Below are 57,069 nucleotides of genomic sequence, written 5' to 3' on the forward strand. Positions count from 1 at the left end.
CGAGGCCACCGGTGTCGCCGTCGTCCGCCGCGCCGTCGTCGAGCCGCTGCGCTGGATCGCGGAGAACGCGGGCCTCGAGGGCTACGTCATCACCTCGAAGGTCGCCGAGCTGGAGAAGGGCCACGGCTACAACGCCGCGACCGAGGAGTACGGCGACCTGGTGAAGGCCGGCGTCATCGACCCGGTCAAGGTCACCCGCTCCGCGCTGGAGAACGCCGCGTCCATCGCGTCGCTGCTGCTCACCACCGAGACCCTGGTGGTCGAGAAGCCGGCCGAGGAAGAGGCCGACGCCGGTGGCCACGGCCACGGCCACGCGCACTGACGCGACCCGAGCGCCACGCGAAGGCGCGGCCACCCCGCACGGGGTGACCGCGCCTTCGCGCGTTGGGGGACGTCGCGCGTCCGCGCGGTTGCGCGCCCCGCGATGGGCGCGGGTCTTTGCGCGTCGCGCGGTTGCGCGCCCCGCGGGCGGTGCGAGGCCGCGCCCCGGCCCGCTCGGAGGGCTTGGCCCACTCGCGAGCCCGGTCCGCTCGCGGAGGTTGGCCCGCCCACGGGGCCCGGTCTGCCCACGAGGCCCGCTCCGTTCGTGAGGGCAGGTCCGCCCACGACGCCCGGCCTGCCCACGATGTCCGACCCGCCCACGAGGCCCGGCCTGCTTGCGGTGGTCGGTCTGCCTACGCCGCCCGCCCGTTTCGCGAGGCCCGGTCTGCCCACGGGGCCCGGTCCGTACGCGAGACCTGGTCTGCCCACGGCGGTCGGCTCGGGCCGGTCAGTTCTTGGCCGGGGTGCGGGCCACCTTTGAGGAGACGCCTGCCACCGCCGCCCGCGGCACCAGCTTCGCCAGGCCCGTCATCGCCTTGTACCGCGGGTCCGGAATCGACAGCGACTTCCCTCGCGCGAAATCCTTCAGCGCCGCCGCGACCAGCCGGTCCGGGTCCAGCCACATCCAGCCGGGCACCTTCTCCGGCGTGATCCCCGCCCGGGCGTGGAACTCCGTCCGCACCAGCCCCGGGCACAGCGCCATCAGCCGCACCCCCGACCGCGCCAGATCCTTCGCCGCGCCCTGCGTGAACTGCACGACCCACGCCTTGCTCGCCCCGTACGTCCCGCGAGGGAAGAACGCGGCGACCGAGGCCACGTTGATCACCCCGCCGCGTCCGCGCGCCCGCATCGTCTTGGCAGCGGCGCTGGTCAGCCGCAGCACCGCCTCGCAGTGCAGCTTCAGCATCCGCAGCTCATCGGTGAGCGGCGCCTCCAGATAGCGGCCGTTGTTGCCGAAACCGGCGTTGTTGACGAGCAGATCGACCGGATGTGTACGGTCCCCCAAGCGCTCCTCGACCGCGGCGATACCGGCGTCCTCGGACAGGTCGGCGCGCAGCACCTCCGCCTCGACCCCGTGCCGGTCGTGGAGGTCGGCGGCCTGGTCCCGGAGCCGTTTCTCGTCGCGGGACACCAGCACCAGGTTGTGCCCGTCAGCCGCGAGCCGACTCGCGAAGGCGGACCCGATGCCCGCCGTGGTTCCGGTAATCAATGCAGTCGTCATACGCGCACGTTATCGGCCAGGAGATCACTCCGCGCCCGGGCGCCGCGGCCCCGGACGGCCCGCCCGCGCCCGTACCCCGTCAAAGCACTGGCGCGATATTCCGGTCCGCACCCAAGTGCCCCTTATGCTCGGAGGCATGATCGAGGCTCGTCATCTGAGGGTGCTGCGCGCGGTGGCCACCACCGGATCCTTCTCCGCCGCCGCCCGCGAGCTGGGCTGCACCCAGCCGGCCGTCAGCCAGCAGATGAAGGCCCTGGAGCAGTCCACGGGGACGCCGCTGCTGATCCGTACCGGCCGGGAGATGCGGCTGACCGAGGCGGGCGAGGCGCTCGTACGGCACGCGGCGGGCATCCTGGCCGGGCTGACCGCCGCCGAGGAGGAGGTCGCGGCGCTCGCCGGGCTGCGGGCCGGGCGGGTGCGGCTGGTGTCGTTCCCCAGCGGCAGCTCGACGCTGGTGCCGACCGCGCTCGCCGGGCTGCGCGCCGACCACCCGGGGACGCGGGTCTCCCTGGTGGAGGCCGAGCCGCCGCGTTCGGTGGAGATGCTGCGCGGCGGCGACTGCGAGATCGCGCTCGCCTTCCGGTATCCGCAGGCCGCGGCGGACGCGGACCCGGCGGCGGGATGGGACGACCTGGTGGTGCGGCCGCTGCTGCGGGACCGGCTGGTGGTCATGGTCCCGCACGATCACCGGCTGGCCGGGTCCGGGACGGTGGGGATCGGGGAGCTGGCCGAGGAGCCCTGGATCGCGGGCTGCCCGCGGTGCCGTCGCCATCTGGTGGAGGTGTGCGAGGCCGAGGGCTTCACCCCGCGGATCGACTTCGCGACGGACGACTATCCGGCGGTGGTCGGGCTGGTGGGGGCCGGGCTCGGGGTCGCGGTGCTGCCGGAGCTGGCGGTGGAGTGCGTACGGGCCAAGGGAACGGCGACGCTGGAGGTCAAGCCCGAGGTGCGGCGCGAGGTGGTGGCGCTGACGCTGCCGGATCTGGCGCGGGTGCCCGCGGTGGCGGCGACCCTGGACCGGCTGGAACAGGCGGCCCGGCGCTGACGCGCCGACCTGCTGGCGCACTGCCGTACTGACGCGCTGACGTGCGAAAACCCGCTGATCGTCGGTGAGCACGGTCGGCGGTGAGGCTGGTGGAACGTTTCTTCAGGGCGCGGGGGAATCGGGGTCCGGGTCAGGCCCCCGGGGCTCCCGAGGAGGCGACCGTGCGATGGCGGGCCCGCCCCATCAGCTCCTCGCGCTCGTCCTCGGTCAGTCCGCCCCATACCCCGTACGGCTCGCGCACGGCCAGCGCGTGGGCCGCGCACTGCGCGCGTACCGGGCAGCGCATGCACACCTCTTTCGCCGACATCTCGCGCGCGCTGCGGGCGGCACCGCGCTCCCCTTCCGGGTGGAAGAAGAGCGAGCTGTCGACACCGCGGCACGCCGCCAGGAGCTGCCAGTCCCACAGATCGGCGTTCGGACCGGGAAGACGGGAGAAATCTGCCATTGCCTTGTCTCCTCGAAGCGATCGGCTGCGGACGCTGTGTCCCGGGTCGTACACCTACTGTGTAAGTAGATGTAAATATGACTCATTGCGAATCTAGCCACACAGACCGGCAAATTGGAAGCAAGGTCGCCAAATGCCACCGAAGGGGATGACCTTTGGGGGAGACGTGACAAGGCGCGACCTGCGCGGGGAAGCGCCTCCGTGTCCGAGGGCTCACGTAGAGTGTCGAAGGTGGCCGCCGAACCCCGTAACTCTTTCGGGTGACCGTCGTTGAGAGTGCGGAGGCGGTTGATGGGTAAAGCTCTCGGACACATATCCGGGGCTGTCAATCGCTCAGGTGACGATATGTACCAGCCTGGAGGCTCAAGGTGACGCGCATCAGCTGCGGAGGGCGGCCATGACATCCGTCCTCGTCTGCGACGACTCCCCGCTCGCCCGAGAAGCGCTGCGCCGCGCGGTGGCGACGGTGCCCGGCGTCGAGCGGGTGACGACGGCGGCCAACGGCGAGGAAGTCCTCCGCCGATGGGGCGCCGACCGCTCGGATCTGATTCTGATGGACGTGCGCATGCCCGGCCTCGGCGGAGTCGAGACCGTGCGTCGGCTGCTCTCCGCCGACCCCGGCGCCCGGATCATCATGCTCACGGTCGCCGAGGACCTCGACGGGGTCGCGCTGGCCGTGGCCGCGGGCGCCCGCGGCTATCTACACAAGGACGCTTCGCGCGCCGAGCTGCGCGCGACCGTGACACAGGCGCTCGCCGACCCGACCTGGCGGCTCGCCCCGCGTCGGCTGCGCTCCGCCGAGATGGGCGCCGCGCCGACGCTCACCGCGCGGGAGATCCAGGTGCTGGAGGGTATGAGCCACGGCCGGTCCAACGCAGAGATCGGCCGTGAGCTCTTCCTCTCCGAGGACACGGTCAAGACGCACGCCCGCCGGCTGTTCAAGAAGCTCGGCGCGTCCGACCGGGCCCATGCGGTGGCCCTCGGATTCCGCTGGGGCCTGGTCCGCTAGGCGGGCCGGGTCCGTATCGACGGTCCATCGACATGCAGCGCAGCGGGGGCGCTACGACCCCCGCCCGCCTGGTGGCGGGCGGGGCGAAGGCGTGCGCGGCGCCCGCCGTGACGGCGGCTTGTACCGGTTCCCCGCGCGATGCCGCATCCTTGAAGGTGTGGAGTTCCTCGGGGACGAGTCGGTCGGGCGTGAGGGGAGAGCGCAGGACGTGACGACTACCGGCGCACCTGCTCATAACGCTTCAGCGCACAACTATGGACGTGATGCCACGGAGCCGCCGGGCCCAAGGCACCATGGACGAATGCGCGACGACGAGAGTCCAGGGCCACCCAAGGGCGGCAGCCCGGGGGCGCCAGGGGCGATTGGCGCTCTCGTCGGGCGCGCGGTCGAGGGGGATGAGCAGGCCACTCACGACTTGTTGGCCCATGTCCATCCGCTCGCCCTGCGCTACTGCCGCACCCGGCTGTCCCGACTGCCGGGTGACGCTCGTCATTTCGTGGACGACCTGGCGCAGGAGGTCTGCCTCGCGGTGCTGTGCGCGCTGCCGCGCTACCGCGACACCGGCAAACCCTTCGAGGCGTTCGTGGTGGCCATCGCCTCCCACAAGGTCGCCGATCTGCAGCGAGCCGCCATGCGCCACCCCGGTTCCACGGCGGTGCCCTCGGACGAGATGCCGGAGCAGCCGGACGATTCGCTGGGCCCCGAGGAGCGGGCGCTGCTGAGCAGCGACGCGGAATGGGCCAAGAAGCTGCTCGCGAACCTTCCGGAGAATCAGCGCGAGCTGGTGCTGCTGCGGGTCGCCGTCGGGCTTACGGCGGAGGAGACCGGGCAGATGCTCGGCATGTCGCCGGGCGCGGTGCGGGTCGCCCAGCACCGGGCGCTGAGCCGGTTGCGCGCGCTGGCCGAACAGTAGCGCGAGCGGTCGCTCCGGGCGGCATCACCAGCGGTATTCGTCGGTTGTCCACAGGCGGAATGTGACACCGGGGATGGCCGTTAGCATGGGAGTCCGCGCTGGGGCAAGACCATTTGGAAGGGTGTCATGACTGACAACGTCGACGGAGTGCCTGAGAAGTTCGCGATGCTCGGGCTGACGTACGACGACGTGCTGCTGCTGCCGGGCGCCTCCGAGGTGCTGCCGAACGCGGTCGACACCTCGTCCAGGGTCTCCCGGAACGTCCGGGTGAACGTGCCGCTGCTCTCCGCCGCCATGGACAAGGTCACCGAGGCCCGGATGGCCATCGCCATGGCCCGCCAGGGCGGCGCGGGCGTGCTGCACCGCAACCTGTCCATCGAGGACCAGGCCAACCAGGTCGACCTGGTCAAGCGGTCCGAGTCCGGCATGGTCACCGACCCGATCACGGTCCGGCCGGACGCCACGCTGCACGAGGCGGACGCGCTGTGCGCGAAGTTCCGCATCAGCGGTGTGCCGGTCACCGACGCCGCGGGCAAGCTGCTGGGCATCGTCACCAACCGGGACATGGCGTTCGAGGTCGACCGGGGCCGTCAGGTCCGCGAGGTCATGACGCCGATGCCGCTGGTCACCGGCAAGGTCGGCATCTCCGGTGACGACGCGATGCAGCTGCTGCGCCGCCACAAGATCGAGAAGCTGCCGCTGGTCGACGACGCGGGCGTGCTCAAGGGCCTGATCACGGTCAAGGACTTCGTGAAGGCCGAGCAGTACCCGAACGCGGCGAAGGACGACGAGGGCCGCCTGGTCGTCGGCGCGGCCGTCGGCGTCGGCGACGAGGCGTTCGACCGGGCGCAGGCGCTGGTCGAGGCCGGGGCCGACTTCCTGGTGGTCGACAGCGCCCATGGGCACAGCCGGGGCATCCTCGACATGATCGCCAAGGTCAAGTCCAACGTCCCGATCGACGTGGTCGGCGGCAATGTCGCCACCCGCGACGGCGCCCAGGCCCTGATCGACGCCGGTGTGGACGGGGTCAAGGTCGGCGTCGGCCCGGGCTCCATCTGCACCACCCGGGTGGTCGCGGGCATCGGCGTCCCGCAGGTCACCGCGATCTACGAGGCGGCCCGCGCGTGCCAGGCGGCCGGTGTGCCGCTCATCGGCGACGGCGGTCTGCAGTTCTCCGGTGACATCGCCAAGGCGATCGCGGCCGGTGCGGACACGGTGATGCTGGGCAGCCTGCTGGCCGGGTGCGAGGAGTCGCCGGGCGAGATGGTCTTCATCAACGGCAAGCAGTTCAAGTCCTACCGGGGCATGGGCTCGCTGGGCGCGATGCAGACCCGCGGCCAGGCCCGCTCGTTCTCCAAGGACCGCTACTTCCAGGACAACGTGCTCTCCGAGGACAAGCTCGTCCCCGAGGGCATCGAGGGCCAGGTGCCCTACCGCGGCCCGCTGGCCTCGGTCGCCCATCAGCTGGTCGGCGGCCTGCGGGCCTCCATGGGCTACGTCGGCTCGGCGTCGGTCGCGGAGCTGAAGGAGAAGGGCCGCTTCGTGCGGATCACCTCCGCGGGCCTCAAGGAGAGCCACCCGCACGACGTCCAGATGGTCTCCGAGGCGCCGAACTACTCCGGCCGTTAACCCGCGCGACCCCCGCGCGACGGGCTCCGCGCGGGGGGTGGCGATACTGGTACGGCAGAACAAGCCAGCGAAAGGCACCCCACGTGACTGAGATCGAGATCGGGCGCGGCAAGCGCGGCCGCAGGGCGTACGCGTTCGACGACATCGCCGTCGTGCCGAGTCGTCGTACCCGGGACCCGAAGGAGGTCTCGATCGCCTGGCAGATCGACGCCTACCGCTTCGAGCTCCCGTTCCTGGCCGCCCCGATGGACTCGGTGGTCTCCCCGCAGACCGCGATCCGCATCGGCGAGCTGGGCGGCCTCGGGGTGCTCAACCTCGAGGGGCTGTGGACCCGGTACGAGGACCCGGAGCCGCTGCTCGCCGAGATCGCCGAGCTGGACGAGCGCGCCGCGACCCGCCGCCTCCAGGAGATCTACGCCGAGCCGATCAAGGAAGAGCTGATCGGGCAGCGGCTGAAGGAGGTGCGCGACTCGGGTGTGGTCACCGCCGCCGCCCTGTCGCCGCAGCGCACCGCGCAGTTCTCCAAGGCCGTGGTGGACGCCGGGGTCGACATCTTCGTCATCCGCGGCACCACCGTCTCGGCCGAGCACGTCTCGGGCGCCGCCGAGCCGCTGAACCTCAAGCAGTTCATCTACGAGCTGGACGTCCCGGTCATCGTGGGCGGCTGCGCCACCTACACCGCCGCGCTGCACCTCATGCGCACCGGCGCGGCCGGGGTGCTCGTCGGGTTCGGCGGCGGCGCCGCCCACACCACCCGCAATGTGCTGGGCATCCAGGTGCCGATGGCCACGGCGGTGGCCGATGTCGCCGCCGCCCGCCGGGACTACATGGACGAGTCCGGCGGCCGCTATGTGCATGTGATCGCGGACGGCGGCGTCGGCTGGAGCGGCGATCTGCCGAAGGCCATCGCGTGCGGCGCCGACTCGGTGATGATCGGTTCGCCGCTGGCCCGGGCCACGGACTCGCCGGGCCGTGGCCACCACTGGGGCATGGAGGCCGTGCACGACGAGGTGCCGCGCGGCAAGCGCATGAACCTGGGCGTGGTCGGCACGACCGAGGAGGTCCTGCTCGGCCCCTCGCACACCCCGGACGGTTCGATGAACTTCTTCGGCGCCCTGCGCCGGGCGATGGCGACGACCGGCTACTCGGAGCTGAAGGAGTTCCAGCGCGTCGAGGTGACGGTGGCCCCGTCCAACGACAAGCGCTGAGCGCACCTCGGCAGACACACACAGGGAAGGCCCCGACCGCGATGCGGTCGGGGCCTTCCCTGTGTGAGCTGCGCGAGCGCTTCGGTCAGCGGTTGCTGAGCCGGAAGGCGGTGCTGCCCGCGGCCACCGGGGAGAGGATCATGAAGATCCAGGTGACGGCGTTGGCGTCTTCCTTCCAGCTGTCGAACAGGTCGCTGAAGTGGTCGAAGAAGATCTCGTTCGTGGACGGGATCTTGGCGGACGCCGCGGCGGCGCCACCGATCTTGTCCACGTAGTTGGCGGTCGCGTCGTGCAGGATCATCGCGTAGCCGTACAGCTCGCCGAGGAACACGGCGGCGAGTGCCAGAACCGCGCCGACGACCCACAGCCCGACGTTGCGGCCGCCGAGCTTGGCGACCACGAGGCCGATGAGCGCGCCGAGGGCGACACCGGCGTACGCGAACTTCCGGACCTCCGGCGGGTTCGAGTCGGTGTCCGCGAGCGCGCTCAGCAGGAACGCGTACGCCAGCGCACCGACGAGCGCGGCCACGACGGCGGCACCGACAGCGGCGAGCGGGTTGCCCTGGCGGCCCACCTGCGGCGCGGGCGGCGGGAAACCACCGGCGAACTGCGGCTGGGGCGCGCCCGGATGGGGCTGCTGGGGCTGCGCCTGCGGGTAACCGTAGCCGGGCTGCGGCGCGGCCTGCTGCTGCGGGTAGCCGGGCTGCTGCTGCGGGTAACCGCCTGGCTGCTGTGGCTGCTGCCAGTTCTGGCTCATGAAATCCCCCGGGGATGAAGGTGATTCGCGTTCGAGGACAGCCGTGACCGAGGTGCGGCGACAGCGGGGAACGCGAACGATTCGAGCCATAAAAGTAACAGGAGTGCATGACAACCAGACAAGTCACTTCCGCGTCCGTGACACGCCTGGGACCGGACGGAGACATGGTGTCCCGGTAAAAGTGGATATTGATCCGCTATTCGGAGATGCGTCGGGCGGCCGGATCTCGCCGCCTGTCCGCACGATGAAGCGAATCTCGGCGGCGACAGGACAGAATCCGGCATAAGCAATAATGTCAACTTATGGCGCAGAACAAGTCGTTCACTGGGCGAGACATGGGCATCGACCTCGGCACCGCGAATACGCTGGTGTACCTGCGGGGCAAGGGCATTGTGCTCAACGAACCGTCGGTCGTGGCGGTCAACACGGCCGACGGCAGTGTGCTGTCGGTGGGTTCGGCGGCAAAGGAGACCATGGGGCGGACCCCGACGAACATTGTCGCCGTTCGACCGCTCCGGGATGGGGTCATCGCCGATTTTGAGGTCGCCGAGCGCATGCTGCGGTACTTCATCAAGAAGGTGATGGGCACCCGTCGGCTGGCCCGGCCCCGCGTCGTCGTCTGTGTGCCGTCCGGCATCACCGGTGTCGAGCGGCGCGCGGTGATGGAGGCCGCGACCCAGGCCGGAGCGCGACAGGTGCATCTGGTCGAGGAGCCGATCGCGGCGGCGATCGGCGCGGGGCTGCCGGTAGGCGAGCCCACCGGTTCGATGGTCGTCGACATCGGCGGCGGTACGACGGAAGTCGCCGTCGTCTCGCTGGGCGGCATCGTCACCGCGCGCTCGGTGCGCACGGCGGGCGACGCGATGGACGTCGCGATCAGCACGTACGTCAAGAAGCAGTACGCGCTGGCCATCGGCGAGCGGACCGCCGAGGAGATCAAGGTGTCCATCGGCTCCGCCTCCCCGACCGGCTCCTGGTCGGCGCCGCGCGCCGGAATGGTCGTCCGGCAGGTGGAGCGCAATGTCGAGGTGCTCGACAACGGCGACAACGAGGACACCCAGGCCCTGCTGCCGCCCGACCGCTGCACCATCCGCGGCCGGGACCAGGCCACCGGACTGCCCAAGGTCCTCGAACTCACCGCGGACGAGGTGCGGCACGCGCTCGCCGAGCCGGTGGACAGCATCGTCGCCGCCGTCCGCTCCACGCTGGACGAGACCCCGCCGGAGCTGGCGGGCGACATCATGGACCGCGGCATCGTGCTCACCGGCGGCGGCGCGCTGCTGCGCGGTCTGGACGTGCGGCTCGGCCGCGAGCTGGACATCCCGGTGCTGGTCGCCGACGACCCGCTGGACTGCGTCGCCGTCGGCACGGGCCGCTGCGTCGAGGACTTCGCGTCCCTGCGGGCGGCGATGGACGCCAGCCCGCGCCGCGCGGACACCGTGCGGGTCTGATGGATCCGACCCCCAGGCCTCCACCGACGGGTCGCCCCGGCGTGCGGCCCGGCAGCCGCCGTGGTGGGCTGGTGACCGGGCCGGATCGCGGATCGGTCCGTCGGACCGATCGTCAGGCGGGAGGTACGGCGGCGAGGTGACGGCAGGAGCACGGGCGTACGGGCGGACGATCGCCATGGCGGTCGCACTGCTCCTGCCCGCCGCCCCCGCCACCGCCGCGCCCCCGGCTGCCGTTGCCCAGGCCACCGCCGCTGCTGCTGGCGCTACCGCCGCTACGGCAACCAACTCGGCCGCGCCCACGGTCGCCGCCGGGCCCCCGGCTGTCGCCGTCTCGGATGCCGCCGGGAACCCGGTTGCCGGGCGCGCTTCGCGGTCGTACTCGCTCGGCGTCGAACTGCGGTCGTTGAACCCCGCCGTGGTGCGTGACGACGGTGAGGTCAGGATCAGCGGTACCGTCACCAACACCTCCGGGCGGCCGATCAGTGGCGTCCATATCGGGGTGCGCATCGGGGCGGCCGGGTCCGCCGATACGCGTGGCGCGCTCGCGGACCACGCCGCGCGTACCGCCCTGACCCGCGCCGACGGCACCGAACTCGCCGCCCACACCGCCCGCCTCGCCCGGCTCGACGCGCACGCCGGGCGCCGCTTCGAACTCACCGTGCCCGTCTCCGGCCTCGGGCTGGACGGCGCGGGCGCGTATCCGCTCACCGTGACCGCGGCCCGCCCGGACGGCCGGGTGCTCGGCCTGGCCCGCGGCTATCTGCCCGTCTACCCCGACGGCACCGGCCTGGAGCGGATGCGCACCACCGTCCTGTGGCCCCTCACCGACGTTCCGCACATGGAGGCGCTCACGCGGCGCACCGGCGACGACCGCGTGCTGCCGGTCTTCCGCGACGACGCGCTGACCGCCGCGTTCGGCCCCGGCGGGCGGCTGCGGCGGCTGGTCGAACTGGGCGAGGACGAGCCGGTGACCTGGGCCATCGACCCCGATCTGATCGTCCAGGCGCAGGCCATGGCGCGCGGCTACCGGGTCGCCCGCACGCCCGGCAGCAGCGATCCGCAGGAGGCCGGGCCGGGCAAGGGCGGCAAGGCGGCGGCCGGGTGGCTGGCCGCGCTGCGCAAGGCGGTGCGCGGCCGGGACGTCATCGCCCTGCCGTACGCGGACCCCGATCTGGCCTCGCTCGCCCGCGGCGGCGACCCGGCGCTGGCCGCGCTGCTGCGCCGTACGTCCGCCACCGGCACCGCCGTGGTGAACCGGGCCTTGGGCGTCCGCGCCCGCGACGGGGTGGCCTGGCCCGCGGCCGGAATGCTGGACGCCGGGATCGCCGGGTACGCGCACCACCTCGGCCTGCACACGGTGCTCGCCTCCGGCGAGGGGCCCGGCCCGTACGGCGGGACGCTCGTCGCCGGAGGTGCCACGGACGACGGGGCGGTCGCGCTCGGCGGCGGCAACACCGCGCTGACGTACGACGCGACCATCGCCTCCCTGCTGTTCCGGAGCCACCCGGCCGCGGGCGCCGCCGGGGAGTCCGCCCGGCTCGCGCTGCGGCAGCGGCTGCTGGCCGAGACCCTGACGGCGGTACGGGAGCTGCCGTACGCGGCGCGCGACCTGGTGCTCGTACCGCCGCGCCGGATGCCGGTCGGGGTCGCGCGGACGCTGCTCTCGACGCTGGCCGCGGGTCAGGAGGCGGGCTGGCTGGAGCCGTCACGGTTCGAGGTCGGCCTGCGGGAGCCGGAGGCGGGGGAGTTGCCGGACGGCGGCGGCCATCCGGCCGGGCTGCGCGACTCCGAGCTGCCGCCGGAGCGGCTGGCGGCGGTCGCCGGGGACCGGCGGCGGCTGGGCGCGCTGGCGAAGGTGCTGTCCGACGCGCGGGCCACGGTGGCGTCGGTGCGTGCGGCGCTGGCACGGTCGGTGTCGACGGGCTGGCGCGGCGACGCGGCGGGGGCGCGCGCGTACCAGGAGGGCGTGGCCCGCTATCTGACCGCCTCGATCGCCTCGGTGCGGCTGGTGCCCAAGTCGCGGGTGGTGGTGACCGGCGGCTCCGCGACCATCCCGGTCACGGTCGCCAACGGGCTGCAGCAGGACCTCACCGGGGTCGAGCTGCGGGTGCTCTCCAGCCGCCCGGAGCGGGCGCGCGCGGTCGAGCACGCCGTGGGCGTACGGGCGTCACGGGCGGTCAGCCGTACGGTACGGGTCCGGGTGAGCGCGCACGCGAACGGGCCGGTGCGGCTCACCGCCCAGCTCTACACCAGCGCCGACGGGCGGCCATGGGGAGCGCCGATGACCTTCACCGCCGAGGTGCGCTCGGTGCCGTCGGGCGCGGTCGCGTTCGTGGCGGGCGGGCTGGGGCTGATCGCGCTGGCGGCGGCGCTGCGGCTGCGGAGCGCGCGGCGGCGGGCGGCGCGGCGTACGGAAGGCGCCCCCTAGAGCCGGTGGGCGGTGCCCGCCGGGCTCGCGCCTCGGGTGTCCAGCAGCAGCTGGGCCTTGGCCGCCAGGCCCTGGAGGTCGTAGGTGCGGTGGTGCTGGAGCAGGACGGTCAGATCGGCCTCCGCCACCGCCTCGTACACCGCGTCCGCGCGCGGCACGGGTCGGCCGAGGACCCGCCAGCCCGGCACATACGGATCGTGGTAGCGCAGCTGGGCGCCCAGCTCCATCAGGCGGGCGGCGATCTCGCGCGCCGGGGAGCCCTCCTCGTCCGCCACGTCCGGCTTGTAGCTGACGCCGAGCAGCAGTACATGGGCGCCGCGCGCCGACTTGCCGTGCTCGTTGAGGAGCGCCGTACAGCGCCGGGTGACATAGCCCGGCATCCGCCCGTTGACCTGCTGCGCCAGCTCCACCATGCGCATCGGGAGGCCGAGCCCGCGCTGCGGGTGCGTCATCCGGTCGCATTCGATCGGCGCGCCGTGGCCGCCGACGCCGGGGCCGGGGCGGAAGGACTGGAAGCCGAACGGCTTGCTCTCGGCGCAGCGCACCACGTCCCACAGGTCGACGCCGTTGTCGTGGCAGAACGCGGCCATCTCGTTGACCAGGGCGATGTTGACGTGCCGGTAGTTGGTCTCCAGGACCTTCACGGTCTCGGCCTCGCGCGGCCCCCGGGCGCGGACGACCTTCTCGGTGAGGCGGCCGTAGAACGCGGCGGCCGCCTCGGTGCAGGCGGCGGTGAGGCCGCCGATGACCTTGGGGATATTGGCGTAGCCGTAGGCGCGGTTGCCGGGGTCGAGGCGGCCGGGGGAGTAGGCGAGGTGGAAGTCGCGCCCGGCCCGCAGGCCCGACCCCTCCTCCAGCAGCGGACGCAGGAATTCCTCGGTGGTGCCGGGGTACACGGTGGATTCCAGCAGAACAGTGGTGTGCGGGCGCAGCCACCCCGCCAGCGTGCGCGCCGCCTCGCCGACCGCGGACAGATCCAGCCGGCGGTCCTCGCCGAGCGGGGTGGGGGAGCAGATGACGGCGGTGCGGACCCGGCCCAGCTCGGCCGGTTCGGTGGTGGTCCGGAAGCCGCCGGAGATCATCCGGCGCAGCTCGGCGGCGGTCAGCGAGCCGTCGCCCGCCCCGGTGGGCAGCCGCCCCGCCCGCAGCTCGTCGGCGGCCCGGGAGTCCGGGTCGTAGCCGACCGTACGGACCCCGGCGGCGGTGGCGGCCTGGGCGAGCGGGAGGCCGAGATGACCGAGTCCGATGACGGCGAGATCTGCGGGCATGACTTCGAGCCGTCCTTCCCGAGGCGATTCCGGATGGCGCAAAGGCAGACTAAGCGGAAATATGACTCGTATTCAGTATTGACGGAGGATGGCGACGCGGTGTTGCGATCACCGGCGCGGGGCGGCCCGGGCGGCAGTCCGCGAAGGGCCCGGACCCGGCATGGCACAGCGGGGAGAAAGCCAGGAAAATCGGCAGGCGAGCGTCGTGACGTCGATCACAACGGGAGGCAGCGGTGAAGACACCGGCACTGGGACCGGCCGAGCGCGGCGAGGCGCTGGCCCGGATGGCGGACCGTGAGCTGGACGTGCTGGTCGTGGGCGGCGGCGTGGTCGGCGCGGGCACCGCGCTGGACGCCGCGACCCGCGGCCTGGAGACCGGACTGGTCGAGTCCAGGGACTGGGCCTCCGGCACCTCCAGCCGCTCCAGCAAGCTGGTCCACGGCGGCCTGCGCTATCTGGAGATGCTCGACTTCGCCCTCGTCAGAGAGGCGCTGAAGGAGCGCGGACTGCTGCTGGAGCGGATCGCTCCGCACCTGGTCAAGCCCGTCCCGTTCCTCTACCCGCTCAAGCACCGGGGCTGGGAGCGGGCGTACGCCGGGGCGGGCGTCGCCCTCTACGACGCGATGTCCGTCTCCTCCGGGCACGGCCGCGGGCTGCCCGTCCACCGCCATCTGACGCGCACCAGCGCGCTGCGCGTCGCCCCCTGCCTCCGCAAGGACGCCCTGGTCGGGGCGCTCCAGTACTACGACGCCCAGGTGGACGACGCCCGCTTCGTCACCTCGCTCGTGCGCACCGCCGCCCGGTACGGCGCGCAGGTCGCCAACCGGGCCAGGGTGGTCGGGTTCCTGCGCGAGGGAGCGCGCGTCGTCGGTGCCCGGGTGCATGATCTGGAGCAGGGGGGTGAGTTCGAGGTCCGGGCCCGCCAGGTGGTGAACGCCAGCGGGGTGTGGACGGACGAGACGCAGGCGCTGATCGGGGAGCGGGGCCAGTTCCACGTCCGCGCGTCCAAGGGCATCCACCTCGTCGTGCCCAGGGACCGCGTCCACTCCACGACCGGGCTGATCCTGCGCACCGAGAAGAGCGTGCTGTTCGTGATCCCGTGGGGGAGGCACTGGATCATCGGCACCACCGACACCGGCTGGGACCTGGACAAGGCGCATCCGGCCGCCTCCAGTGCCGACATCGACTATCTGCTGGAGCACGTCAACGAGGTCCTCGCGGTGCCGCTGACCCGCGACGACGTCGAGGGCGTCTACGCGGGCTTGCGCCCGCTGCTGGCCGGGGAGTCGGACGCGACGAGCAAGCTCTCGCGCGAGCACACGGTCGCCCATCCGGCGCCGGGCCTGGTGGTGGTCGCGGGCGGCAAGTACACGACGTACCGGATCATGGCCAAGGACGCCGTGGACGAGGCGGTGCACGGCCTCGACCGGCGGGTCGGCCCCTGCGTCACCGAGGAGGTGCCGCTCGTCGGCGCCGTCGGCTACAAGGCGCTGTGGAACGCGCGGGCGCGCATGGCCCGGCGCACCGGGCTGCACGTCGCCCGCGTCGAACACCTGTTGAACCGGTACGGCGCGCTCACCGAGGAGGTGCTGGAGCTGATCGCCGCCGACCCCTCGCTCGCCGAACCGCTCACCGCCGCCGACGACTATCTGCGTGCCGAGGTCGTCTACGCCGCCTCCCACGAGGGCGCCCGCCACCTGGACGACGTCCTCACCCGGCGCACCCGCATCTCCATCGAGACCTTCGACCGGGGCACCCGCGGCGCCCGCGAGGCGGCCGAGCTGATGGCGCCGGTGCTGGGCTGGGGGCCGGAGCAGATCGACAAGGAGGTCGAGCACTACGAGAAGCGGGTGGAGGCGGAGCGCGAATCGCAGCGGCAGCCGGACGACCTGACGGCGGACGCGGCCCGGCTGGGCGCACCGGACATCGTGCCGCTGTAGCCGCTGTGCGCTGTGCGGGTCACCGGTCCGGGCAGAACTCCGCCGTGAGCAGGGCGGTCTCGGCGTCCGGGGCCGGTGGCCCGGCGCTGTTGAGGCGGTAGACGAGGGTGCGGCGGCCGTCGCGGGTGGCCACGGCCAGCGCGTACGAGCCGTTGACCTGGCCGTTGTGCCCCCAGACCGTCGTCCCGCACGGCAGCTTCACCGGGAACAGGCCCATCCCGTACCGGCCGCCGGACGCCGAGGTGTCCTCCATCCGCCGCAGCTGGGCCTCCGGCACCGCCCGGCCGCGCAGCAGCGAGCGCAGCAGCCGGGACAGATCGTCCAGCGTGGAGATCATCTCGCCCGCGGCCCCGGCGGAGGACGGGTCGAGGTCGGTGACATCGCGCCAGGCGCCGCCCCGGGAGTCGTACGCGCTGCCGTGCGGGGGCGGGAGCGTGGTGCGGGGGCCGGGGAACGAGGTGTCGCGCAGCGCGAGCGGACCGAGGACCCGGCGCTCGGCCTCGGTGGCGTACGAGCGCCCGGTGACCCGCTCGACGATCATGCCCAGCAGGACGTAGTTGGTGTTGGAGTAGCGCCACTTCGTCCCGGGCGCGAAGGCGGGGCGGTGGGCGACGGCGGTCCGTATCAGGGAGGCGGGGCTGTGCGTCTTCGTGCCGTCGTCCGCGTCGTCGGTGCCGTTGGTGCCCTTCGGGTCGTCCGTGGTCGACAGCTGACGCGCCAGCACCGGGTCGGCGGTGTAGTCGAACAGCCCGCTGGTGTGGGTGAGGAGCTGGCGGAGGGTGATTTTTCGGCCATTGTTGCCATGGCCGCGTATCAGCCCCGGCAGATATTTCTCGACGGTATCGGCCAGGTCGAGCCTGCCCTCGCCGGACAGGCGCAACGTCAGCGCCGCGATGACGGTCTTGGTGACGCTGCCCGCCCGGAAGTGATCGTCCCGCTGGATGCGCCGCCCGCTCCGGGTGTCCGCCACCCCCGCCGTGGTGAACCGGGCCGCGCCCCCGGCCCGGACGAGCACCGCCGCCCCGGGCGCCTCACCGTCGGTCACCAGCCGCCGCAGGGCCGTCCGTACAGCCGCGCGCTCCTCCCGGGCGGCGGCCTTCCGGGCCGCTCCGCCCACGCTCGCCCGGGCGTCGGCGCCCGTCGTACAGCCCGTCAGCGTGACGGCCATGGCCGCGACCAGCGCCACGCCGGTCGGCATCCGGCCTCGCCTGTGCCATCGTATGGCGGAGATGGGCATGACACGGGCCTTTCCGTTCCCTGCGGACCCTCCGATGTTCGCAGGTGCCGGGACGGCCGCCGCACCGTGCCCGCTCCGCGCCCGGACCCCGGGCTTTCCCGGGGTCGTGGATGAGAGACAATGGGGGCTCTCCCAGGGTGGGTTCAGGGTGGGTTGATTTTGCAGAGGGGTCGCATGTCGGAGGCTGAGAAGACGCAGGGTTCGACTGGGCGCCTCCTCGCCGGGCGCTACCGGCTGGGGGAGATTCTCGGTCAGGGCGGCATGGGCACCGTCTGGCGCGCGAGCGACCAGACCCTCGGCCGCACGGTCGCGGTCAAGGAGCTGCGCTTCCCGTCCAGCGTCGAGGAAGACGAGAAGAGACGGCTCATCACCCGCACGCTGCGCGAGGCGAAGGCGATCGCCCGGATCCGCAGCAACGGTGCCGTCACCGTCTATGACGTGGTCGACGAGGACGACCGCCCCTGGATCGTCATGGAGCTGATCGAGGGCCGCTCGCTCGCCGATGCCGTCCGGGACGACGGGCCGCTCACCCCGCAGCGCGCCGCCGAGGTCGGTCTCGCCGTCCTCGACGTGCTGCGCGCCGCCCACCAGGCGGGCATCCTGCACCGCGACGTGAAGCCGTCCAACGTGCTGATCTCGGACGACGGCCGCGTCGTCCTCACCGACTTCGGCATCGCCCAGGTCGAGGGCGACCCGTCCGTCACCTCCACCGGCATGCTCGTCGGCGCGCCCTCCTACATCGCCCCGGAGCGGGCCCGTGGCCACAAGCCCGGCCCGCCGTCCGACCTGTGGTCGCTGGGCGGCCTGCTGTACGCGGCGGTCGAGGGCGTACCGCCGTACGACAAGAGCACGGCCATAGCGACCCTCACCGCGGTGATGACCGAGTCGGTCGAGCCGCCGAAGAACGCGGGCCCGCTGGAAGAGGTCATCTACGGTCTGCTGGTCAAGGACCCCGACCAGCGGCTGGACGACGCCGGGGCGCGGGCGCTGCTGGAGCACGCCCTGAGCGCCCCGGAGGACACCGCGTCGAAGACCCCGCCCGTCGACGCGACCCGCACGATGAGCCTGCCGCCCGCCCCCTCGGCGGAGGACGAGGCGGCGGCGGAGGTCAAGTCCGCGGCGGTCGCCGAGCGCGCCCGGGGTGCGCTGAAGTCCGTACGGAACGCGAAGACCGACCAGAAGCCGGAGACGTCGAAGAAGGCCGACTCCGCGAAGCCCGCGGCGTCCGCGCGGTCCGCGCCGTCGTTGAAGAAGGCCGATACCTCGAAGAAGGGGAAGAAGGGGGAGTCCGCCGCCGGTTCGGCTTCCTCCGCTTCCGTGTCTGCTTCCTCCGGTTCCTCCGCTTCGTCCTCCGCTTCCGGGAAGCCCGAGGGCGCGTCCGGCTCGTACCCCTCGGTGCCGCCCCGCGCCCCGATCACCGATGTGGTGTCCAAGCGGACGCTGATCATCATCGCGGTGGTCGTGGTCGTCATCGTGGGCACCGTGCTCGCCATCGCCTTCAGCGGCGGCGACGACGGCGACAGCGCCAAGGGCGGCTCCGGCTCCAAGGCTTCGGCCTCGGCCGACGCGTCGGGCGACCGGCAGAACGGCAAGGACGCCGGCGCGTCCGGCCGGGCGGACACCAAGGCCCCGGACGGCAAGACGTCCGGCGGATCGACGGAGCAGGCCGACTCGGACACGTCCAAGGGTGACGACGCGGACGACGACGGCGGCAAGGGCGGCAAGGGCAAGGGCGACAGCGGGGACGACGGCGGAAGCGGCGGCAAGGAGGAGGGCAAGGGCGCCTCCGTGCCGGGCGGCTACGAGACCGTCAACAGCTCCGACTTCCCCTTCACCATGGCGATGCCCAAGGGATGGTCGGTGCACAACGGGAGCTACAGCGGCAGCCGAAAGTACTACGGCGGCTCCAGCATCCCGCGTATTCAGATCGACTTCACCTCCTCCCCGAAGTCCGACGCCGCGGCCGAGTGGCGCAAGGGCGAGTCCGCCGCGCGCAGCAGCATGTCCGGGTACAAGGGCCTCGGCATCAAGGCGGTCCAGTGGCGGGGCTACCCGACCGTCGCGGACTGGCAGTTCGAGCGTGACCAGGATGGCAAGCACGTACGGGTGCTCAACCGCGGCTTCAAGGTGGACAGCAGCCATGGCTTCTCCATCATGATCACTTGCGAGGCGAGCAAGTGGGACGACAAGGAGTGCAGGACGCTGCGCGACACGGCGTTCAAAACCTTCGACATCACGGACTGAGCACTCCTGTCGGCGAAGCGTCGCGCGGGCCCGTATCGTGAGTGCCCGTAGACCGTGCGCAGTCGCATGAACCCGCCAAAACGACCACAATTGACGGCTTGGCGCTGTGCCGATCGCATCAAGGGACGTTGATCGCGCTGATCGTGCGCCAGGGGAGGCGTCGTGGACGAGTACGCGGGCCGGGTACTGGCCGACCGCTATCGCCTGCCTCTGCCGCCCGCCGACGAGTACGAGTTCGTCGAGACCCGCGCCTTCGACACCTACAGCGGACAGCAGGTCCATCTGCGGCAGATACCGCTTCCGGAGGTCGTCGACGCCGAAGTCGTCGACGCCGAAGTCGTCGACGACGACGGCCGCCCCGGCGGGGCGCTGAACGGGACGTCCCGTACCGCCCGGGGCGGCGGTGACCCCGCCGTACGGCGCGCCCTGGACGCGGCGACCGCCGCGGCGCAGGTCCCCGACCACCCGCGGCTCGGCCAGGTCTTCCACGTCTTCGCGGAGGCCGGGAGCCTGTGGATCGTCAGCGAACTCGTCGCCGGGCGCCCGCTCGCCGCGTGGCTCACCGAGCGGAACCTGTCCCCGCACCGCGCCGCCGAGGTCGCCAACGACGTGCTGACGGCGCTCCGCGCGCTCCACGCCCACGGCTGGACGCACCGCAACATCACCACCCGCACGGTGCTGGTGTGCGACGACGGCCGCGCGATGCTGACGGGCCTGGCGGCGGGCGCGGCGGAGGAGGCGCTGTGCGGCTACGACCCGGTGCCGAGGCCGCCGGACGGGGGCGCGGCCGGGCCCGGGGCCGGACCCGCGGCCGGACCCGCGGCCGGGCCTGCTGCGTCGCCGCGGGGCACGGCCGCCGAGGACGACGGGTACACCCCCACGCCGCCCGACGGCACTCCGCTCGCTGGCATGCCCACCGGCGGCGCCCCCACCCCGGCCCTTCCGCACGGCTACGAGAGCGCCACCCCCGACCAGCGTCCCGGCGCGCAGGGCCCGGTCTACCGCGACCAGGGCATGGCGGGCGGCTTCCCCGCTCCGCGCGGCGCGGGCGATGCCGAGCAGGGGGCCGGGGCGTACGGATATCCGGAGTCGGCCGGACCGCATGAACATCACGGCCGCCGCCCGGACTTCACCGGCCCAGGTGCCGGTCCGGTCGCGTGGGACCAGCCGGAAGTCGCCTGGGACGGGCCGGAACCGGAAGGCGAATGGGCCGCCGACGGGTCCGGGCACATTCCGGCGCAGGGCGCGGGAGACGGCGCGCCGGGCGCCGCGGACGACGCACCGGGCGCGGCCGCGCGCGCCGCGCGGGCCAGGGCCATCGCCGCCTACGCGGCGGGAGCCCGCGCCGCCGCCGCACGGGCAGGCGCCGACGCCCCCCACCACCCCGTCCAGGAGCCGGAGCCGCTCACGGGCGGCGCGCCCTGGCCCGATTCCGCTTCCGGTTCTGCTTCCGCTTCTCGCGCGCCGGAAGGCGCCGCGGTCCCCCGGCAGCCGAACGGGGAGGACGGCGGCGGTTCCTGGGACGTCGGCGGAACGGCGGACGGCGGACCGCCGCGCGGCCCCGCCACCGCGCTCGCCGCCGAACGGGCCCGCCAGGCGCGGATCGTCGTGGTCGGCGCCGTCACCGAGCGCTGGGCGCCCGAGCAGGCCGGATCCGTACACGAGAACTGGCAGCTGGCGCCGCCCGTCGGCCCGGCGGCCGACCTGTGGGCGCTCGGCGTGCTGCTCTTCCGCGCCGTCCAGGGCCACGCCCCGTACCCGGAGGAGAACGCCGCCGAGCTGGTGCAGATGGTGTGCGCGGAGGCGCCCGCCTACGCGGAGGAGTGCGGTCCGCTGCGCCCCGTCGTCGAGTCGCTGATGCGCCAGGACCCCACCGAGCGGCCCGACTTCGAGGAGCTGCGCGGCTGGCTGCGGTCGCTGATCAGGTCGGCGCCGGAGCCGGACGTGGGCAGCAGCACGGTCACCGTTCCGTCGATCGGTCCGGGCGGCGCGTCCGACCCCGCGCGGCTGCCGATCGTGCGCCGCCGCGGCTGGCTGGTGCGCAAGGGCCGGGGCCGCCCGGACCGGGCGGCGGCCGCGCACGGGCGGCACAAGCGGGGGAAGCAGCCCGCGCGCGAACCGTCCCCGCCCCCGCGGCCGGAGCGCCGGCAGCAGGTATCCGGCCACAAGCCGCGCAGGCTGGGACGGGTGCTGCTCCTGCTGATACTGCTGGGCCTGGCGGCGGCGGTGCTGTACGCGATGATGTTCATGCCGCGCACCGAGGACACCGGCGGCCAGGACCGCACCGGTTCGGCGGGCGCGGGGAGCCCGGCGCCCACCAGCGCCCACGACCCGGCGGCACCGTCCGACAGGGACGGCAAGGACGGCAAGGGCGGCAAGGGCGGCGGCTCGGCGGACTCGGGCTCCGACAAGCCCCAGTCCACCGAACCGGCCGGTCTCGCGAAGGGCTTCGCGGTCCGCAAGGACCCCAAGGGCTTCGCAGTCGCCGTCCACGAGGGCTGGACCCGGCGCGGCGAGAACGCGCGCGGCCAGATCCGCTACATCGGCGGCGACATCGAGCTGGTGATCGTGGCGGGGCGGGACAAGGTGTCCGAGTTCGGCGCCGACCCGATGGCGTACCAGCAGAACCGGGAGGCCGAACTGGCCGCCTTCCGCGACTCGGCGTGGGCGTCGTCCTCGGGGCTGAAGCGGATCGACGTCGGGAAGACGGCGATGGCCGAGGGCCAGTTCAGCTGGCGCGACAGCAGCGGCCGCAATGTGTACGCGCGCAACCTGGCGATGCTGATCGGCGGGCGCTACCACGTGGTCCTGGCGATCGGCCCCGCCGACGAGCGCCGCACGGTGAACCAGCACTTCGAGCAGGCGACGGCCACGTACAGCACGACGGGCTGACGCAGCTCACCGGCTCAGCGCGCCGGGGCACCCCCGAACCGCTCCCGCAGCCGGTACTTGAGCACCTTCCGCAGCGTCTCGTTCCGCGGCAGCGCGTCCACCACCTCCACCCGCTCCGGCACCTTGTGCAGCGACAGCCCCACCTCTCGCAGATAGGAGCCGACCCCCTCCACCGTCAGCGGCGCCGCCCCCACCGGCTGCTCCACCACGGCGCACACCACCTCCCCGCGCTCCGCGTCCGGCAGCCCGATCACCGCCACATCCCCGACATCGGGATGCCGGTACAGCAGCTGCTCGATCTCCTTCGCGGAAATGTTCTCGCCCTTACGGATGATGATGTCCTTGGCGCGGCCGGTGAGCACGAGATGACCGCTTTCGGTGAGATGGCCGAGATCGCCGGTGCGGAAGAACCCGTCGGCGTCGAACGCCTCCCGGGTCTGCGCCGCGTCCAGATAACCGGCGCACACCGCCTCGCCCCGCAGCCGTACCTCCCCGTCCACGACGCGGATCTCCATCTCCGCGGGCGGGCGCCCCTCCGTCGTCGCCAGCAGCTCGTCGGTGTCGTCCGGCGCCCCCATGGTGATCATGGGAACCTCGGTCATCCCGTAGCCGTGGGTGAGGCGGCATCCCAGCTCCCGTATCACCTCGTAGTACAGCTCGGGCGGCTTGGGGGCGCCGCCACCGGCCAGCAGCCGCAGCGTCGGAATGAGCGGATGCGCGGGGTCCTTGCGCTGCTCCGCCAGGAACATGGAGTAGAAGGCGGTGCTGCCGCCCGCGACCGTCACCCCGTGCCGCCGGTACGCGGCCAGCGAGTCCGGCAGCGCGAAGTGCTCCAGCAGCACGGCCGGGAAGCCGTACAGCAGCAGCATCACCGTGTAGTCGGGCCCGGCGACATGGGCGTACGGGAAGGCCATCGACCCGACGTCGTCGGGTCCGAGGCGCAGCGCGTGGGCGAGGCAGGAACCGGCGGCGATGAGGCTGCGGTCGGTGTGCAGCACGCCCTTGGGGTCGGAGGTGGTGCCCGAGGTCCAGTAGATCCAGCGGACGGCGGTCCCGTCGGTGGGCGGCGGCGGCAGATGCGGCGGCGCCTTCGGGTCGGCGACCGGAAGCGCGTCGTACGCCTCGAAGACGAGCGGCGGATGCGGCAGCCGGGCGGCCAGCCGGTGCGCCATCGCCGTATGGTCGAAGCCGCGCCAGGACCCGGGGACGGCGAAGAACCGCGCGCCCGAGGCCCGTAGCGCGTACCCCACCTCGCGGTCGCGGTAGTACGGGATGAGCGGGGTCTGTACGGCGCCCAGCCGAGCCAGCGCCATGGTCAGCACGACCGTCTCCAGCCGGGTGGGCAGTTGCCAGGCGACCCGGCTTCCGGGGCCCACCCCCATCGCGTACAGCCCGGCCGCCGTGCGCTCCGCGCGGGTGCGCAGCGCGCGGAAGGTCAGCCGCCGGTCGTGCCGGCCGCTGGCGGCGGCCTGGATCAGCGCGGGGGCGTCCGGGGTGAGCGCGACGCGCCGCTCCAGCAGTTCCCAGAGCGTCGCCGATGCGCCGAGGGCGTGTGCGGTGTCGGTCATCCCGGCCTCCCGTGAGCCCTGCGTGGATCTGACGGTTAGTCAGATAATGCGGGAAGCGTAAGGCCGTCCGTCTTGTCGGTCCAGAGGGTGCGGATTAGCCTTCCCCTGCCGCCTGATCTGACGAGACATCAGAAGAGGGAGGACGGCCGCCGATGGATCTCGCCTTCACGGAGGACGAGGAGGACTTCCGGCGCGGACTGCGCGCCTGGCTCGCGGACGTCCTCCCCATGCTGCCCGCCCGCCCCGACCCCGCCGACTGGCCCGCCCGCCGCGCCTACGACTGCGGCTGGCAGCGCATGCTGCACGACGCCGGATACGCCGGACTGCACTGGCCCGAGGACGCCGGAGGACGGGGCGCCACCCCCACCCAGCACCTGATCTTCCTGGAGGAGACCGAACGCGCGGGCGCGCCCTACGTCGGCGCCAACTTCGTCGGCCTGCTGCACGCGGGCCCCACCATCGCCGCCGAGGGCACCCCCGCCCAACGGGCCCGCTGGCTGCCGCCGATCCTCCGCGGCGACCAGGTCTGGTGCCAGGGCTTCTCCGAACCCGACGCCGGATCCGACCTGGCCTCCCTGCGCACCCGGGCCGTACGGGACGGCGACCACTACGTCGTCAGCGGCAGCAAGATCTGGACCTCGCACGCCGAGATCGCCGACTGGTGCGAACTCCTGGTGCGCACCGCGCCGATAAACCCCGGCACACCCAAGCACCGGGGCATCACCTGGCTCGCGCTGCCGATGGACGCGCCCGGCGTGACCGTACGGCCGCTGCGCACACTCGCCGGGACCGCCGAGTTCGCCGAAGTCTTCCTGGACGAGGTGCGGGTGCCCGTCGACCACCGGATCGGGGCCGAGAACGACGGCTGGCGGGTGACCATGGTGACCCTCTCCTTCGAACGCGGCACGGCCTTCGTCGGCGAGGTCGTCGCCTGCCGACGCGTACTGGAGGCCCTGGCCCGTACCGCCAAGGCCAGCGGGCGCTGGGACGACCCCGTGCTGCGGCGGCGGCTGGGGCGGCTCGCCGCCGCGTGCGCGGCGCTGTGGCGGCTCACCCAGTGGAACGTGAGCGAGGCGCAGCAAACCGGCGGGGTGCCGGGCGTCGGCGGCTCGGTCTTCAAGCTCCGCTTCTCGGAGGTACGGCAGGAGCTGTACGACGCGGCCGCCGAGGTGCTGGGCCCGGACGCGCTGGACGCCGGGCACGAGTGGGTCGCGGACCGGCTGTCGTCCCTCTCGTACACCATCGCGGCCGGAACCTCGCAGATCCAGCGCAACATCGTCGCCGAGCGCATCCTCGGCCTGCCGAAGGGGCGGTGACCCGGAACATGGACTTCCAGCTCGACGACGACCAGCGGGCGCTGCGGGACGGGATGCGCGCACTGCTGGAACGGCGCTTTCCCCGCACCCGGTTACGGACGGTGGTGGACGGCCACGGAGGCGCCGCGGCATGCGACCGAGCCCTGTGGCGGGAGCTGGGCACGGCCGGGTTCTTCGCGCTGCGGCTGCCCGAGGCGGCGGGCGGGGTGGGGCTCGGACTGCCGGAGGCGGTGCTGGCGATGGAGGAGGCGGGCCGGGCGCTGCTTCCGGGGCCGCTGGTCGCCACGCAGTTGGCGGCGGGCCTGGACGCCGCGGGCGCGGCTGCCGCCGACGGGGCTGCCGACGGGGCCGCTGTGGTCACCGCGCTGGACCTCGGCGCCGGGGCGGACCGGCTGGTGGAGCACCTGGCCTCGGCCGATGCCGTGCTGGTGCTGAGCGGCGAGGACGCCGAGATGTTTCCGGCGGCCGCGCTCGCGGACCCGGCGCGGCCCATACGCTCCGTCGACCCGGCCACGCCGCTGCACCGGGTGCACCCACCGGCCGTGACGTCCGGGGACGTGGCTTCCGGGGGCTTGGCGGGCGCCGGTGCGGCCAGGTTCCCCGGGGCCGCCGCCCGGCTGCGCCGCGAGGCGGCCCTGCTGACCGCCGCCCAACAGCTCGGCAGCGCCTCCCGTACGGTCCGGATGGCGGTCGATCACGCCACGGCGCGCACCCAGTTCGGCCGCCCGATCGGCGCCTTCCAGGCCGTACAGCATCTGTGCGCACGGATGCTGGTGCGCGCCGAATCAGCCAGAAGTGTGGTGTACGCCGCCGCGGTCACAGAAGAGGCGGGTGACATCGCCGCCGCCAAACTGCTCGCCGACGAGGCGGCCGTCCGTAATGCCCGCGACTGCCTTCAGGTGCACGGTGGGATGGGTTTCACCTGGGAAGCGGATGTCCATCTGCACCTCAAACGGGCCTGGGTGCGCGCCGGACAGTGGCAGACGGCGGCCGCGGCGGAGGAGGAACTTGCCGCGGGACTCCTGTTGACCGGTGAAACAGGTTTGTAACCGGGCTCCATGGATACGCCTGAATTGTTGGGATGTCGCATTCTCTGGGGGAGATCCCCGGAGGCTTTGAGGTGACCGAGCGTTGATATCGGGTTGTTTCCTAGGCGTGACTCGTCACAGGGGGGAGTCGGGCTCCGGCTCGGGTACTCTCCGTTGGGTGCGAGCGGTTTTGGGGTGCAACGAACCCGGCGTGGCCCGTGAGGCGACTCCGGGCACGCCGATGTGCCCCGCTCGCACGGGGGGCGCTCCGGCCGGGCCTCGCTGTTCGAGTCCCCGGGGCGTGCGTCGCACAGTATGCCCCACGCATACTCCTTGGCGCTGGAATATGACCGAAGCGCTTGTTGGGGTGACTGTACGTCAATCATGCTCTCTCGCAAGGGGGTACCTCCCGGTGGACGCCGGGGGAGAGTCACGTTCCGTGACCTCGTGGAGGACCTCTTGGGGGTCCTTTTGGAGGTATGAGGCGATGTGTCCGCCGGTTCGGATGGTGTGAGCGGTGCAGGTGCTTCAGATGCAGATGGAAGTCCGGCCCGACCCCGCGGAGGTGAGTCGTGCCCGTCGGTGGGCGCGTTCGCGGCTCGCCGGGTCCGGTATCGGGGCCGATGAGCCGCTCGCCGAGACGTTGATCCTGCTCATCTCCGAACTCGTCACCAACGCCGTGGTGCACACCGGCTGTCCCGCCGTGCTGCGCATGCGCTTTCCCGCGCAGACCGGCACGGCCGGCGGCGGTGGTGACGGGGGCGACGGGGGTGACGGTTCCGCGGAGCCCGCCGCGGACAAGGGGCCCGAGCTGGGCACGGTCCGGGTCGAGGTCGCGGACGCCAGCGCCCGCGCCCCGCGTCAGCGCCGCGCCGACGAAGAGGCCACCAACGGCCGCGGGCTGGAGCTGGTCGACGGGCTCGCGGACCGCTGGGGCTGGCAGCCCGAGGGCGCGGGCAAGCGGATCTGGTGCGAAATCGACCGCGGTCGGCGGGAAGAGTGCGCGGACGGCGCGGAGCGCGTCGAGCACGGCGATCACCAGGCGCGTGAGAAGCCTCTTCTGACGGGCCATGGCGCCTCCCGTGCGCCCTCACCACTAGGGCGGACCCCACAAAGTCCAGACCAGGTGTTGACGTGACGTGGCCGAGTGATCACTCTAGGATCAGCGATTCGTCGCGAGGGGACGCCGAGGACCATGTGGCCTCAGTGAACCGTGTGTTCGCGGGGCCGTTCCTTGGCGAGTGCGGGTCGCGGCCCGGCGCCTGATCAGGGCTCGGCGCCGGAGCCGGGTGGCGGTGCGCGATGCCGTGCTCGGGGTGTGCATGAGCGCACCGCCGCCCGATAACCGGTGTCAGAGGACCGCCACGGGCGCGACCGGGGCACCGGTTCCGCCGGTGAACGGCTCGGGCGTGGCCGACAGCAGGAACGTGTAGCGCCCCTCCTCGGCGCAGGCCGCCGACAGCTCCTCCAGATTCCAGTTCTGGCCCTGCGGCATGCCCATCTCGACCAGGTCGAGGGCGTGGACGGGCAGCCACAGGTTCTCGATCTCCGGCGGGATGATCTCGAAGGTGAGCGTGTCGTTGGCGACAGCGGCCACGTCACGGGCGTGGAACCACTCGGGTGTGCGGAGCGACAGACCGGGCGACGGAAACGCGTACGCCTCCCTGTCGCCCGCCAGATACCGCTGGATCTGCCCGGTCCGTACGAGCACGATGTCGCCGGGCCGGACCGTGACCCGGGCCAGCTCCTCGGCGGCGGCGAGGTCTTCGGGGGTGACGGCGTGCCCCTCGGGCAGCCGGTCCGCGCCCCGGGCGCGCGCGATGTCGAGCAGCACCCCGCGCGAGACGAGGTGCCGCACGGTGTGGATGCCGCTGAAGGCCGCGCGGTCATGGGCGGTGACGGACGCGGCGGGGCGGCCGTTGTAGATCCTGCCGGAGTGCGAGACATGGGCCAGCCCGTCCCAGTGGGTACCGGCCTGCAGTCCCATCGTCACGGCGTCGTCGCTGGTGGCGACCGTACCCGGGCCGAACATCTCGGCGTTCACGGCGACCATGGTGTGCAGCGGGTTGACCCTTCCCGGGATCATCCCGGTCTGGATGCCGTCCTGGTGCAGCGGAACCGCGAGCGGGACGCGGCGACCGGTGCGCACCGTCGCGGCGGCGGCCCGGACCACCGTGTCGGTGATCAGGTTGAGCGTGCCGATCTCATCGTCGGCGCCCCAGCGCCCCCAGTTGTTGACGCGCTTGGCTATGTCGTGGAACTCGGGCGGCAGCGACATGGCGCCTCCTTCGGTCGGTTCCGTTCCAGGGCTTGTACTCGGGGCCGGTCTGCTCAAAAATCTAACGGTCCGTCAGAAACTCCGGGAGGGGACGCGACGTGGGCAACTTCTTGGACGGCAAGGTCATCGCCGTCACCGGGGCCGGGCGCGGCATCGGACGCGCCGTGGCCCTCGCCTGCGCGGCCGAGGGCGCGAAGGCCGTCGTCAACGACTACGGCGTCTCGGTCGAGGGCGGCGAACCCACCAGCGAGATCGCCGAAGCGGCGGTCAAGGAGATCGCGGCGGCGGGCGGAGAGGCGGTCGCGGTCGCCGACGACGTCTCCACCATGGCCGGTGGCCAGCGGATCGTGGACACCGCCGTCGAACGGTTCGGACGGCTCGACGGCGTGGTGTGCGTGGCCGGAATCCTCCGCGAGCGGATGCTCTTCAACATGACCGAGGAGGAGTGGGACCCGGTGGTCGCCACCCACCTCAAGGGCACCTTCACCGTCTTCCGCGCCGCGTCCGCGGTGATGCGCCGCCAGCGCTCAGGCACCCTGATCGGCTTCACCAGCGGCAATCACCAGGGCAGCGTCGCGCAGGCCAACTACGCCTCCGCCAAGGGCGGCATCATCTCGCTGGTCCGCAGCGCGGCCCTGGGCCTGCACAAATACGGCGTCACCGCCAACTGCGTCGCCCCCGTCGCCCGTACCCGCATGTCCGCCAACGTGCCGATGGAACTGAAGGAGATCGGCGAACCGGAGGACGTCGCGGCCCTGGTCGTCTACCTGCTGAGCGAACGGGCCCGCGCGGAGCAGATCACCGGGCAGGTCTACACGATCGCGGGCCCCAAGATCGCGGTCTGGGCCCAGCCGAGGGAACTGCGCGCCGGATACGCCGACGGCGCCTGGACCCCGGAGAAGATCGCCGACTTTCTGCCCGGCACGGTCGGCACCGACCCCATGCCGCTGCTGGCCCAGCTCGAAGCCATGGCCCGGGCCGCCGCCGCCCACGAGCGCCCCAACGCGTAACCCGCACGCCCACCGCGCCATGTCGCCACGTGAGGAAGGGGAGAGGCCGTGGACTTCGCCTTCGGGCCGGAGGACGAACGCTTCCGCGACGAGGCGCGCGCCTGGCTGGACGCGCATCCGGCCGGCCGCCTCACCGACCCCGCCGACACCGCCGCGCAGCGCGCCTGGGAACAGGAACTGGGCGGCGGCGGCTGGATCGGGCTCGGCTGGGACCGCACCCACGGCACCTACGGAAACCGGGCCGCCACCCTGACCCAACAGGTCGTCTGGGCCGAGGAATACGCCCGCGCCGGAGCCCCCGCCCGGCTCGGGCACATCGGCGAGAACCTTCTCGCCCCCACCCTGCTCGCACACGGCGACCCCGCCCAGCGCGCCCGCTTCCTGCCCCCCATCGCCCGCGGCGAGGAACTGTGGTGCCAGGGCTACAGCGAACCCGGCGCGGGCTCGGACCTCGCCGGAGTGCGCACCCGCGCCGACCGCGACCCGGGCGACGGAACCTACCGCGTCACCGGCCAGAAGATCTGGACCTCCCACGCCCGCGAAGCCGACTGGTGCTTCGTCCTGGCCCGCACCGAGGAGGGATCACACCGCCACCACGGACTCTCCTTCCTGCTGGTGCCCATGGACCAGCCGGGACGCATCGAGGTCCGCCCGATCCGGCAGCTCACCGGCACCGCGGAGTTCAACGAGGTGTTCTTCGACGGGGCCCTCGCCCACCCCGACCACCTCGTCGGCGGCCCGGGCCGGGGCTGGAACGTGGCCATGAGCCTGCTCGCCGTGGAACGCGGAGTCTCCACGCTGGTCCAGCAGATCGGCTTCGCCCAGGAACTCGACCGCGTCATACGACAGGCCCTGGAGACCGGAGCCGCCCGCGAGCCCGTACTGCGCGACCAGCTGATACAGCAGTGGGCCGAGCTGAAGGTCATGCGCTGGAACGCGCTGCGCACCCTGGGCGCCGCCCGGAATCCCGCCCCCGGGGGCCCCACCCCCTCCCCTCCCACCTCCTCCGCCTCCACTCCCCATCGGCCCACCCCACATCGGCCCGACGCCCACGACGCCCACGACGCCGGGGCGCCCAGTGTGGCCAAGCTGCTGTGGGGCGGCTGGCATCGGCGGCTGGGCGAGCTGGCCGTACAGGTGCGGGGGACCGCGGCCGCGCTCGGTCCGGTGCGCTGGAGCGAGGGCAGGCCGTATGAACTCGACGCCGCGCAGCGCCTCTTCCTCTTCTCCCGCGCCGACACCATCTACGGCGGCTCGGACGAGATCCAGCGCAACATCATCGCCGAGCGCGTACTCCACCTCCCCAAGGAGCCCCGATGAAGACGTACGGGCACTGGATCGGCGGCTCCTGGCGGGCGCCCGGAGCCGGGCATTACGCGGTCGTCAATCCGGCCACCGAGGAGACCGTCGGCCGGGCGCCGGAGGCCGACGAGGCCGATGTAGATGCCGCGGTGCGGGCCGCGCGGGCCGCGTACGACGGCTGGTCGCGCACCGCCCCCCGGGAGCGCGCCGCCGTACTCGACCGCGCGGCCGACCTGCTCGCCGAGCGCGCCCCCCACCTGGTGCCCCTCGTCCAGGCGGAGACGGGCGCGACGCTGCGGGTCACCGCGGCCCTCCAAGTGCCCCCCGCGGCCGACCGCTTCCGCCGCTACGCGCGCGGCGCCATGGAACCGGACACAGTCCCGCTCGCCCCGCTGCCGGTCGCCGCCAGCCCGCTGGCGCCCGGCGGGCTGATCGGCGCGGCGGCGGTCCGCCGTCCGGTGGGTGTCGTCGCCTGTATCACCTCCTACAACTTTCCCCTCGCCAATCTCGCGGGCAAGGTCGCCCCGGCGCTCGCCATGGGCAATACGGTCGTCGCCAAACCGGCCCCGCAGGACCCGCTGGCCTGTCTCGAACTCGGCCCGCTGCTGACCGAGGCCGGGCTCCCGGACGGTGTCTTCAATGTCGTCACCGGCTCGCGCGCGGCCGCGGGCGAGGCGCTGGTCGCGCACCCCGGTGTCGACATGGTCAGCTTCACCGGATCCACCGCCGTGGGGAAGAAGATCGCCGAATCCGCAGGCCACTCGATGAAGCGCACCCTGATGGAACTGGGGGGCAAGGGCGCGGCCATCGTCCTTGGGGACGCCGACAAGCGAACGATCGCGTCGGCGGTCGGGGCGGTCGGTTCGACCTTCTCCTTCCACAGCGGGCAGATCTGCACGGCGCCGACTCGGGTGCTCGTACATCGATCGCTGTACGAGCGGGTGGTCGCCGCACTCACAGATTACGCAAAGTCACTGACCGTGGGGGACCCTGTGGATAACTCCACGATCGTGGGTCCGCTGATCTCCGCCGCCCAGCGCGACCGGGTCGAGGCGTACGTCGCCGGGGCCCGTGAGCAGGGCGCCCGCATCGTCACCGGCGGTGAACGCCCGGCCGTGGGGACCGGTTTCTACGTCGCGCCGACCCTCGTCGCCGACGCCGACCCCGCCATGACCGTGGCCCGCGAGGAGCTGTTCGGCCCGGTCGTCGTGGCCCTGCCCTTCGACGACGAGGACGAGGCGGTGCGGATCGCCAACGGCACCTCGTACGGCCTCTACGACTACGTCTTCAGCGCCGACGCGGGCCGCGCCTGGGCGCTGGCCGCCCGGCTGCGCAGCGGAAACGTCGGCATCAACACGGTCCAGCGCCACCCCGAGACACCGTTCGGCGGCTTCAAGCACAGCGGTGTCGGCCGCGACGGCGGCTCGTTCGGGCTGCACGCGTACAGCGAACTCCAGTCGGTGGTCTGGGCCTCCTGAGGGGCCGCGAGGTGGGGGAGGGCAGGCATGAGAGGCGTTGTTCTCGACGGCGAGGGGCCTCGGGTGGTCGAGGACCTGGAGGTACGCGATCCGGGTCCGGGCGAGGTGCTGGTGGCCGTTGTCGCGGCCGGGCTGTGCCACAGCGATCTGTCCGTCATCGACGGCACCATTCCGTTTCCCGTGCCGGTGGTGCTCGGCCACGAGGGCGCGGGCGTGGTCGAGTCGGTGGGGCCCGGTGTCACTCATGTCGCCCCTGGTGACCACGTCTCCCTCTCCACCCTCGCCAACTGCGGTACCTGCGCCGACTGCGACCGCGGCCGCCCCACCATGTGCCGTGCCGCGATCGGCAGACCGGGCCGCCCCTTCAGCCGCGGCGGCGAGCGGCTGTTCAACTTCGCCTCCAACTCGGCGTTCGCACAGCGCACGCTGGTCACGGCCGTCCAGGCGGTGAAGATCCCGGACGAGATCCCGTTCACCTCGGCCGCCCTCATCGGCTGCGGCGTCCTCACCGGTGTCGGCGCCGTCTTCAACCGGGCGCGGGTGGACCGCGGGGAGTCGGTCGTCGTCATCGGCACCGGCGGCATCGGCCTCAACGTCCTGCAAGGGGCCCGGATCGCCGGGGCGACCACCGTCGTCGCCGTCGACAACAACCCGGCCAAGGAGCCGCTGGCCAGGCGCTTCGGCGCCACCCACTTCGCCGCCTCGGCCGACGCCGTACGGGAGATCCTGCCCACCGGCGCCGACCACGCCTTCGAATGCGTCGGCTCCACCAAGCTCATCCGGCAGGCCGTCGACCTGCTGGACCGGCACGGTCAGGCGGTGCTGCTCGGGGTCCCGCCCGCGGACGCCGAGGCGGCCTTCCGGGTCTCCTCCCTCTATCTGGACAAGTCCATCCTCGGCTGCCGCTACGGATCCGCACGCCCGCAGCGCGACATCGCCCTGTACGCGGAGCTGTACCGGCAGGGCAGGCTGCTGCTGGACGAACTCGTCACCCGCGTCTACCCGGTGGAGGACTTCGCCACGGCCGTGGACGACGCCCGCGGCGGACGGGTGGCGCGGGCCGTGCTCACGTTCTGAGCAGGGCCGCCGTCCGAGGCGGAGGCCCGGAAGGTGCGCCGGTACGCGGTGGGGGAGACCCCGAGCGCGGCCTGCAGATGCTGCCGCATCGACGCGGGCGTGCCGAAGCCCGCGTCCCGCGCCACCCGGTCCATCGACAGGTCCGTGTCCTCCAGCAGATGCCTGGCCCGCTCCACCCGCTGCTGGGTCAGCCACTGGCCGGGGCTGATGCCGACCTCGTCGCGGAAGCGGCGGGTGAAGGTGCGGACGCTCATCGACTCCTGGGCGGCGAGTTCGCGCAGCGTGACGGGACGGTCGAGGCGGCCCAGCGCCCAGGCGCGGGCCGAGGTGGTGGTGGCCTGCTGCGGTGCGGGCACGGGGCGCCGGATGTACTGGGCCTGGCCGCCGTCGCGGTGCGGCGGCACCAGGCTTCGCCGGGCGACCTTGTTGGCGACATCCGTGCCGTGGTCACGCCGCACGAGGTGCAGACACAGGTCGATGCCCGAGGCGACCCCGGCGGAGGTGAGGATGTCGCCGTCGTCCACGAACAGCACATCCGGATCGACCGCGATGGCTGGAAAGAGCCGCTGGAAGTGGTCGGCGCACCGCCAGTGGGTGGTGGCGGGGCGGCCGTCGAGCAGACCGGCGGCGGCGAGGACGTACGAGCCGGTGCAGATGGACACCCAGCGGACGCCGGGGCGGGCGTGGGCGAGGGCGGCGGCCAGCGGCGCGGTCAGCCTGCCCTCCTCCTCGACCGGCCCGAGGGCGTACGAGGCGGGCACCACGATGGTGTCCGCCCCGGCCAGGGCCTCCGGCCCCTGCTCGACCACGATCGGGAAGTCGGCGTCGGTGGCCACCGGACCGGGCTCGGGGGTGCAGGTCACCACCTCGTACAGCGGCCGGCGGTCGGCGGAGCGGGCCTGGCCGAAGATCCGGTAGGGGATGCCCAGTTCGAAGGGGATCACGCCGGGCAGGACGAGCACGACGACGCGATGAAGCTTTTCGGTCATCCCGGGCTGGGTCATGGGTCCGGCCTCCTGTCGCAAGCGGCGTGGCCCGATCCTAGCGAATGCTGTCCCACGGGCCACTCGTTCGTAGGGAGCCGCCGTTCGATGCTGGTCCGGTGACGCAGACAACCGGACTCCCCCAGGCCCCCGGACACGACGAGCAACCGACCCGGCGGGCCCGCGTACGCCGTCCGCACCGGGCCTGGGCGGTCGCCGCCGTCACCTTCGTGACAATCGTCGCGGCGGGCGGATTCGCCTCCCTGCCCGGGCTGCTGGTCGACCCGCTCCATGAGGAGTTCGGCTGGTCGCGCGCCACCATCGGCTTCGCTGTTTCCGTCAACCTCGCGCTCTACGGGCTCACCGCGCCGTTCGCCGCGGCCCTGATGGACCGCTTCGGCGTCCGCCGGGTCGTCGTCGCCGCGCTGATGGTCATCGCCGTCGGCGGCGGTCTCACGGTCTACATGACCGCCCCCTGGCAGCTCATCCTGTGCTGGGGCGTGCTCGTCGGCCTCGGCAGCGGGTCCATGGCGCTCGCCTTCGCCGCGACCGTCACCAACCGGTGGTTCGCCGCCCGGCGCGGCCTGGTCACCGGCATCCTCACCGCGGGCGGGGCGTCCGGGCAGCTCGTCTTCCTGCCGCTGCTCTCCTGGATCATGGAGCGGCAGCACGACTGGCGTCCCGCCGCCATGACCGTCACCCTCGCCGCGCTCGCCATCGTGCCGTGCGTATGGCTGCTCCTGCGCGACCACCCGTCCGACGTCGGGCTCGCCGCGTACGGGGCCGACGGTCCGCCGGTCCCCAAGCCCGCCCCGCGGCGGGGCGCCGCCCGGCGCGCGGTGAAGGCACTCGTCTCGGCCTCGCGGACCGGTACGTTCTGGCTGCTCGCCGGGACGTTCGCGGTCTGCGGCGCCTCGACGAACGGCCTGGTCAAGACCCACTTCGTACCCGCCGCGCACGACCACGGCATGCCGGTGACGGCGGCCGCGGGCCTGCTCGCGGTGATCGGCGTCTTCGACATCGTGGGGACGGTCGCCTCCGGCTGGTTCACCGACCGGTTCGACGCGCGGCGGCTGCTGGCGGTGTACTACGCGCTGCGGGGGCTGTCCCTGATGGTCCTGCCGCTGCTGCTGGACGACGCGGTGCATCCGCCGATGATCTTCTTCATCGTCTTCTACGGGCTCGACTGGGTCGCCACGGTGCCGCCGACGATCGCGCTGTGCCGGGAGTGGTACGGGGAGGACAGCGCCATCGTGTTCGGGTGGGTGCTGGCGTCGCACCAGGTGGGCGCGGGGCTCGTGGCGTTCGTCGGGGGGATGGCGCGGGACGCGTTCGGGTCGTACAACCTGGTCTGGTACGGCGCGGGCGGGCTGTGCGCGGTGGCGGCGCTGATGGCGCTGATGATCCGGCGCGGTATCGCTACCGCCCCGGCGCCAGGCCGGTGAACGCGCCGCGGTGGAAGAGCAGGGGGCCGTCCGCCGCGGCCCGTTCGTCCGTGTCCAGCGCGCACACCCGGCCCACCACCACCAGATGGTCGCCGCCGGTGTGGACCGTGTGGACGGTGCAGTCGATCCAGGCGGGGGCGCCCGTGAGCCGGGGCGAGCCGGTGACGGGGCACGGGGTATAGGGGACGCCGTCGAACTTGTCCGGGCGGTCGGCGGAGCTGATCGCGAAGGACCGGCACAGCGCGGCCTGGGACGCGCCCAGGACGCTGACGCAGAAGACGCCGCTCCGGGCGATGCGGGGCCAGGTCGTGGACGTACGGGCGACCATGAAGGCGATCAGCGGCGGGTCGAGGGACAGCGAGGTGAACGACTGGCAGGCGAAGCCGGTCGGGCCCGCCTCGTCGACGGTCGCGATCACGGTGACGCCGCTCGCGAAGTGGCCCAGGACCCGGCGGAATTCCGCCGGGTTCAGGGGCGGGCGCTCATCGTCCTGTACGGCGCGCAGCGCGCGGCGCCCGCCGGGCGGAGGCGAGGGCGGTGGTCCGGCGGTGGTGGGCGCGCCCGCCGAGCGCAGATAGCGGACGGCGGTGGCGGCCATTGCGGCGTGTCCCATCATGGTGTGCGAATCTCCCTCGTCGCGGTGCTGCGGTTGTCGCGGTGGTGCGGGGCTGTCGTGGTGATACGGCCTGGTCAGCGGCCCCGGTACACCGGGGGGCGGCGTTCGGCGAAGGCGCGGACGCCCTCGTTCGCGTCGGCCGTGGTCATGTTGGTCTCCTGGGCGGCCGCCTCGGCGGCGAAGGCGGCCGCCCGGCCGGACTCCAGCGAGGCGTTGACCAGCGCCTTGGTGGCCGCGAGGGCGCGGGTGGGGCCCGCTGCCAGGCGTTCGGCCCAGGCGCGGGCGGTCTTGGCCAGGTCGCCGTCGGGGACGACGCGGTTGACCAGCCCCAGGCGTTCGGCCTCGGCGGCGGGCAGCGCGTCGCCGAAGAACAGCAGCTCCTTCGCCCGCTGGGGGCCGACCAGCCGGGGGAGGAGGTAGGCGCCGCCACCGTCGGGGACGAGTCCGCGGCGTACGAAGACCTCGGTGAAGGTGGCCGATTCGGCGGCCAGGACCAGATCGCAGGCGAGCGCGAGATGGGCGCCGAGCCCCGCGGCGGTGCCGTTGACGGCGGCGATGACGGGTTTCTCGCAGTCGAGTACGGCGGTGATGAGCCGCTGCGCCCCACCGCGGATCAGCCGGGCGACGTCGCCCGCGATGCGCTCGGCCGGAGCGGACGGGGTGCCGCGCAGATCCGCGCCCGCGCAGAAACCCCTGCCGGTGGCGGTGAGCACGACGGCCCGCACGGCCGGGTCGGCGGATGCCTGATCGAGCCGGAGAATCAGGCGTTCGCGCTGGTCAGGGGTGAGGGCGTTGAGGGCCGACGGGCGGTCGAGGGTGATCCACGCCACCCCGTTGTCAGTGGCGTGCCGTACAACGGAATCGAGCACTTCTTCGGGGGAGGGAGACGTCATGGGGAGGCTCCTCAGGCTGTGGGCGCGATGGCGCCGTTCAGCGGCGGACAGCTCGACGGCGGTTCGCTCAGCGGCAGATCGCTCAGCGGCAGATCGCCAGCGCGTCGAGGGCCACCGCGCCCTGGCCGCGGGGCAGCACCATCAGGGGGTTGACGTCGAGTTCGGCGAGCTGGTCGCCGAGTTCGAGGGCCATGCGCTGCACCCGGAGCACGACCTCGACCAGGGCGTCCACATCGGCCGGGGGCGCGCCGCGGACGCCGTCGAGGAGGGCGTGGCCGCGCAGTTCGGCGAGCATGGCGCGGGCCTGGTCCTCGCCGAACGGGGGGACGCGGACGGCGGTGTCGCGCAGCACCTCCACGAGCACGCCGCCGAGGCCGACGGTCACGGTGGGCCCGAAGAGGCTGTCGTGGGTGACGCCGACGACCATTTCGACGCCGCGCTCGACCATCTGGCACACCAGGACGCCGTCCAGTTCGACGCCTTCGTAGCGGGCGATGTCGGTGAGTTCGCGATAGGTGTCGCGGACCTGGCTGGCGGAGGTCAGGCCCAGCCTGACCAGGCCGAGTTCGGTCTTGTGGGCGAGCTGGGGCGCGGACGCCTTCATGACGACGGGATAGCCGACCAGCCCGGCGGCGCGGACGGCCGCGGCGGCGCTGGTGACGAGCTGTTCACGCGGCACGCGGATGCCGTAGGCGCGCAGCAGCTGCTTGGCGGCGTGTTCGCTCAAGCGCTGGCCGGGGCGCAGCAGTCCGCTCGCCTTGCGCACCGATGGCGAAGGGGTCCGCGGGGCGTCGTCGAAGGGGGAGCGGTAGGAGGCGGTGAAGCGGTGGTGGCCCAGATAGGCGCGGACGGCGGTGACGCAGTTGCCGACGGTGCGGAAGGTGGCGACGCGGGAGGAGCCGAGCAGGGTGGTGCGGTAGGCGTCCTCGGTGCCGACGGGCGAGCCCCACACCACGCAGACGAGTTTGTCGGTGCCTTCCGCCGCGTCCACCAGGTCCTGGGCGAGCTTGTCGCTCATCGGCGGGAAGGGGCCGGTGATGGGGCAGATCAGTACGCCGACGGCCGGGTCGGCGAGGATCGCGTCGATGATCTTGCGTCCGCGCCAGTCGCCGACGGGGTGGCCGCCGTTGTCGACCGGGTTGGCGACGCGGAGGTCGCCGGGTATCCACTGGTGGAGTTCGGCCTGCTTCTCGGCGGAGAGGACGGGCATCGGGAGCCCGGCGGCGGTGGCGAGGTCGGCGACGTGGGCGCCGGTGCCCCCGGAGATCGAATACACCACGACGCCCTCGGCGCGCGGGGGCCGGGCGCGGGCGAGCAGCGCGGCCGTGTCCTGGAGTTCGTCGAGGCCGTCCACCCGGATCACGCCGAACTGGCGCATGGCCGCGTCCACGACCGCGTCCGCGCCGGTCAGCTTGCCGGTGTGGGAGGCGGCGGTGCGGGCGCCGGTCTCGGTGCGGCCGACCTTGACGGCGACGACGGGCACCTTGGCGCGGGCGGCCCGGTCGGCGGCGAGGAGGAAGCCGCGGCCGTCCTTGAGCCCTTCCGCGTAGAGGGCGATCGCGCCGACCTCGGGGCGGGTCGTGAAGTAGGAGAGGAAGTCGGCGCTCTCCAGGTCGGCCTCGTTGCCGGTGGGTGCCCAGTGGCTGAGCCGGATGCCCAGTTCCTGAAGGGTGTAGAGGGGGCGTCCCTGGTGGCCTGACTGGGTGATGAGGGCGATGGCGGGCCCGTCGAGGTCGTCGCGGAACTCCTCGAAGGCGTTGAGATTGGTGTTGGGGCCCAGAAGCCGCAGCCCGGCGCGGCGGGCCGCGGCGGCCAGCCGGGCCTGGGCGGCGGCGCCCTCGGCGCCGGTCTCGGCGAAGCCGGAGGCGAAGACGACGGCGAACTTGACCTTGGCCTGGGCGAGTTCCTCGATGACCGGGAGGGGGTCGCGGACGAGGAGGACGGCGAGGTCGACGGGTTCGGGCAGCTCGGCGACGGACGGGACGCAGGGGAGGCCGAAGACGGCCGGACGGGAGGGGTGGACGGGGTGCAGCCGGGCGCCGACGCGTGTCGCCCAGGCGAGGAGCTGCCGGGTGATGCCGGTGCCCGGGCGGCCCTCGGTGTCGGAGGCGCCGACGAGGGCCACCGACTGGGGCCGGAAGAAGCGGTCCAGGTCGGGGACGTCGGAGTGCAGCGGGCGGCCGCTGACGTCCACGTCCTCGGCGTCGTCGAGGGCCGAGGTGCGCGAGTGGACCTGGACGGCGGGGCCGGGGGGCCGCCCGCAGGCGACGGCGCGGGCGTGACGGGAGTTGGTGGTGAGGGTGCCGTGAGTCGATCCAAGCATTGGGTATCCGCCACTCCTGCTCGTTGGCCAATAACCAGGTATCTGACGCCCAGTCACATTACTGAGTAGTCAGGCTACAGAGCTGACGGGCTGTCAGGAATGCTCGGTGCGCGGAGAACACGCAGGGTGACGGCGTGCCGTTACCGACGGTACGGCGCGACGGCAACAAGAGAGTGCCCGCGCGGCGGCATGCTCACGCCGCCGTGCGGGCGGCGAAATCAAGCCGTCGTGCGGGACACCGCCGCGGCGATCTTCTTCGCGTCGAGGGCCAGTTCGCGCAGCATGCCGCTGATCGGGTTCGTATAGCCCGTGAAGTACAGGCCCGGTGCGGTGCCCAGGGTGCGCCTGCCGTGGGTGAGCGGATGCCCGTGGCCGTCCAGCACGCCCAGATGTCCGACCAGGTCCTCCAGCCCGCGGCGGTAGCCGGTCGCCGCGATCACCGCCTGGGGGCCGATGCGCGAGCCGTCGGCCAGCACCACCTTGTCCTCCTCCAGCGACTCGACCGCGGCGACCACCTCCACCCGGCCCGTCCGCACCGCGTCCACCAGACCCACGTCCTGCACCGGGATCGCGCCCTGCCGCACCCGGGTGTAGAGCCCGGCCTCCGGCCACGGCAGTCCCTGCGCGGACAGATCCGGCATGCTCACCCGGCACATCACCCGCGCCGCCCGGTCCACCGCGGCCCGCGGCAGCCGCCGCACCAGGATGCCGGTGCGCTGTGCGGGCCAGCCCGCCGTCGAGCGGCGCAGAATGTGCGGGGCGGTACGGACCGCCAGCCGCACCCGCGCCGCGCCGCCCTCGACCAGGTCGACCGCGATCTCCGCGCCCGTGTTGCCGACCCCGACCACCAGTACGTCCCGGCCCTCGTACGGCCGGGCGTTGCGGTAGCGGTGGGCGTGCAGCAGCTCGCCGGTGTAGGTGTCCAGGCCCGGCCAGTCCGGCAGCCGCGGCGTGTGGTTGTAGCCGGTCGCGACCACGGCCACCGGCGAGGACAGCTCGCGCCCGCCACCGGCCCGCAGCACCCAGCCGGTGTCGTCGTCGGCCCGGTCTATGCGGGTCACCTCCACGCCCGTGGCGATCTCCAGCCGGTGGTGGACCGCGTACCGCTCCAGATAGCGCACCACGTCGTCCCGGGCGACCCACCGCCCGAACGCGCGCGGGATCCGCAGCCCGGGCAGCGCGGAGAGGTGGCGTGTGGTGTGCAGGCGCAGCCGGTCGTAGTGGCCCCGCCAGGAGGTGGCGACCGTGTCGGACTTCTCCAGGACCACGGCGTGAATGCCGCGCTCGCCCAGTGCGGCGGCGGTGGCGAGCCCGCCCGGTCCGCCGCCGATCACATAGACGGGTGAAGGGGATCTCGCAGGGAGACTGTCGGCCATGGTGGCGAGCGTAGTCCGCTGCTTGACGGGTTTCGGTCAAAGGAGTTCCGAATCGGTTGCGGATCGGTCACGGGCGACTGAAACTGATGTGCCGTCAGAAACGGTCGACCCGAGACGGCGGCCGAAGGCGGCGGGCGGCCACGGCGGCGGGACACGACGGCCGGAGACGGCGGTCGGAAGGAGCGTGCGCGCATGAGCGGACCCGACACCTCCGGCGCCCCCGTGGCGCCCCGCTTCGACCTGCCCGAGTCCGACCCCTTCACCCACCCCTACTGGGACGCCGCCGCCCGGGGCACCCTGCTGATCCGCCGCTGTGCCTCCTGCGGCCGGGCCCACCACTACCCCCGCGAGTTCTGCCCGCACTGCTGGAGCGAGGACGTCGCCTGGGAGGAGGCGAGCGGCGCCGCCACCCTCTACACCTGGTCCGAGGTGCACCGCAACGACCTCCCGCCCTTCGGCGCCCAGGTCCCGTACACCGCCGCCGTCGTGGACCTCGCCGAGGGGCCGCGCATGATGACCCGGATCGTCGACCATCCCGCCGACGGGCTCCGCGCCGGGATGCGGCTGTGCGTCACCTTCCGCGTACTCGGGGAGGGCGCCCCGGCCGTTCCCGTCTTCCGGCCGCCGCATGAATGATCAGGCCGAATTCTCATCTGCCAGCGAATAAATTCGATGATCAATCTTGAACAATCGCTTGGGCGGGTGCCTAGACTGACCGCCTAACTTCCGCCTTTTACCGAGGACTTACTCTTCCGTGCCATGACCGAGGCGTCCGGCGGCTGTTGCCTGCTCCACCCACCGGCCGCGAGGGATCGATGACTCCGATACACCCCGATCAGCGTGAGCGGCCGCGCGCCCGCCGGTGGGACGCACCCGCCGGGCGGGCCTTCCTCGGCCTCCTTGTGACAGCCCCCGTGCTCGGCATCGCCGGGTGGGCGGCGGCGGCAGCCGCGCCCGAGGCGGCGAGACCGGCGGTGATCGGATGCGCGGCCGTGGCCGTGGCGCTGGTCGGCGCCGCGGTCGCGGCGGCCGCCCACCGCGGCGCGGCGCTCGCCCGCGCCCGGTCGGCCGTACGGGCGCTGGAGTTACGGGCGGCGCAGGCCGAGGCCCGGGCCGCCGCCGCGGAGCAGCGGTCCGAGCAGCGGGCCGCCGCCGCGCAGCGGGACCTCGACCACACCGTCGGCACCGCGTTGCCCGCCCTCGTCCAGCAGCTGCGCGGCCGGGTCCCGATGGACCAGGCCCTGGCCGGAATCGAGCGGCCCGCCACCGGCCCGCTGCGCGCCCTGCTGGAGACCGTGGGCGGCGAGCTGTCCCGGGAGCGGCAGAAGCGCACCGAGATGGTGGCCGCGTTCCGCAGCATCACCGGCCGCCTCCAGGCGCTGGTCGCCGGGAACCTCGCCCGGCTGCGGGACATGCAGGACCGCTACGAGGCCGACGCCCTCGACGACCTCTTCCAGCTCGACAGCACCACCTCGCAGACCGGCCGGATGGCCGACCGCATCGCCGTCCTCACCGGGGCGCTGTCCGGCAAGCACTGGCCCAGGCCCATCGTCATCTGGCGGGTGCTGCGCGCCGCCACCTCCCGTATCGAGGGGCTTGAGCGGGTGGAGATCCGCTGCTCCAGCGAACAGGCCGTGGTCGGCGCCGCGGCCGAGAAGGTGATCACGCTCCTCGCCGAGCTGATCGACAACGCCGTGAGCTTCTCGCCGCCTTCCACCGCCGTCAGCGTCTACGTCCGGGAGGTCCCGCGCGGGATCGCCGTCGAGATCGCGGACAGCGGCCTCGCCATGCGGCCCGACATGCTCGCCCGGGCGCAACGGGCGGTCGCCGACGACCCGTCGAGCATGCTGAAGCTGTCCGGCACCCGGCAGGGCCTGCTGGTGGTGGGCATGATCGCCCGTAAGTTCGGGCTGCGCGTCAGCTATCAGCCGTCCGCGACCGGCGGTACGGCGGTCACCGTACTGATCCCGCAGCAGCTGCTCACCGAGGCCCGCGCCGATCACCACGCCGCCGCCCCTCCGCTCCCCACCCGCCGGCCGCCGTCGCGGTCGTCCGAAGAGCTGTCCGAGGAGCTGACCGAGAAGCCGCCCGAGGAGCCGTACGAAGAGCGGCCGGACGAGCCGTCCGGGGACCATCCGCTCACCCCCGAGGGGCTGCCGAGGCGTCGGCGCAAGCAGGTCGAGACCGGCGGCGAGCGCGGTGCCGAGCCTCCGGCGCCGCCGCCTCCCGTACGCAAGAAGCCCGCGGAGGCGGGGAACCGGTTCGGCTCGTTCCACACCGCCGTCAAGCAGGACCGCACTCGCACGACACCACGTTCGGAAGGCACGACCTCATGAAGCCAAGCGATCTCGACTGGAAGCTCGACGCCCTGCTGGCGAAGACCCCGGGGGCGCGGCACGCGCTCGCGGTGTCCAACGACGGACTGGTGATCACCCACTCCTCCGATCTGAGCCAGTCGGAGGCGGAGACGCTGGCCGCCATCGCCTCCGGGATCCAGAGCCTGGCCAGAACGGTGTCGACCAAGTTCGGCGACCGCACCGGCAGCGTGGAGCACTCCCTGGTCGCGGTCGGCGGTGCGCTGCTGATGACCGTCGAGGCGGGCAAGGGCGCCCATCTCGCGGTGCTCGCCCGGGAGGACGCCGACCCCGGGATCGTCGGCAACAGCATGTCCGTACTGGTCGACGGCCTCCTCGCGTACCTCACCTCGCCGCAGCGCATGCCCGGGGAGGAGGGCGGCCCGACGGCATGATGCGCTGGGACGTCCATGAACAGCCCGACCGGCTGTTCGCCGCGACGGGGGGACGTAGCCGCGCGTATACGGACTTCGATCTGGTGTCACTGGTCGTCACCGAGTCCGAACCGGCCGCGGGCATGGCCCCGGAGGCGGTTCAGATCCTGAGGCTGTGCCGCCATCCGATGGCGCTGGTGGAGGTCTCCGCGCGATTACGCATGCCCGTGGGCGTCGTCGCGATCCTGCTGTCCGATCTGCTCGCCGAGGGCCGGGTCTCGGTCCGCCATCCCAGCAGCGCTGCCGGTGGCGGCGGGCGCCCGGCCTCGCGGGGCGCGGCGGCCGCCCCGGCGCGGCTGCCCGACACCAGCCTGGTCCGAGAGGTTCTCGTTGCACTCAAAAATCTCTGAGGCGGCCGCTGTCGAGGCCCCGTTGAGCGATACGGCCCGGGACGCGGTGAAGATCGTGATCTCCGGCGGCTTCGGCGTCGGCAAGACGACCTTCGTCCGGGCCGTCAGCGAGATCGACCCGCTGACGACCGAGGCCGTGATGACCGAGCGGGGCGTGGGGGTCGACGACGTGGCCGGGGTGGCGGGCAAGTCGGCCACCACGGTCGCCTTCGACTTCGGCCGGATCAGCGTCACCGAGCGGATCGTGACGTATCTCTTCGGCGCCCCCGGGCAGAGCCGCTTCCGGTTTCTGTGGGACAACCTGTTCCTGGGCGCCTGGGGCGCGGTGGTCCTGGTGGACACCCGGCGGCTGGCGGACTCGTTCCCCGTCATCGACCACCTGGAGCGCAAGGGGATGCCGTTCGTCGTCGCCCACAACCGCTTCGACGGCAGTCCGGACCACCCTCTGGACGCCCTGCGCGGCGCGCTCGACCTCGCGGACGGGATACCGCTGGTCGCCTGCGACGCTCGCTCCCACACCTCGGGCAAGGACGTCCTGGTGGCGCTGCTCGAACATCTCCACGCCCTGTCCGCCGCCCAGGAGGCCGCTTCGTGACCCAGCCGAACTCGTCGGCCCCGCCGTCCCAGCCGACCCCGCCACCCCAGCCGTCTGCCACCGAGCCGCCCGTCATCGAGCCGCCCGCGTCCCACCGGGACGCCGTCGAGCTGTTCGGCCCGCGCTTCCAGGACACGCCCGCCGAGGTGTACCGGGAGCTGCGGAACACCTACGGACAGGTCGCCCCCGTGCTGCTCCCCGGCGGCGTCCCCGCCTGGCTGGTGCTCGGCTACCGCGAGCTGCTGACCGTCACCGAGAACACCAAGGTGTTCGGGCGCGGTTCGGACCGCTGGAAGCTGTGGCCGCGGATCCCGCCGGACTGGCCGCTGCGGCCCATGGTCGAGGACAACGGGTCGCTGCTGTACCGGGAGGGCGACGACCACCGCAGGCGCGCCGGAGCGGTCGGATCCGCCCTCGAAGCGGTCGATCTCAATCAGATGCAGGACGCCACCCAATCGTTCGCCCAGGGCCTGATCGAGAAGCTGAGCGAGGGCAGCCGGGCCGATCTGATCGCCGACTACGCCCAGCCGCTGCCCGTGCTCGCCCTCAGCCGCGTCCTCGGCCTGTCCGACTCCGAGGGCGTCGCCCTGGTGAAGGCGATCAACGACATGGTCGACGGCGGCCCCGACGCCCTGCAAGGGCAGATCGAGGTGCGCGGCACCGTGGAGCGGCTGGTGGCCCGCAAGCGCCGTCACCCCGGCCCGGACGCCACCTCCCGGATGCTCGCCGACCACGCCGGTCTCACCGACCGGGAGGTGGCCGAGGACCTGATGGTCCTCACCCTCGCCGGACACCAGCCCTGCACGGACTGGATCGGCATGACCCTGTGGCTGCTGCTCACCGACCACGACTACGCCGCCGACATGGGCGGCGGCCGCCGCTCGGTGCGCCAGGCCATGCACCAGGTGCTGCGCGACCACACCCCGGTACAGATCTTCGCGGGCCGGTTCACCACCCAGGACACCGTTCTGGGCGCGACCCGCATCCCGGCCGGGGACCTGGTGCTGCTCGGGCTCGCGGGGGCCAACACCGACCCCTATATACGTCCGCAGGCGGGCAGGGCGGCCGGGGCGGCAGCAGCCGCGGGGACGGCCGGGCCGGAGGGCCACAACGCCTATATGTCGTACAGCCACGGCGAACACCGGTGCCCGTACGCGGGCCAGTGGATCGCCGAGGTCGTCGCCCACACCGCCGTCGAGACGCTGCTGGAGCACCTGCCGGACGTGGAGCTGGCCGTGCCCGCGGACGAGCTGCGGTGGCGTCCGTCGCCCTGGCTGCGCGGCCTGACCTCGCTGCCCGTCACCTATGTGCCCGCCCACTCATACACCGGAGGCTTCGGATGGGACTGACCGAGGATCGACCCATGCTGCTCGACCCGACGATCCGCGGCGCCGCGGAGGAGAGCGAACTCCTCTACGCCGCGGGTCCCGTGGTCCGCGTGGAGCTGCCGGGCGGGGTGTCCGCCTGGGCCGTCACCCATGACGCGCCCGCGCGCGAGGTGATGCGCGACAGCCGCTTCGTGAAGGACATCAACCAGTGGGGCGCGTGGACGCGCGGCGAGATCCCCGCGGACTGGCCGCTGATCGGCCTGGTCGACCTGGGGGCCTCCCTGGTCAGCACGGACGGCGCCGAGCACCGCCGGCTGCGCCGCCCGGTCGCCCGGGAGTTCACCCCGCAGCGGGTGGAGGCGCTGCGCGGCCGCGTCGAGGAGATCACCCGCGAACTGCTCGACCGCGCGGCGGAGGCCGCCGCGGCCGAGGGCTCCGGCGGGGTGGTGGACCTCAAGGACACGTTCGCGTTCCCGCTGCCCATCACCGTGGTCGGCGAGCTGTTCGGCATGCCGGTCGAATGGCACCGGCCGCTGCGGGAGCTGTACGACAGCTTCTTCGACGACAACGCCGCCCCGGAGACCGTCCACGCCACCCTGCGGGGGCTGTACGACCACATCGCCCGGCTGGTCCGGCTCAAGCGCGACGAGCCCGGCGCCGACCTCACCAGCGCGCTGCTGTCCGAGCTCGGTGACGAGCCGTCGGAGGAGGCCGTCGAGGAGCTGATCGCCACCATCCAGGTCATGATCACGGCCGGGCACGAGACCAGCGTCCATCTGATCGTGAACGCCGTACGGTCGCTGCTGGGCGACCCCGCACAGCTCGCGCTCGTCCACAGTGGCCGCTACAGCTGGGACGACGTGGTCGAGGAGAGCCTGCGGCTGGACTCCCCGACGCTGAACTTCCTGTTCCGCTTCGCCACCGAGGACATCGAGATCGCCGGAACCCTCGTCCGCGAGGGGGAGGGCGTGGTCATCTCCTACGGAGGCATGGGCCGCGACCGCGTCCAGCACGGCGCGGACGCCGACCGCTTCGACCTCACCCGCCGCCCCCGGCACACCTCGTTCGGCCACGGCCCGCACAGCTGCCCGGGCTCCGCGCTCGCCCGGCTGGAGACCACCATCGCGCTGCGGGAACTCTTCGCCCGCTTCCCCGGCCTGCGGCTCGCCGACCCGGACGCGCCGCTTGAGCGCTCCCCATCGGTCATCGTCAACGGCCACCGGGAGCTGCCGGTGCGGCTGGGCTGACGGGCCCGGCCGCGGTCCTCAGGGCCAGAGCAACTCGCGCCGCCAGCCGCCGCGTTCCTCCGGGGCGCGGCGGTAGCGCAGCCGGACGTGCCGCCGCCGCGCCTCCTCCTGGTAGAACTCCACCTCGTCCGGCTCCAGGACGTACAGCGTCCAGCTGGGGGCGGCGGCATCCGGATCGCGCCCGGCCCGTTCGTGCGCGTCCGCGAAGGCCCGTTCCAGGTCCTCGTACGAACCGAGCACCGCGCTCTGCCGTCCCGCCCCGGCCAGCGCCGCCGCCAGCGCGGCGGGGGAGCGGCCGCGCAGGTCCGCCGCGCTCTCCTCGGGCCCGGCCTCCGTGACGCGCCCGCCGACGCGGACCTGACGTCCGCTGCGCATCCAGTGGAAGCCCAGCGACGCGTACGGACGCTCGGCCAGTTCGCGGCCCTTGCGGCTGGTGCGATGGGTGCCGAAGTGCCAGCCACGGGCGTCGGCGCCGTGCAGCATCACCGTGCGCAGCGACGGCCGGCCGTCCGCGCCCGCGGTGGCGAGCATCATCGTGTGCGGGCCCGGTTCGCCGCCCTCGGCGGCCTCGCGCAGCCACCGCCGGAACAGCGGAAGCGGCTCGTCCGGGGCCTGCGCCGGATCGAATACGGGCAACTCGTCCGCGTGCGGGACGCGCAGGCCCCGCAGCAGCTCCCGGAAGGCCAGGTCGTCGTCATCGCGTGCGTCGCTCATCGGGGCCCCATCCGATCACCCGGCGCCGGTCCGGGCAAGCGGACGCCGTACGCCGCTCAGCCGCGGCCGAGCACCACCGTGCCGGAGGAGCAGAACCAGCCGCCCGTCCCCGAGGCCACGGCCAGCTCCGGCAGCCGCCCGCCCGCCTTGCGCACCTGTCGCGTCCCCGCCTCGCCGCGCAGCTGCCGTACCGCCTCGACCAGCAGGAACAGCCCGCGCATCCCGGGGTGGCAGGCGGACAGGCCGCCGCCGTCGGTGTTGACCGGCAGTGCGCCGCCGAGCGTCAGCCGTCCGTCCGCCGCGAACGCGCCTCCCTCGCCCTTGGCGCAGAAGCCGAGGTCCTCAAGGGTCACCAGGGTCATATAGGTGAACGCGTCGTACAGCTCCGCCACATCGATCTCCGACGGCCGCACTCCCGCCCGCGCGAAGGCATCGCGCCCGGAGGCCGCCGCGGGCGAGACGGTGAAGTCGTCCCACTCCGACATGGCGGAGTGCGAGACGGCCGTGCCCGAGCCGAGCACCCACACCGGGGGCCGGGCGGTGTCCGCGACGAGGTCCTCGGCCGCCAGCAGCACCGCGCAGCCGCCGTCCGAGCGGATGCAGCAGTGCAGTTTGGTGAACGGGTCGGCGATCATCGGCCCGCTCAGAACGTCGTCGACCGTGATCGGTTCGCGGAACATCGCGTCCGGGTTGTGAGCGGCGTTGGCGCGTGCCTGTACGGCGATGTCCGCGAGCTGTTCGAGGGTGGTGCCGTACTCGTGCATATGGCGGCGCGCGGCCATCGCGTACTTGGCGACCAGGGTGTGGCCGTACGCCACCTCGAACTGGAGCGGTCCGCGCGCCCCGAAGGAGAGGTTCGCGGTCCGGCGCCCCGCCCGGATGTCGGCGCGGGCGGTCGAGCCGTAGACGAGGAGGACGGCGCGGGCGTGCCCGGCGGCGATGGCGTCCGCCGCGTGCGCCGCCATGACCTCCCAGGTGGCCCCGCCGACGGCCGTCGAGTCGGTCCAGCCGGGCCGCAGCCCCAGATACTCGGCCACCTCCACGGGCGCGAGGGTGCCGAGCCCCGCCGAGGCGAAGCCGTCCACCACGGACCGGTCGAGTCCGGAGTCGGCGAGCGCGCGGCGGGCCGCCTGGGCGTGCAGGGCGTAGGGGGTGGGCCCGTCGACGCGGCCGCAGTCGGCGAGGGCGACGCCGACGACGGCGACCTTGCGAGGGGCAGACGTCATACATCTGACGGTACATCAGATCTGGAGCTAGTATGACTGGTCGTCAGGAACGGGAGGTGCTCGTCCGATGGATGCCGCGCTCAGCGAGGAGCAGGAGGAGATCCGGCGCACCCTGCGCGAGCTGCTGCGGGGGCGGTGCGGCGGCGACGAGGTCAAGGCCGCGGTCCGCACCGCGGCCGGATACGACGAGGCGCTGTGGGGCGCCCTCGCGCGGCGGCTGGGCCTCCCCGGGCTCGCCCTGCCCGCGGCGTACGGCGGCGTCGGCTGCGGCTCCGTCGAGCTGGCGCTCGCCTGCGAGGAGGCCGGGCGCGTGCTGCTGCCCTCGCCGCTGCTGCCCACCGCCGTGCTCGCCGCGCCCCTGATCGCCGCCCTCGGGACCGGCGCACAGCGCGACGGGCTGCTGCCGCGGATCGCGGGCGGCGAGCTGACGGCGGCGCTCGCGGTGCCGGGCCGGGCGCTGTCCCGGGCGCTGGGGCTCGACCGCGAGCCCGACGGCCGCGACGAGGCGGACTGGGCGGGCGGCGGGCGCGCGGGCGGCGTCCAGGCCCGGGCCCGGGACGGGGGCTGGCGGCTGTACGGGCAGGTGGAGCAGGTGCTCGGCGGGCACGGCGCGCACCTGCTGCTGGTCGCCGCCCGCGCCGGGGGCTATACGCGCGGGCGGACCCTGGTCTTCGCCGTTCGGGCGGGGGCGGCCGGGCTGGTCCGCACCCGGCTGACCGCGCTGGACGAGACCCGGCCGCAGGCCCGTATCGAGCTGCGGGACGTCCCGGCCGAGCTGCTGGGCGAGGACGGCGCGGACGTGGCGGGCGCGCTGGCCTCGCTGGGCGGTCCCGCGGCGGCCGTCCTCGCCGCCGAGGCGGTGGGCGCGGCGGACGCGGCCCTGGCCCGTACGGTCGACCACGTACGGACGCGGGAGCAGTTCGGCCGCCCGATCGGCTCCTTCCAGGCGGTCAAGCACCGGCTGGCCGATGTGTACGTCGCGGTGCGGGCGGCCCGCTCTGCCGCGTACTACGCGGCATGGGCGGCCGACGAAGGCCCGCAGGGCGCGGTCGCGGGCCCGCTGGCCCTCGCGGCGGCCCTGGAGGCGCAGCGGGCGGCCGCGGGGGAGGCCGTGCAGCTGCACGGCGGCATCGGCATCACCTGGGAGCACGACGCGCATCTGTACCTCAAGCGGGCGGCCTCCGACGAGCTGCTCTTCGGCCCCGCCCACCGGCTGCGGGCCCGGGCCGCCGACCGGGACGGGCTGTTCGCCCCGGCCGCCGCCGCGGCGGTGACGGTCTGATGCCGCCGGGGGCGCGGATGACGCGGCTCGTGCAGAAGGTCTCCTCGGGGCGCGCCTTCGCCCGGCTCGCCCCGCACGTCGTCCCGGCCCTCGACCGCACCGTCCACCGGCTGACCCGTGGCCGGGTGCTGCCGAGCGCGCGGATGCTGCCGAGCGTGATCCTCACGGCCCGCGGCGCGCGGTCCGGCCTGCCCCGCCGTACGCCGCTGGCCTGCATGCCGGAGGAGGGCGGCGGCTGGCTTCTGGTCGGCAGCAACTTCGGCCGCCCCGGCCACCCCGCCTGGACCGCCAACCTGCTGCGCCACCCGGACGCGGAGATCAGCTGGCAGGGCCGCGACATCCAGGTCCGAGCCCGCCTGCTGGAGGGCCCGGAACGGGACCGTGCCTGGTCGGCGGTGGTGGCCTTCTGGCCGCCGTACGAGCGCTACCAGGCGCGGGTGGAGCGCCGGATCCGCCTCTTCCGCCTGGAGCCGAAGCCGGTGCCGGATGCGGGGCCGGGGCAGGGACCGGAGCGGTGACGGGCCGGGTAGGCACCGGGGCCCCGCGAGGGAAGGCCCGGCGCGGGCGTCGGGGCCCGGGCCGCATCCGGAAGGGGGGCCGGTTGGCCCGGCCGGAGTGGTGACCGGTGGGCGGCGGGCCAGCGCCGTGGGGGGACGGGGCGGTGGGGCGGTGGCGGGCCCCGGGGCGGGAATGGCCGCGGCGGACCACTCGGGTCGAGTGGTCCGCCGTGACATGACAGGACGTGCTGGCCCGCCAACCCGGGCCCGGCCGGCGTCGGCGCGCGGATGTGCGCGGGGGCGCGTACGGGCGCGCGGGCGCCGCGGTGAGCGCCGGAGCGCTATTTCGGCGGCTTGCGGCCGGTGATCCCCAGATGCACGAGCAGCGCCAGGCTCGGCTTCAGGTCGGCCTGCTTGACGCCCCAGCTCTGGAACCCCTTCTGGTGGGCGGAGACCGCGGCCAGCATCGCGACGAGCGAGCCCGCCACGGCGGCGGGCTGGACGTCCTTGTCGTACCGGCCCTTGGACTGAAGCTCCTTGATGGCGTCCGTCAAGGAGTTGGTGACGGCGTTGAGGATCTTCATGCGGATCTTGTAAAACCGCTTGTCCCCCTCGGCCGCACCGAGGTCGACCACGCGCAGAATGGCGTCGTGTTTGCGCCAGAAGGAGAGAAAGCCGTCGACCAGCTCGTCGGCGGCCGTGGAGCCGGACTTGCCCGCCCAGGTGCGACCGGCGACCAGATCGGTCAGGCCCGCGCCCTCCTTGGCCATCTCCTCGGCGATCTCGAGGACGGCGCCCTCCACATCGGGGAAGTACTGGTAGAACGTCGCCGGTGAGGTGCCTGCCTTACGGGCGACATCGATGACTTTGACGTCTCGGTACGGGGATGTGCTGAGCATCTCGCCGAGGCAGTCGAGCAGCTTCTGCCGCGTCGCCTGCCCGCGACGACCGGCCACCCGACCGTCGACGGTGCGTACTTGTCCTGTCATGCCGTCAGCTTACCGAGGGGTGATCGAAGCGCGATTCGACTGCGTGCAAATGGGGTTCGTACGTGATGAGAGGGTTTGTGCGCCCTCCTGAGCGGCTTGGAATGGCTGATTCCGGCCCCATCCGGCAGTCCCTCGCGCGTCGTCAAGCCGTCAATCACCGCTCAGCCATGCGGGTGAACCGTGTTATCAACAGGCTGTGGATAAGAAGCGTGGATGACCCGCCCCGGACCTGGTGTCGCGGGCCAAGGATTGGCCAAATATTTCGACTTTCGGAGCGGGCACTCGGGGCGATCCCCCGTTAGCGTGGCAAATGCGGTAAAGGCCGCGAACAGGAGGACGCGGGAGGACTCGGGTCATGGTCCAGTGCGCGGAAGGCGTGCCCTGCTGGGTGGACGCGATGCTGCCCGACCTCGCGGCGGGCCGCCGCTTCTATGGCGAGCTGTTCGGCTGGACCTTCGCCGAGGGCACCGCGGGCTACCGTCCGTACACCTGGGCCCGGCTCGGCGGGAAGGACGTCGCGGCGCTGGTGCCCAAGTCCGACGGCCGGATGCCCACCGTCTGGAACGTCTACCTGGCCACCGAGGACGCCGCCGCGGCCACCGCCCGGATCCGGGAGGCGGGCGGCCGGGTGATCGTCGCGCCCCGGTGGTTCGACGACCTGGGCGTCGTGGCGACGGCCGCCGACCCGGGCGGCGCGGTCTTCGGGCTCTGGCAGACGGGCAGCCACCCCGGCTTCGCCCGCCGGGACGACCCCGGCAGCTACGGCTGGACCGAGGTCCACACCCGGGAGCCGCGGGTGGTGGACGCCTTCTACCGGACGGTCTTCGGATACGAGGCGGCCCCGGCGCCCGGTGCGCCCGGTGCGCCCGAGGCCGGACCCTCCGGACCCGGCGGACTGGGCGGGCCCAAGCGCCCCGCCGAGATCCTGCTGTGGTCGCCCCGCGGCGAACCCGCGGGCCCCGCCCACGCCGTCGCCGCGCGGGTCGTGATCGGGGAGGGGCCCCCGGCCGAACTGCCCGCGCACTTCCTGACGTACTTTGTGGTGGCGGACTGCGATCATGCGTCGCGTACGGCCCAACGGCTGGGCGGGCGGGTTCTCAATGGGCCCGAAGATACGCCGTACGGGCGTTTCGCGGTCCTTGCGGACAATCAGGGCGCGGTTTTCGCGGTCATCGACACCTCGTCGGCGGACTCCGGAGCAACGGAGAGCAAGGCGGGGCGGGGCTGAGAGCGGTCCGGCGGCCGGGCGGTCGAACGGGACGGGCTCCGGCTCCGTATCGCCCGGTGACACGACGAATTGCCCCCGGGTTCGCAACCGCCGCCTTCGCCAGAGAGAATGCAGGATGCGTGCCGCCGGTTGGTTTGTCGGTGAGACGCTGCACGGGGCTGTATTTTTTCAAGCCCCCACGGGGAGGTGGCAGGCAAGTGGTGGAGCAGCTGACGCAGCACGATCCGAGGCGGATCGGTCCCTTCGAGGTGCTGGGCCGGCTTGGCGCGGGCGGCATGGGGCTCGTCTATCTGGCACGTTCGGCGTCCGGCCGGCGGGTCGCGATCAAGACGGTCCGGACCGAGCTGGCCGAGGACCAGCTGTTCCGCGTCCGTTTCACCCGCGAGGTGGAGGCGGCCCGCGCGGTCAGCGGCTTCTATACGGCAGCGGTGGTGGACGCCGATCCGCGCGCCGCGGTGCCCTGGCTGGCCACGGCCTACGTCCCCGCGCCCTCCCTCGAGGAAATAATCAATGAGTGCGGGCCGATGCCGGCCCAGGCGGTGCGCTGGCTGGCGGCCGGGGTCGCCGAGGCGCTGCAGTCCATCCACGGCGCGGGCCTGGTCCACCGGGATCTGAAGCCGTCGAACGTGCTGGTCGTCGAGGACGGCCCGCGCGTGATCGACTTCGGTATCGCCTCGGGCGTCTCCAACACCCGGCTGACGATGACCAACGTCGCCGTGGGCACGCCCGCCTACATGTCGCCCGAGCAGGCGCGCGACTCGCGCAGCGTGACGGGCGCCAGCGACATCTTCTCGCTCGGCTCCACCCTGACCTTCGCGGCCACCGGCCACGCCCCCTTCCACGGCGCGAACCCGGTCGAGACGGTGTTCATGCTGCTGCGCGAGGGGCCGGACCTGACCGGGCTGCCGGACGAGCTGCGTCCCCTCATCGAGTCGTGCATGCAGATGGAGGCCGACCGGCGGCCGTCCCCGGCCGATCTGCAGTCGCAGCTCGCCCCGCATCTGTTCGCCTCCAACGCCGACGACAGCGGTACGGCCTCGGCGTGGCTGCCGGGCGGCGCGGTCGCGCTCATCGAGCGCAAGCGCAGCGGGCGCAACCAGGTGGCCCGCACCTCGCGGCCCCCGTCCGGCTCCTCCCGCCCCTCCGGAGGCCCGGCGTCCGCGCCGCTGCCGCCCGAGCGGCCGCCCACGCCGCCCTCGTACGCCCCCGCCGGGGCCGACGGGCGCGGCGGCGGGCGGCACGGGGCACCCGCCGGAGCGGGCGGCTGGGAGCCGGTCGGCGCGGCCGATCCGCGCGGCGGCCTGCGCGCGCCCGACGCGGGCCCGTCGAACGCGCTCAGCTCCATCGGCCCCGGGCGGCACGCCGCGCCGTCTGCCTCCGCCCCGTCCGCGCCCGCCCCGGCCCCGGCACCCGCCCCGGCGCCCGCGCCCGCCCCGCTGACCTCCGGGACCGACGGGCCGGTCCGGCTGCACAACTCCCAGGTGGCCATCGGCCCCGGGCTGCGCGCCGCCGACACGCGCGACCCGCAGTCGCGGTACGACACCGGCCCCGCCACGGGCTGGGTGCGGCCGCCGGGCGGGATGACCACCGGCGGGGCGAGCGGGGGCGAGGCCGCCGCCACGGGCGCCGTCCCGCCGCCCTCCCACTCCCCGTCCACCGACGCGGCCGAGCCGCCGGGCGCGGCGGGCCACGGCCGCTGGCGCCCCTGGCGGTTCCGCATGTCGAACGACGTGTGGGGCACCCCGGCCGTCGCCGGTGATCTGCTCTATGTGACCTCGTTCGAGGTGCACGCACTGGACGTGGGCAGCGGGCGGCGGCAGTTCAAGACCCGCGACGTGGCCTGGGCGATGGCCGTGGAGGGCGGCCGCATCCACGCCTCCGACGGCCCCACCCTGTACGCGCTGGACGCGACGGACGGCTCCGAGCGGTGGCGGCTGTCCACGGACGGCTGGGTCTACTCGCTCAAGGTCGACCGCGGCACGGTCGTCACCGGCACCCGGGGCGGCGGCGTGCAGGCGTGGGAGGCGGCCAACGGCGAGCTGCTGTGGGAGATGCAGGGCGTCCAGACCGACTTCGAGACGCCCGAGTCCGGTCCGGCCGTGCACGACGGCACGGTCTTCGTGTGGTCGGACGCCCGGCTGCGCGCCCTGGAAGCGCGTACGGGCGCGGAGCGCTGGTCGTACCCGGTCGGCGACACGGCCTCCTGCGGCGGGGTGCCGCTGCGGCTGCTCCCGGCGCCCGACGGGGTTGTGTACGTCTCGGCCGGTACCCGGGTGCTGGCGATCGACATCGCCCGTGGGGAGGTGCGGTGGCGTTTCGAGGCGCCCGCCGTCTTCCTGAGCGCCCCGGCGTACGCGCCGGGGCCCGCGGTGACCGGCGGCGGCGTCTACATCGCCGACTACCTGGGCACGGTCTACGCCCTCGACGCCTCCAACGGCCGCGACCGCTGGCGCATCGCCACCGAGGCGCGCGGCTCGGTCGAACCGGTCCTGGTGGCCGACGGCTCCGTCCATCTGGGCAGCGGCAGCGCCCTGTACACGCTCGACGCGGTCACGGGCACGCCCAAGTGGCGCTTCGCGGCGGGCGGCGAGGTCATCGGCTCCCCGGTGGTCGCCGACGGCCGCGTCCACTTCGGCTCGGCCGACCACTGCCTCTACACGGTCGACGCGGCGGGCGGCCAGCTCCGCTGGAAGCTGGCCACGGGCGGCGAGATCACCGGCTCGCCGGTGGCGGCGGCCGGTGTGGTGTACGCGTGCAGCAAGGACCGCTGTGTGTACGCGCTGGACGCGGTCAAGGGCACCGGCCAGTCCCGTCCCTCGGCCCGCGCGTGAAGGTCGTGCCCCTGACAACCCCTGCTACCGTGATACGCGTTCACTGACCTCCCGGGTGTCCGGGAGGCCGATGGTGTCTACGGGGGAAGTGGTTCATCATGCGGAGGGGTCTGCGCTTCACTGCCGTGCTCATGGTGGTGCTGGTGGCTCTCACCGGGTTCAAGAGCAAGTCGCGCGGAAGCCGGGGGCACGGCGGAGGCGGCTGCTCCAGTTCCAGTTCGCATCAGTCTGGTTCCGGTTCGGGCTCCGGCGGCTACTCCGATTCCGACGACTCGCGTTCCGGTACCGGTTCCGGCGGTTCCTCCTACTACCGCGACAACAACCGCTACCGCTCCACCCCGTCCGCCGGGGGTACGGCGAGCGCGTCGCCGAAGGAGCCGGAGACGACGGTCGTCACCTGCGCGGGCCGGGACAAGGACGGCGACCCGGCCGCCACGGTGAAGGTGCGCAACCGCTCGGGCTCGTCCGAGCTGTACATCGTCGACATGAGGTTCCTCGGCAAGAGCGGCGGCGAGGTGACCCGGGGCAGCGAGAGCGTGCGCGTCCCCGCCGGCCGGACCGAGACCGTCCGGGTGCCGCTGGACGATCCGCTGGAGGCCCGGAACGTCGCCCGGTGCGAGGTCGAATCCGTCCTCTGAGCCCGTCCGCCGAGTCCGCCCCGCGAGCGTCCCGAGTCCGCCCCGCGAGCGTCCCGCGAGCCCGTCCGCCGCGTCCCGGCGTCGAGGTGACTTTGGGGTAGGGAACGGCGTTGCTAGGGTGGCGTGCACTTGTCAACCAATCACAGGTTGGCTTGATTGCAGCTTTTCCACGGGGGTAATTCCATGCAACGCCGTTCCCTGCGCCTGTCTGCCGTCGCCCTGGTCGGACTGCTCGTGCTCACCGGGTCGCTCACCGGATGCGGAAAGAAGAAGAGCCACGGCCTCGGAGGGGGCGACAACGGGTTCGTCTCCGGCGGTACCGGCGGCGACGAGCCCGCGTCCGGCCCCAGCGGCCTGTCCAGCGACATCCCCACCGATCTGCCGAGCGGGCCCTCGGACCTGCCGTCGTACGGCTCCCCGACGACCTCAGACCCCTACTCCTACTCCGCGCCGCCCACCTACAACCCGGACGCGACGACCGAGACGACCGGCACCAACTGCCGCTACGACCAGTCGACCAGCCAGTTCAAGTACGACATCAAGGTCACCAACACCGACGCCACCCGCAGCTTCCGCTACTCGGTGAGCGTCAAGTGGAACGACTACGCGGACGAGGGGCTGCTCGGCTACGACAGCCAGGACGTGACCGTGCTG

General features: G+C 73.2%; 47 protein-coding genes (2 of these 47 only partly in view). 32 read left to right on the top strand and 15 right to left on the bottom strand.

The window, feature by feature from the left end:
• Positions 1–322 carry the final stretch of a chaperonin GroEL gene (groL, locus tag ACZ59A_RS08495; protein WP_468049018.1) on the top strand. The gene continues 1,304 nt to the left of window position 1, outside the view, so the window shows 322 of its 1,626 coding nt (coding positions 1,305–1,626); the start codon falls outside the window, past its left edge; the stop codon is at positions 320–322.
• Between the two features lie 447 nt (positions 323–769).
• Here groL and ACZ59A_RS08500 read toward each other — a convergent pair whose 3' ends face one another.
• A complete protein-coding gene (locus ACZ59A_RS08500) occupies positions 770–1,543 on the bottom strand; it encodes an SDR family NAD(P)-dependent oxidoreductase (protein ID WP_470955249.1) in 774 nt (257 codons plus the stop codon).
• Between the two features lie 136 nt (positions 1,544–1,679).
• Here ACZ59A_RS08500 and ACZ59A_RS08505 point away from each other — a divergent pair, with 136 nt between their 5' ends.
• Positions 1,680–2,588, top strand: a complete 909-nt coding sequence (locus ACZ59A_RS08505; RefSeq protein WP_468049015.1) for a LysR family transcriptional regulator — start codon at positions 1,680–1,682, stop codon at positions 2,586–2,588.
• 130 nt (positions 2,589–2,718) lie between these two features.
• On the opposite strand, the gene ACZ59A_RS08510 is transcribed toward ACZ59A_RS08505, so the two are convergent.
• The gene (locus tag ACZ59A_RS08510; RefSeq protein ID WP_009715795.1) at positions 2,719–3,033 is read right to left on the bottom strand and encodes a WhiB family transcriptional regulator; all 315 of its coding nucleotides are present in this window, start codon (positions 3,031–3,033) and stop codon (positions 2,719–2,721) included.
• 397 nt (positions 3,034–3,430) lie between these two features.
• Between ACZ59A_RS08510 and ACZ59A_RS08515 the strand changes: the two genes are divergently transcribed.
• The 4 genes from ACZ59A_RS08515 to ACZ59A_RS08530 all read left to right on the top strand — a co-directional run bounded on the left by ACZ59A_RS08515 (position 3,431) and on the right by ACZ59A_RS08530 (position 7,792).
• Entirely contained in the window at positions 3,431–4,042 is a 612-nt protein-coding gene (locus tag ACZ59A_RS08515; protein WP_003948568.1) for a response regulator transcription factor, read from the top strand.
• Between the two features lie 301 nt (positions 4,043–4,343).
• On the top strand, positions 4,344–4,955 hold the full coding sequence (locus tag ACZ59A_RS08520) for a sigma-70 family RNA polymerase sigma factor (protein WP_009715794.1): 612 nt from the start codon (positions 4,344–4,346) through the stop codon (positions 4,953–4,955).
• 126 nt (positions 4,956–5,081) lie between these two features.
• Positions 5,082–6,584, top strand: coding sequence for an IMP dehydrogenase (gene guaB / locus ACZ59A_RS08525; protein ID WP_470955252.1), 1,503 nt, complete (start codon positions 5,082–5,084; stop codon positions 6,582–6,584).
• A gap of 83 nt (positions 6,585–6,667) precedes the next feature.
• The gene (locus ACZ59A_RS08530) at positions 6,668–7,792 is read left to right on the top strand and encodes a GuaB3 family IMP dehydrogenase-related protein (RefSeq protein WP_468049011.1); all 1,125 of its coding nucleotides are present in this window, start codon (positions 6,668–6,670) and stop codon (positions 7,790–7,792) included.
• An 85-nt stretch (positions 7,793–7,877) separates the two neighbouring features.
• Here the strand turns inward: ACZ59A_RS08530 and ACZ59A_RS08535 are convergent, their stop codons facing one another.
• A complete protein-coding gene (locus tag ACZ59A_RS08535) occupies positions 7,878–8,549 on the bottom strand; it encodes a hypothetical protein (protein WP_470955255.1) in 672 nt (223 codons plus the stop codon).
• Positions 8,550–8,851: 302 nt separating this feature from the next.
• Here ACZ59A_RS08535 and ACZ59A_RS08540 point away from each other — a divergent pair, with 302 nt between their 5' ends.
• Together ACZ59A_RS08540 and ACZ59A_RS08545 are read left to right on the top strand one after the other, a co-directional pair.
• Complete coding sequence (locus ACZ59A_RS08540) at positions 8,852–10,000, top strand: rod shape-determining protein (RefSeq protein ID WP_470955258.1); 1,149 nt, start codon at positions 8,852–8,854, stop codon at positions 9,998–10,000.
• A 136-nt stretch (positions 10,001–10,136) separates the two neighbouring features.
• The gene (locus ACZ59A_RS08545; RefSeq protein WP_470955261.1) at positions 10,137–12,428 is read left to right on the top strand and encodes a DUF6049 family protein; all 2,292 of its coding nucleotides are present in this window, start codon (positions 10,137–10,139) and stop codon (positions 12,426–12,428) included.
• On the opposite strand, the gene ACZ59A_RS08550 is transcribed toward ACZ59A_RS08545, so the two are convergent.
• Positions 12,425–13,696, bottom strand: a complete 1,272-nt coding sequence (locus tag ACZ59A_RS08550; protein WP_470955264.1) for a nucleotide sugar dehydrogenase — start codon at positions 13,694–13,696, stop codon at positions 12,425–12,427. The genes ACZ59A_RS08545 and ACZ59A_RS08550 overlap by 4 nt on opposite strands.
• Before the next feature lie 233 nt (positions 13,697–13,929).
• Between ACZ59A_RS08550 and ACZ59A_RS08555 the strand changes: the two genes are divergently transcribed.
• On the top strand, positions 13,930–15,636 hold the full coding sequence (locus ACZ59A_RS08555) for a glycerol-3-phosphate dehydrogenase/oxidase (RefSeq protein ID WP_470955267.1): 1,707 nt from the start codon (positions 13,930–13,932) through the stop codon (positions 15,634–15,636).
• Between the two features lie 19 nt (positions 15,637–15,655).
• On the opposite strand, the gene ACZ59A_RS08560 is transcribed toward ACZ59A_RS08555, so the two are convergent.
• Positions 15,656–16,834, bottom strand: coding sequence for a serine hydrolase domain-containing protein (locus ACZ59A_RS08560; RefSeq protein WP_470955271.1), 1,179 nt, complete (start codon positions 16,832–16,834; stop codon positions 15,656–15,658).
• Between the two features lie 213 nt (positions 16,835–17,047).
• On the opposite strand from ACZ59A_RS08560, the gene ACZ59A_RS08565 reads away from it, so the two are divergent.
• Both ACZ59A_RS08565 and ACZ59A_RS08570 read left to right on the top strand, forming a co-directional pair.
• Positions 17,048–19,117 (top strand): serine/threonine-protein kinase, encoded by a 2,070-nt coding sequence (locus tag ACZ59A_RS08565; RefSeq protein WP_470955273.1) that lies wholly within the window; start codon positions 17,048–17,050, stop codon positions 19,115–19,117.
• A 162-nt stretch (positions 19,118–19,279) separates the two neighbouring features.
• Positions 19,280–22,009, top strand: coding sequence for a protein kinase (locus tag ACZ59A_RS08570; RefSeq protein ID WP_470955276.1), 2,730 nt, complete (start codon positions 19,280–19,282; stop codon positions 22,007–22,009).
• Positions 22,010–22,023: 14 nt separating this feature from the next.
• Here ACZ59A_RS08570 and ACZ59A_RS08575 read toward each other — a convergent pair whose 3' ends face one another.
• Positions 22,024–23,577, bottom strand: a complete 1,554-nt coding sequence (locus ACZ59A_RS08575) for an AMP-binding protein (RefSeq protein WP_470955278.1) — start codon at positions 23,575–23,577, stop codon at positions 22,024–22,026.
• Positions 23,578–23,729: 152 nt separating this feature from the next.
• On the opposite strand from ACZ59A_RS08575, the gene ACZ59A_RS08580 reads away from it, so the two are divergent.
• The 3 genes from ACZ59A_RS08580 (at position 23,730) to ACZ59A_RS08590 (ending at position 27,059) form a co-directional block, all read left to right on the top strand.
• A complete protein-coding gene (locus tag ACZ59A_RS08580; RefSeq protein WP_470955281.1) occupies positions 23,730–24,893 on the top strand; it encodes an acyl-CoA dehydrogenase family protein in 1,164 nt (387 codons plus the stop codon).
• An 8-nt stretch (positions 24,894–24,901) separates the two neighbouring features.
• Positions 24,902–25,942 (top strand): acyl-CoA dehydrogenase family protein, encoded by a 1,041-nt coding sequence (locus ACZ59A_RS08585; protein WP_470957812.1) that lies wholly within the window; start codon positions 24,902–24,904, stop codon positions 25,940–25,942.
• Positions 25,943–26,438: 496 nt separating this feature from the next.
• The gene (locus ACZ59A_RS08590; protein ID WP_470955284.1) at positions 26,439–27,059 is read left to right on the top strand and encodes an ATP-binding protein; all 621 of its coding nucleotides are present in this window, start codon (positions 26,439–26,441) and stop codon (positions 27,057–27,059) included.
• A gap of 213 nt (positions 27,060–27,272) precedes the next feature.
• Here the strand turns inward: ACZ59A_RS08590 and ACZ59A_RS08595 are convergent, their stop codons facing one another.
• Positions 27,273–28,199, bottom strand: coding sequence for a cyclase family protein (locus ACZ59A_RS08595; protein ID WP_470955287.1), 927 nt, complete (start codon positions 28,197–28,199; stop codon positions 27,273–27,275).
• Positions 28,200–28,297: 98 nt separating this feature from the next.
• On the opposite strand from ACZ59A_RS08595, the gene ACZ59A_RS08600 reads away from it, so the two are divergent.
• Genes ACZ59A_RS08600 through ACZ59A_RS08615 form a run of 4 tightly spaced genes read left to right on the top strand, consistent with a single transcriptional unit; the run spans position 28,298 to position 33,066 of the window.
• Complete coding sequence (locus ACZ59A_RS08600) at positions 28,298–29,209, top strand: SDR family oxidoreductase (protein ID WP_468048989.1); 912 nt, start codon at positions 28,298–28,300, stop codon at positions 29,207–29,209.
• Positions 29,210–29,257: 48 nt separating this feature from the next.
• A complete protein-coding gene (locus ACZ59A_RS08605) occupies positions 29,258–30,529 on the top strand; it encodes an acyl-CoA dehydrogenase family protein (RefSeq protein WP_470955290.1) in 1,272 nt (423 codons plus the stop codon).
• Complete coding sequence (locus ACZ59A_RS08610) at positions 30,526–31,989, top strand: aldehyde dehydrogenase family protein (RefSeq protein ID WP_470955292.1); 1,464 nt, start codon at positions 30,526–30,528, stop codon at positions 31,987–31,989. Before ACZ59A_RS08605 ends, ACZ59A_RS08610 begins: the two co-directional genes overlap by 4 nt.
• A 27-nt stretch (positions 31,990–32,016) precedes the next feature.
• Positions 32,017–33,066 carry a Zn-dependent alcohol dehydrogenase gene (locus tag ACZ59A_RS08615; protein WP_470955295.1) on the top strand — a complete coding sequence of 350 codons (1,050 nt, stop codon included), beginning with the start codon at positions 32,017–32,019 and terminating at the stop codon, positions 33,064–33,066.
• Here the strand turns inward: ACZ59A_RS08615 and ACZ59A_RS08620 are convergent.
• Entirely contained in the window at positions 32,988–34,070 is a 1,083-nt protein-coding gene (locus ACZ59A_RS08620; RefSeq protein WP_470955299.1) for a GlxA family transcriptional regulator, read from the bottom strand. The genes ACZ59A_RS08615 and ACZ59A_RS08620 overlap by 79 nt on opposite strands.
• A gap of 44 nt (positions 34,071–34,114) precedes the next feature.
• Between ACZ59A_RS08620 and ACZ59A_RS08625 the strand changes: the two genes are divergently transcribed.
• Positions 34,115–35,494, top strand: coding sequence for an MFS transporter (locus ACZ59A_RS08625; RefSeq protein WP_470955302.1), 1,380 nt, complete (start codon positions 34,115–34,117; stop codon positions 35,492–35,494).
• Here the strand turns inward: ACZ59A_RS08625 and ACZ59A_RS08630 are convergent.
• The 4 genes from ACZ59A_RS08630 to ACZ59A_RS08645 form a co-directional block, all read right to left on the bottom strand.
• Positions 35,469–36,092 carry a flavin reductase family protein gene (locus ACZ59A_RS08630; RefSeq protein ID WP_468049237.1) on the bottom strand — a complete coding sequence of 208 codons (624 nt, stop codon included), beginning with the start codon at positions 36,090–36,092 and terminating at the stop codon, positions 35,469–35,471. The genes ACZ59A_RS08625 and ACZ59A_RS08630 overlap by 26 nt on opposite strands.
• Before the next feature lie 92 nt (positions 36,093–36,184).
• Positions 36,185–37,003 (bottom strand): enoyl-CoA hydratase/isomerase family protein, encoded by an 819-nt coding sequence (locus ACZ59A_RS08635; RefSeq protein ID WP_470955305.1) that lies wholly within the window; start codon positions 37,001–37,003, stop codon positions 36,185–36,187.
• A gap of 82 nt (positions 37,004–37,085) precedes the next feature.
• Complete coding sequence (locus ACZ59A_RS08640) at positions 37,086–39,326, bottom strand: acetate--CoA ligase family protein (protein ID WP_470955308.1); 2,241 nt, start codon at positions 39,324–39,326, stop codon at positions 37,086–37,088.
• A gap of 218 nt (positions 39,327–39,544) precedes the next feature.
• Positions 39,545–40,702, bottom strand: coding sequence for a flavin-containing monooxygenase (locus ACZ59A_RS08645; protein WP_470955310.1), 1,158 nt, complete (start codon positions 40,700–40,702; stop codon positions 39,545–39,547).
• A 192-nt stretch (positions 40,703–40,894) separates the two neighbouring features.
• Between ACZ59A_RS08645 and ACZ59A_RS08650 the strand changes: the two genes are divergently transcribed.
• From ACZ59A_RS08650 to ACZ59A_RS08680, 7 genes are all read left to right on the top strand, one after another.
• Positions 40,895–41,338 (top strand): Zn-ribbon domain-containing OB-fold protein, encoded by a 444-nt coding sequence (locus ACZ59A_RS08650; protein ID WP_470955313.1) that lies wholly within the window; start codon positions 40,895–40,897, stop codon positions 41,336–41,338.
• Between the two features lie 179 nt (positions 41,339–41,517).
• Entirely contained in the window at positions 41,518–43,038 is a 1,521-nt protein-coding gene (locus tag ACZ59A_RS08655) for a sensor histidine kinase (RefSeq protein WP_470955316.1), read from the top strand.
• On the top strand, positions 43,035–43,451 hold the full coding sequence (locus ACZ59A_RS08660; RefSeq protein ID WP_470955320.1) for a roadblock/LC7 domain-containing protein: 417 nt from the start codon (positions 43,035–43,037) through the stop codon (positions 43,449–43,451). The genes ACZ59A_RS08655 and ACZ59A_RS08660 overlap by 4 nt, the downstream gene beginning before the upstream one ends.
• The gene (locus tag ACZ59A_RS08665; RefSeq protein WP_470955323.1) at positions 43,448–43,840 is read left to right on the top strand and encodes a DUF742 domain-containing protein; all 393 of its coding nucleotides are present in this window, start codon (positions 43,448–43,450) and stop codon (positions 43,838–43,840) included. The genes ACZ59A_RS08660 and ACZ59A_RS08665 overlap by 4 nt, the downstream gene beginning before the upstream one ends.
• Positions 43,841–43,862: 22 nt before the next feature.
• Entirely contained in the window at positions 43,863–44,435 is a 573-nt protein-coding gene (locus ACZ59A_RS08670; protein WP_470955326.1) for a GTP-binding protein, read from the top strand.
• Positions 44,432–45,784 (top strand): cytochrome P450, encoded by a 1,353-nt coding sequence (locus ACZ59A_RS08675; protein WP_470955329.1) that lies wholly within the window; start codon positions 44,432–44,434, stop codon positions 45,782–45,784. The genes ACZ59A_RS08670 and ACZ59A_RS08675 overlap by 4 nt, the downstream gene beginning before the upstream one ends.
• Before the next feature lie 14 nt (positions 45,785–45,798).
• Positions 45,799–47,010, top strand: coding sequence for a cytochrome P450 family protein (locus ACZ59A_RS08680; RefSeq protein WP_470955331.1), 1,212 nt, complete (start codon positions 45,799–45,801; stop codon positions 47,008–47,010).
• Between the two features lie 18 nt (positions 47,011–47,028).
• On the opposite strand, the gene ACZ59A_RS08685 is transcribed toward ACZ59A_RS08680, so the two are convergent.
• On the bottom strand, positions 47,029–47,724 hold the full coding sequence (locus ACZ59A_RS08685; RefSeq protein ID WP_470955333.1) for a pyridoxine/pyridoxamine 5'-phosphate oxidase: 696 nt from the start codon (positions 47,722–47,724) through the stop codon (positions 47,029–47,031).
• Positions 47,725–47,780: 56 nt separating this feature from the next.
• Positions 47,781–48,950 (bottom strand): thiolase C-terminal domain-containing protein, encoded by a 1,170-nt coding sequence (locus ACZ59A_RS08690; protein WP_470955336.1) that lies wholly within the window; start codon positions 48,948–48,950, stop codon positions 47,781–47,783.
• Between the two features lie 67 nt (positions 48,951–49,017).
• Here ACZ59A_RS08690 and ACZ59A_RS08695 point away from each other — a divergent pair, with 67 nt between their 5' ends.
• Positions 49,018–50,232 (top strand): acyl-CoA dehydrogenase family protein, encoded by a 1,215-nt coding sequence (locus tag ACZ59A_RS08695; RefSeq protein ID WP_470955338.1) that lies wholly within the window; start codon positions 49,018–49,020, stop codon positions 50,230–50,232.
• A gap of 17 nt (positions 50,233–50,249) precedes the next feature.
• On the top strand, positions 50,250–50,750 hold the full coding sequence (locus ACZ59A_RS08700; RefSeq protein ID WP_470955340.1) for a nitroreductase family deazaflavin-dependent oxidoreductase: 501 nt from the start codon (positions 50,250–50,252) through the stop codon (positions 50,748–50,750).
• Positions 50,751–51,070: 320 nt separating this feature from the next.
• On the opposite strand, the gene ACZ59A_RS08705 is transcribed toward ACZ59A_RS08700, so the two are convergent.
• Complete coding sequence (locus ACZ59A_RS08705) at positions 51,071–51,718, bottom strand: TetR family transcriptional regulator (RefSeq protein WP_468048958.1); 648 nt, start codon at positions 51,716–51,718, stop codon at positions 51,071–51,073.
• A 355-nt stretch (positions 51,719–52,073) separates the two neighbouring features.
• Between ACZ59A_RS08705 and ACZ59A_RS08710 the strand changes: the two genes are divergently transcribed.
• The 4 genes from ACZ59A_RS08710 to ACZ59A_RS08725 form a co-directional block, all read left to right on the top strand.
• On the top strand, positions 52,074–52,946 hold the full coding sequence (locus ACZ59A_RS08710) for a VOC family protein (RefSeq protein ID WP_470955343.1): 873 nt from the start codon (positions 52,074–52,076) through the stop codon (positions 52,944–52,946).
• Between the two features lie 197 nt (positions 52,947–53,143).
• Positions 53,144–55,777, top strand: coding sequence for a protein serine/threonine kinase AfsK (afsK, locus tag ACZ59A_RS08715; protein WP_470955346.1), 2,634 nt, complete (start codon positions 53,144–53,146; stop codon positions 55,775–55,777).
• 98 nt (positions 55,778–55,875) lie between these two features.
• Positions 55,876–56,415, top strand: coding sequence for a hypothetical protein (locus ACZ59A_RS08720; protein ID WP_470955349.1), 540 nt, complete (start codon positions 55,876–55,878; stop codon positions 56,413–56,415).
• 183 nt (positions 56,416–56,598) lie between these two features.
• Positions 56,599–57,069, top strand: the 5' portion of a protein-coding gene (locus tag ACZ59A_RS08725) for a hypothetical protein (RefSeq protein ID WP_470955352.1). The gene runs 108 nt beyond the window's last position; only the first 471 of its 579 coding nucleotides appear in the window; the start codon lies at positions 56,599–56,601; its stop codon lies beyond the right edge, outside the window.

It is taken from the genome of Streptomyces sp. NPDC040405, assembly GCF_055595765.1.

Coding starts and splice junctions, on each gene's coding strand:
- ACZ59A_RS08500 (WP_470955249.1), bottom strand. CDS start 1,543: ATGACGACTGCATTGATTACCGGAACCACGGCGGGCATCGGGTCCGCC.
- ACZ59A_RS08505 (WP_468049015.1), top strand. CDS start 1,680: ATGATCGAGGCTCGTCATCTGAGGGTGCTGCGCGCGGTGGCCACCACC.
- ACZ59A_RS08510 (WP_009715795.1), bottom strand. CDS start 3,033: ATGGCAGATTTCTCCCGTCTTCCCGGTCCGAACGCCGATCTGTGGGAC.
- ACZ59A_RS08515 (WP_003948568.1), top strand. CDS start 3,431: ATGACATCCGTCCTCGTCTGCGACGACTCCCCGCTCGCCCGAGAAGCG.
- ACZ59A_RS08520 (WP_009715794.1), top strand. CDS start 4,344: ATGCGCGACGACGAGAGTCCAGGGCCACCCAAGGGCGGCAGCCCGGGG.
- guaB (WP_470955252.1), top strand. CDS start 5,082: ATGACTGACAACGTCGACGGAGTGCCTGAGAAGTTCGCGATGCTCGGG.
- ACZ59A_RS08535 (WP_470955255.1), bottom strand. CDS start 8,549: ATGAGCCAGAACTGGCAGCAGCCACAGCAGCCAGGCGGTTACCCGCAG.
- ACZ59A_RS08540 (WP_470955258.1), top strand. CDS start 8,852: ATGGCGCAGAACAAGTCGTTCACTGGGCGAGACATGGGCATCGACCTC.
- ACZ59A_RS08550 (WP_470955264.1), bottom strand. CDS start 13,696: ATGCCCGCAGATCTCGCCGTCATCGGACTCGGTCATCTCGGCCTCCCG.
- ACZ59A_RS08560 (WP_470955271.1), bottom strand. CDS start 16,834: ATGCCGACCGGCGTGGCGCTGGTCGCGGCCATGGCCGTCACGCTGACG.
- ACZ59A_RS08565 (WP_470955273.1), top strand. CDS start 17,048: ATGTCGGAGGCTGAGAAGACGCAGGGTTCGACTGGGCGCCTCCTCGCC.
- ACZ59A_RS08575 (WP_470955278.1), bottom strand. CDS start 23,577: ATGACCGACACCGCACACGCCCTCGGCGCATCGGCGACGCTCTGGGAA.
- ACZ59A_RS08580 (WP_470955281.1), top strand. CDS start 23,730: ATGGATCTCGCCTTCACGGAGGACGAGGAGGACTTCCGGCGCGGACTG.
- ACZ59A_RS08585 (WP_470957812.1), top strand. CDS start 24,902: ATGGACTTCCAGCTCGACGACGACCAGCGGGCGCTGCGGGACGGGATG.
- ACZ59A_RS08595 (WP_470955287.1), bottom strand. CDS start 28,199: ATGTCGCTGCCGCCCGAGTTCCACGACATAGCCAAGCGCGTCAACAAC.
- ACZ59A_RS08610 (WP_470955292.1), top strand. CDS start 30,526: ATGAAGACGTACGGGCACTGGATCGGCGGCTCCTGGCGGGCGCCCGGA.
- ACZ59A_RS08615 (WP_470955295.1), top strand. CDS start 32,017: ATGAGAGGCGTTGTTCTCGACGGCGAGGGGCCTCGGGTGGTCGAGGAC.
- ACZ59A_RS08620 (WP_470955299.1), bottom strand. CDS start 34,070: ATGACCCAGCCCGGGATGACCGAAAAGCTTCATCGCGTCGTCGTGCTC.
- ACZ59A_RS08625 (WP_470955302.1), top strand. CDS start 34,115: ATGCTGTCCCACGGGCCACTCGTTCGTAGGGAGCCGCCGTTCGATGCT.
- ACZ59A_RS08630 (WP_468049237.1), bottom strand. CDS start 36,092: ATGGCCGCCACCGCCGTCCGCTATCTGCGCTCGGCGGGCGCGCCCACC.
- ACZ59A_RS08635 (WP_470955305.1), bottom strand. CDS start 37,003: ATGACGTCTCCCTCCCCCGAAGAAGTGCTCGATTCCGTTGTACGGCAC.
- ACZ59A_RS08640 (WP_470955308.1), bottom strand. CDS start 39,326: ATGCTTGGATCGACTCACGGCACCCTCACCACCAACTCCCGTCACGCC.
- ACZ59A_RS08645 (WP_470955310.1), bottom strand. CDS start 40,702: ATGGCCGACAGTCTCCCTGCGAGATCCCCTTCACCCGTCTATGTGATC.
- ACZ59A_RS08650 (WP_470955313.1), top strand. CDS start 40,895: ATGAGCGGACCCGACACCTCCGGCGCCCCCGTGGCGCCCCGCTTCGAC.
- ACZ59A_RS08655 (WP_470955316.1), top strand. CDS start 41,518: ATGACTCCGATACACCCCGATCAGCGTGAGCGGCCGCGCGCCCGCCGG.
- ACZ59A_RS08660 (WP_470955320.1), top strand. CDS start 43,035: ATGAAGCCAAGCGATCTCGACTGGAAGCTCGACGCCCTGCTGGCGAAG.
- ACZ59A_RS08665 (WP_470955323.1), top strand. CDS start 43,448: ATGATGCGCTGGGACGTCCATGAACAGCCCGACCGGCTGTTCGCCGCG.
- ACZ59A_RS08680 (WP_470955331.1), top strand. CDS start 45,799: ATGCTGCTCGACCCGACGATCCGCGGCGCCGCGGAGGAGAGCGAACTC.
- ACZ59A_RS08685 (WP_470955333.1), bottom strand. CDS start 47,724: ATGAGCGACGCACGCGATGACGACGACCTGGCCTTCCGGGAGCTGCTG.
- ACZ59A_RS08690 (WP_470955336.1), bottom strand. CDS start 48,950: ATGACGTCTGCCCCTCGCAAGGTCGCCGTCGTCGGCGTCGCCCTCGCC.
- ACZ59A_RS08695 (WP_470955338.1), top strand. CDS start 49,018: ATGGATGCCGCGCTCAGCGAGGAGCAGGAGGAGATCCGGCGCACCCTG.
- ACZ59A_RS08700 (WP_470955340.1), top strand. CDS start 50,250: ATGACGCGGCTCGTGCAGAAGGTCTCCTCGGGGCGCGCCTTCGCCCGG.
- ACZ59A_RS08705 (WP_468048958.1), bottom strand. CDS start 51,718: ATGACAGGACAAGTACGCACCGTCGACGGTCGGGTGGCCGGTCGTCGC.
- ACZ59A_RS08710 (WP_470955343.1), top strand. CDS start 52,074: ATGGTCCAGTGCGCGGAAGGCGTGCCCTGCTGGGTGGACGCGATGCTG.
- ACZ59A_RS08720 (WP_470955349.1), top strand. CDS start 55,876: ATGCGGAGGGGTCTGCGCTTCACTGCCGTGCTCATGGTGGTGCTGGTG.